The sequence below is a fragment of the Pseudoalteromonas sp. MIP2626 genome, from assembly GCF_013414205.1.
Lineage (GTDB): Bacteria > Pseudomonadota > Gammaproteobacteria > Enterobacterales > Alteromonadaceae > Pseudoalteromonas > Pseudoalteromonas nigrifaciens.
On the sequence record NZ_JAATTW010000026.1, the window covers coordinates 1 to 49,255 of the forward strand.

Genomic DNA, 49,255 nt, shown 5'->3' on the forward strand with positions numbered 1-49,255 from the left:
AGATGAACCGCCCATTGCGGACCCGCATGATGGGTGGTGTGGGGGCTGGAGGTTAGAGACCTCCGGCTACCCGATTAGCTTTCGGTTGCAGGTTCTTGACCTGTTAAAATTTGTTGTTTTCTTTGAGCTTCAGGTAAATCATTTACGCAGTAGTTGATGTAATACACTGTTAGCATAAATGTATAAAAACCATTCATTCTTAAGTCTATTTTATGCTCAGTTAAGGCATATTCTTGCAATGCACTTTTAGCTCTAAATGACCAAATAATATATAGAACCCATGACGCGATTGTAACTAAACCAGCGATAACGTCTAAAATTTCGTCTCCAAGGTTTGAAAACGCTCCGCCAAGCCCGACACAAACTGCTAACCAAGTTAGAAAAGTATTATCAGCTATTTTTTTTGATGTTATTTTTTCTAACTTTTGAGTGTTGAGGAACATCCATATTACTGGGTAGATTCCTGCCGTTGCTATTGTTAAAAGAACCAAGTTTAAAGTTTTAGTGTTGATGGCGTCTTTTAGTTCCGTGATTGTTGACATAATGTCTCCTTGTTTCACTATTGATTATTTTGTTTTGAAATCTATTTCGATTGGTTATCTTTATGATAAAGGCTTATCGTTATAAAGCTCTTTTAAAAATAGATCTAATTGCGCTTCTGACATGGTTGAACCTAAATCTTGCTCTGTTTCTTCTCCAGAAGAGTTTATAGCATTCATTCCTATTGCTGAAATTTCAAATGAATCATCTTTATTCACCTTAAACTGTACAACTAGTGACAGCTCTTCTATGCCTTTTCCCTTTAGTTGCTTAAAGATAGGGTAGTTATCAGTAAAAACACCTTTAACTTCTACAATTTTTCTGCCGTTTGATGTTTCAAAACTTCTCCAGTCAGTTGATGTAAAATAACTATATTTATCAAAAGCATCTCCAACTGTGATCGAGTTATCAAAATGCATAGTTCCATCTTTTACACTAGAAAGATCACTTCCACAGCCAGTTAGAATTAAAGAGAAAAGTAAAATTGAAATAAATTTTTTCATGTAGGACATCCTGTTTATTATGTGACATTTTAAAGTACTTATTGTTTGTATTCCGTATTCAGTAAATATTTAGTCGATGATATATGCCTCCTTGCTCTGAGTCAGTTTATGAGAAAGCTAACAGCTTATTGAACACCACTATGGGGGTTTATAACACCCCAAAACGGCGTATATTACATAGCTTAATAATTCCACCAAACAACTCTAATGTAAACAAGTAATTACATGTGTTATAAAATTGCCTTTGTTAAAGTGCCCCAAAACGACTTTTAATAATGTTATCCGACAAAACCGCAACCACTGCCAATTTATACAGGTATTAATTATAAAATTTAGCTGGTGTGAAACACCCTTTTTTAACACGGAAAAAAGAACACATATAATGAAAAGTGTGCAAAAACACGATTGATGCTTACCTTCAATGAGTATGGGTTACAACTTTTATGTAATTTCATGGTACGCACTATCCTAGTGCTAGGAGCGTTTACGCGGTTGAGTCGTTTTAAATTCATTAAACCAATATACAAAAAAGCGCTGCAAATATGCAGCGCTGTCATTACTTAACGGTTGTTTATTTAAACTTTGTACTTAAAATTAAAAGAAGCCGAGCGGATCTTCGCTGTAGCTTACTAATAGGTTTTTAGTTTGTTGGTAGTGACCCAGTGCGAGTTTGTGGTTTTCGCGACCAATACCTGATTTTTTATAGCCGCCAAACGCGGCATGAGCCGGATACATGTGGTAGCAGTTAGTCCATACTCGGCCTGCCTCAATTTTACGCCCCATACGATACGCTTGGTTCATGTTGCGGCTCCATACACCGGCGCCTAAACCAAATTCAGAGCTATTGGCAAGTGCCAACGCTTCGGCTTCGTCTTTAAAGGTCGACATTGAAATAACCGGGCCAAAAATCTCTTCTTGGAATACCCTCATGTCGTTGGTGCCTTTTAATAGCGTAGGCTGAATGTAATATCCGCCGTTAAGATCATCGCTTAACTGCTCTACGTTGCCACCAGTAAGTACTTCGGCGCCTTCTTTTTTACCTATTTCGATGTAGCTTAATATTTTATCAAATTGCGCTTTAGACGCCTGCGCACCTACCATGGTTTCGGTATCTAGCGGGTTACCACGTTTAATTTGTGCAGTGCGCTGTAAAATGCGTTCAATAAATTGCTCGTAAATATCTTCTTGAATAAATAGTCGCGATGGGCAAGTACATACTTCACCTTGGTTAAAGTAGGCCAGTATTGCGCCCTCTATTGCTTTAGATAAAAAAGCGTCGTCTTTGTCCATTACATCGCTAAAGAAAATATTGGGTGACTTACCACCTAGCTCTACCGTTGATGGAATTATGTTTTCGGCGGCGCATTTTAAAATATGTGAACCCACTGGGGTAGACCCCGTAAAGGCGATTTTAGCAATACGGGTGTTGGTAGCCAGGGCTTCACCTGCTTCTTTACCAAAGCCATTAACTACGTTGAGTACGCCCGCTGGCAGTAAGTCGCCAATCACTTCCATCAGCACTAAAATAGAGGCAGGGGTTTGCTCTGCTGGTTTTAGTATTACACAGTTACCCGCAGCTAAGGCTGGGGCTAGCTTCCACGCTGCCATTAGTATTGGGAAGTTCCACGGAATTATTTGCCCAACTACACCTAACGGTTCATTAAAATGATAGGCAACGGTAGTTTCATCAATTTCACTAATACCGCCCTCTTGTGAGCGCAGGCAACCTGCAAAATAACGAAAGTGATCGGCGGCTAGTGGAATATCGGCCGCGAGTGTTTCGCGAATTGCTTTGCCGTTATCCCACGTTTCGGCAACTGCAAGTAACTCTAAATTTTGTTCAATACGGTCGGCTATTTTTAGTAATACGTTACTACGATCGGTAACCGATGTAGTACCCCACTGCGCTTTTACTGCGTGGGCTTTGTCGAGCGCAAGTTCAATATCGTCTTTGTCGGAGCGCGCTACTTTACAAAATACTTTACCGTTTACAGGGCTAATATTTTCAAAGTACTGGCCGTTTACTGGCTTTACCCATTCTCCTCCAATGTAGTTTTCGTATTGCGCTTTAAAGGTAATTAGTGCATCTTTTTCGCCTGGATTTGCATAAATCATAGTGATACTCTCTTGTTGTTATTAGCTAAAAGTCGAGCTATTGAATAAGTCTTTTTGCTTTATATTTAATCAAGTGCTGTTTTATAATTAATCAGCATTGATTGACATTAAACTATCAAACACTTAAAAGCATGTATTGCTGTCCACAAAAGTTGTCTATGAGTCCAGATTTAAAAGGGATTAAAATGCATACTCCGCAATTAAATAAGCAACGCCAGCAATTAAAGGTGCTAATTGAAAATAAAGTGACCTTTGCTGCCGATAATAGCGAGCTAAGTATTTACGATACTTATCAAAATGCACAAAAAGTAGCTTTGCATTCAAAAGAATTACTTTTTTGCGCCATGCTTAGTGGTAAAAAGGTAATGCATGTAGAGAGCTGCCAATACCATAAGGCATTTTTACCTCACGAATCCTTTGTATTAGCACCAGAGCAAGGGGTATTAATTGACTTTGAACAAGCATCTTTAAGCGCGCCTACTACCTGCCTTGCTATTGAAATAAGCACAGACAAAATAACGCAGGTGGCTAATGCACTCAATATTGAGCAACGCTTTGCCAGCGATGACTTATTTGCCTATACACCGCAGCTGGTACATAGCCAGCACAATAGCCAAACCCAACAACTTTTAGCGCGTATGGTGCATTTATTTAGTGAGCCCGACGAGCAGCGAGGTTATTTAATCGACTTATCGTTAAACGAGCTTATTACCCGTTTGCTACAGCAGCAAAGTCGAGATTTATTACTAAAAAACGGCAATAATTCGCAGCTTAAAACACCGGTAAATAATGCTTTGCAATACATAGAAGAGCACTTAAATGAAGCATTGGATATAGAGAGGCTGTGTAAAATTGCCTGCATGAGTCGCAGCAAGTTTTATCAACAATTTAAGTTGGCCTTTGGTACTAGCCCGGCACTGTGGCAGCAGCAACTTAGGCTTAAAAAAGCCTATAGTAAATTGTTGCAGGGGCGCACGGTTAGCCAAGCGTGTTATGAGCTGGGTTTTAATTGCCCTAGCCATTTTAGCCGCTTATTTAAACACGCCTATGGCGTACCACCAGCAAGCATTGCCAAGAAAAGTCATTAAGTGGTGGTTTAGATTAATTTTACAGCGAGGTTAATTGACGTTTCGTAGGCACTAAATGCGCCTACGAAACTTATTTTATTGTATTTTTTATTGCACATTAATACTGCGTATTAAAACCAAATTTCAACCTGAGCGCCTGCAACTAAGGCACTTTCGTCGCCCTCTTTGCCTGCAACACTTAACCCAGACTCTTGCCCGGCAGCCTTGTTCCAATCAAAATTACTTAGATAAAAGAAGAGTAAACAGAGTGGTAGGCTCCCTCAAAAGCGCTGCACTTAAACGCTATTAAGGGATAACGAGGGGATTTAAATCAAACTAAATCAAACTAAAATAACTAAAAGCACATAAACTAATACCGGCTAATAACCATACTAATCCGTAGCTTTGCCAAAGTATTGCGTTATTATAAACCTGCTGCGGGTTATTTTTGTCAACTAACAGTGTGCAGGTTTTACCTTGTTTAAAACGGGTAAACATTTTTTCACGATATTCCACTAATACACTGTGCACCTGCCCATCAAAACGAAAACTCACTAGCATAGTTGGCTGATGCAACATTTCGGGTGCTGTTATTTGATTATTTGCCACGGCAGTTATTTGTTCTACCACACAAACCCGCCAGTGGCGTTTACTTACTTTACATTTTAACCAGCGTACAAATGGCAAAGTGCCAATTATTATAAATAAAACCCCCAACCACAACAGAGCCATACACCCACCTTTGTTTTTATTTTTATAGTTTACTAAACAACATACACAGCAAACAAAATGCCTAGACTATGTAGTACATACCTAGATTAATATAGCGCATTGGCTTTATTAAATACATGCTCAGATTACAAAGTTTTACCGCAATCAACTTGCAGTTAACCTGCCGCACAAGCACAATAGCCGCATAAAAGAGGAGATCATTATGACCACAATTGGTATTGGCACCCAAACCAAAGAACAAGCACTCGCTAGCTTAAGCAATATGACCAGCGATTTAACCCCTATTCAACCGGCAGAATATTTATCTCGTATAGCCAAAGCGCAAACGTATATGCAAAACAATGGCATTGATGCCATTTATTTAAATGCAGGTACTAACCTCGCCTATTTTACCGGTATGCGTTGGTATGCAAGTGAGCGTTTAGTTGGCGCAATTTTGCCTGCTAAAGGTGAAGTGCAATACATAGCTCCTTATTTTGAAATTGGCTCACTCAATGGTTTTAAAGTAATTGATGGGCCAATCCGTGGCTGGCAAGAGCATCAAAACCCATATCAGTTATTTGTTAATATATTAACGGAAATGGGTATTGCGGCTAATAGCACTATTGGTATTGACGAAAGCGCGCAGTTCTTTATTTTTGATGGTATTAATAAAGCGCAAACGGGCTTAAATTTAGTGAATGCTCAACCTGTTACAGCACATTGTAGAATGCATAAATCAGCCAATGAGCTGGCGTTAATGCAACGCGCTATGGATATGACCTTAGTGGTTCACCAAGCTACGGCAAGCATGCTGCACGAGGGTATTAGTACCACTGAAGTTGAAGAGTTTATAAAGCTAGCGCATCAAAAAGTAGGCGCGCCGGGTAACTACTTTTGTATCGTGTTATTTGGGCTTGCAACGTCATTTCCGCATGGGGTAAAAGATCCGCAAATCCTTAAAAAAGGCGACATGGTACTTATTGATACTGGCTGTAAAGTAGATGATTACTTATCTGATATTACCCGCACTTATGTGTTTGGTGAAGCGACAGATCGCCAACGTCAATTTTGGAATAATGAAAAAGCAGCACAAATTGCAGCTTTCAATGCAGCAAAAATTGGCGTGCCATGTGAAGACGTAGATACAGCTGCGCGCAGCTACTTAGCCGAGCAAGGTTTAGGCCCTGATTACCAAACACCTGGTTGCCCGCACCGTACAGGCCACGGCATTGGTTTAGATATTCACGAATGGCCTTACTTGGTAGGCGGTAATAAAACACCACTAGCCGCTGGCATGTGTTTTAGTAACGAGCCAATGCTGGTTATACCGGATGAATTTGGGGTACGCTTAGAAGATCATTTTTATATGACCGACAGTGGTGCAAAATGGTTTACCGAGCCTAGCCACAGTATTGACGACCCGTTTGGTTTACAAAAGTAATATAAGCTCAAATTAACTAACATTTGTTTATTTAGCTTAAACGACTAAATACTACTGCGCAGTACAACACCACGCGCAGTAGTTTATTTTGTGAGTTGACGTTTAACCAATCGCTGTTTGTTTTTTTGTACGTTAGCCAACCACACTAAGGGTAAAATAATTAACGATGCGCCAATTATTAAGCCAAGTGTAGGTACTTCGCCAAACCAAAATAACCCAACAACGACAGCCGCCACTAAGCCGCTATATTCAGCACTAGCAACTTGGCTCGATTCGATTTTGCTATAAACATACACGCAAATTCCCGCATAAATTAAAATAAATAGTGTAGAGCCAAACGCAGTAATAAGTGCGGCCCAATGCCATGGCTCGTTTTCCCACAGCGCCAAACCTAATCCCACAGGCATACCTACTAAATTGGTAAGTAACAAAGTTTGCATAATACTATGGTGCTTAGGTAACTTACGTATTAGTACATTATTTATTGCCAGTGTAATTGCGACTACAAGTGCAAATATAGCCGCCCAATTAATCTCGGTAGGCTGAATAACAATAAGTACCCCTATAAAGCCAATAACAGCCACAGCTATGCTGCTTTTTGTTAGCTGTTCACGAAATATCATTACTGCTAAAGGCAGCATTAATAAAGGCGCTGCATAAAAAATAGCGTTAGCGGTTGCAAGCGGTAAAGCTTTTAGCGCAAACACCATAAATATAATACCAAATAACCATACATGTCCGCGTACCGCATGCCATTTTAAACCGGCAAATAAATGTTTTTTATTCGCCGACAAACAAAACGGGAGCAAAATTAATACTGCGGTAAGTTGGCGCATAAATACAAACTGAAACGTGGGGCTTTCTGCTGGTAAAGTTTTAATTATAGCGTCAGAAAAAACCGCAATAATATTACCCACCACAAGTAATGTCATGCCTAAGCCAACTGATATTTTTTGCATTGTTACTCCGTGCCCGCAAATTAAAAACGCTAGCATAGAGCAATTCGTTTAATTATGTATAATGATTAAAATACTTTTAGTATGATTTTAACTAATAATGAAATTACCCCCATTACGTGCTGTTCAGTGTTTTGAATCTGTAGCGCGATTAAATAGTTTTTCTAAAGCAGCAGAACATCTAAATGTGACGCAAAGTGCCGTGAGCCATCAGGTTAAATTACTAGAGCAATATTTAAACGAGCCGCTATTTAACCGCAGTGGCCGTAGCTTTTCGTTAACCGACGCGGGCAATCGTTACTATCAAGAAGTGAGTCATTCATTAACCAGTTTAGCCTCTGCCACACAAAAAATACGTTACGGCGAGCCTGGGCATATTCGTTTAGCACTTTATAGCTCATTAGCTGTAAAGTGGTTAATACCGCGATTAGAAAGCTTTAAACATGACTCGCCAGATATCGACTTAACTTTAAATATGATTGTAGATGAGGCGGATTTTAGCGACCGTGTTGCCGATTGTTTTATTACCACAACGCCACCTAAAGGTGAGTTTGTCAGCTTATTTTTATTTGCAGAAAAGCTTTACCCTGCTTGTGGCAAAGGCATGTGGCAGCAATTAAAAAATCAATCGCTGCCCAATGAATTATGGAAGCACCCGCTGTTGTCGGTGCAGTATGATGAGTCAGAGCAACGTAGCACCAATGACTGGCAGCAATGGTGTAAAAGCGGCGGCTTTGAGCTACCTAAAAACGTAAGAGTTAATCACTTTAGTCACGTTATACTGGCCGCAGAAGCTGCGCGTTATAATTTAGGTATTACGCTTATTGATGCGTTTTTTATTGCCTCACAGCACGATAACCACTTAGTTAAGTTGCCACTGCATGGAGTTGAAACCGGCTGTAAATTTTATTTTGTATATAAAAAATCGCGAGCAAAACAAACCGATATTATTACCCTAAGCCGCTGGCTAAAAGCCCAGTGGGCCGAGGTTAAAAAATAAAAACACATAACTTTACTGCTATTTTATTTATACTTACCACACATTAATACTACTCTTTTAGCCACTCAATGGCTGTGGTGGCGTTTTCAAAGTAGGCTACTTTACCTGCTACAAACCAGCCCGCTACTTTGGCTAAGGTTGCTTGCCACTCTTTATTGCCGTAAACAGCCACTTTTTTAAAGTTTTTACCGTGTTTTAACCCAAGCTTTAAGTCATCCCATGCGGCTCTAAGCTCCCAACCTTCTAATTGTGAGCCATCTATCAGCACTTTAACTATAGGGTGTTCCACTTTACTTAGGGCTGAGTCGATCATCGGTGTAATAATCTTATAATCTTTGTGAGTTAATGTGCCTACTGCTTTTAGTGTTAAAAAAAACTCACTTCCTGTGCGTTCAATGCCAATAGATAAACCGTGCGTTAAACCAACCATAATAAGTACTCTTACAATAAATGTACTTTGAGTATAGGTGATAGCTTAAGGCCTATACTGATACAACTCAAAGCTCAGCTATAACGGGTGTTTTGCTACTTCATTTGAAGTGGTTAATTATGCATTCTTTAATCGAGTGATTTGGTTTGCTACATCAGTTAAATAACCGGTTTTAAGCCAGACTATTGCGCCTGTACTTCCTGCTTTAGCATTAACAGTGCTATTAATAGGCACTCTTAACCAGCTATTTTTAATAAGGGTATCTGTTTGCTCGTTAAGCAATCCCTCAAGTACTAACAGCTCAGCCCCATCCTTTGCATTTATAACCATGTCGGCGTTAGGTTTAAAGTGCAGTAAGCTTACCTCTTCAAAGTTATCTTTATATAAAGAAATTACGCTAACATTATTAAACTGGGGGTGCGTAACGCCTTGCATTTTTTTAGTGTGTAAACACACATGCTGTCTATCTTGTGGTTGAAACTGCCACAATTTTACAAATATTACGCAGCCCCCCTGAGATCCCGGTTTGTGCTTTGACTGGGGAGGATTGCGAATATAACTACCTACAGGGTAATCGCCGTGCTCATCTTGAAATACGCCATCGAGCACTAAAAACTCTTCACCACCTGTATGTATATGCGGCGAAAATTCACTGCCAGGCGCATAGCGCACTATGCTTGTAGCGCGGGCAACTTCATCGCCTACTCTGTCCAAAGGGCGTCTATGTACTCCCGCCATTGGCGAGGCTACCCACTCTAGTTTTTCACTATGTACAACAACGCGCTTACTAAAATCAGCGGCTATTTTCATTTTTTTTCCTAACTCAGTTAAAGCAATTAACAAATAATAACAGTTATATTGGTAGCATTAAATTAAGTCATGTTATTTAGCCGTAAGTGTGATGGAGCTTTTATTATTATTATTAGGCATAAAAAAACGAGCAGGTTTAACTGCTCGTTTTTAATTAACACTTATGATTTATAGTCATTTTTTAATTAATAACTTTTACTCTACCTTTGTGCTTAGAGTGCACTATGGCAAGTGTAATAAAGCCAATCACTGCTACCACTGCACCAATTGGTTTGCCCATATCACTTGATAAGTTAAGACCAATTGCCGCTGTCATAATATATGAAAGCGTCACTGCTGTGGCAATTACTGCAGGAATACTGGCAATCCAATGGAATGCACCGCGGTCAAACAAGTACTTAGTTGCCAGCCATAATACGCTAGTAGAAAGCAGCATGTTTGAGAACGCAAAGTAGCGCCAAATAAGCGAGAAGTCGAGCTTAGTCATAAAGTAAGCAATTGCTAAAATTGGAATCGCTACTAATAAACGGTTACGTAAGCTTTGTGGAATATTAAACGCATCAACTACAGTTAAACGCAGTGAACGGAACGCAGTATCACCTGAAGTGATTGGGAATACAGCTACAGCAATAATAGCCATAACACCACCAAATACACCTAAGTAGCTATTAGCAATATGATTAACTACTAAACCTGGGCCACCTTGATCAAGTAATGCTTTTAAACCTGCATAACCTTCTGGGAATGCTGCAATACCAGCAAGTGCCCAAACACAACCAACAATACCTTCACACATCATGGCGCCGTAATATACCGGGCGTACATATTTTTCGTTTGTTAAACAGCGTGCAATAATAGGTGCTTGTGTTGAGTGAAAACCACTAATAGCGCCACAGGTAATTGTTATAAATAACAATGGCCACGTAGGTAAACCATCCGGGTTGGGCTCTAAAAAGTCATGTGCATGATCACCACTAAAGTAAGCTAAAAAGTCACCTGCAACAGGTAAGTGTGGTGCGTTAATTAATAACGAAACTGCAATAGCAACTGTCATTACAATCATTAAAGCGCCAAAAATTGGGTAAAACTTAGTAATAATTTTATCAATTGGTAGCAAGGTAGCTAAAAAGTAATACGCTAAAATAGCCAACACCCAAAAGGTGTTATTTGCCAGCATTGTACCTTCAAAAAAATCAAGGTTACTTAATAAGCCCGCAGGGCTCATAATAAATACTACGCCTACAAAAAATAGTAGCATGGCAGTAAATATCAGCATAAAGCCTTTAAATACAATGTTGTAGTAATGTCCGGCTATTTCTGGCAGGCTTTTCCCGTCTTCTTTTATACTCATAACACCTGAGAAGAAGTCGTGAACAGCACCACCTAACACGTTACCTAGTACAATCCAAACTAGTGCAACGGGCCCGTATAAAGCACCAAGAATAGGACCAAAAATAGGACCTACACCGGCGATGTTTAAAAATTGAATTAAAAATGCACGCACAGGATGAATAGCCACGTAATCAACACCTTCGCTAAAGCGCTGTTGTGGTGTTTCAATCGTTGAGTCTAAACCTGCTTGCTTTTCAACAAAGGGACTATAAAATTTATAACCCAGTATTAAAATTGTGATGCAGATAAAAAAGATGATCATAAAGCATGTTTCTCTTTTTGTATTTGTATTAAAGAGCGCACTGTTTGCCGCTCCGGCCTTTCATTCCGTGAATAATCGACGAACATTAACAAAGGATTAATATTCTTACTATAAGACGTTTAGCTAATACTATAGTCGAATAAAATAACTTAGACCTATTTCGTGGCCTTATTGAACGTTAACTGTGCAGAATGTAAAGATTTAGAGTAATAAAAAAGGCAGTTTTACTGAGTAAATCTGCCTTTTTTATTCTGCCCGATAAGTTATCGATAAAAATTAATAATACCTTATCACCAATTTATTTATGGGTTCATAAACTCATTTATTTGTTGATGCGTTAAAGTAGGTGTTGCTCCGGCACTTTCGGCGACCATAGCACCAACAGCACAAGCAAAGTCAACCGCATGTTGTGCGCAATCACTACTGCACAGCTGATAAATTAACGAGCCTAAAAACGAATCCCCTGCGCCAACTGTATCAACAACACTAATTAAATAGCCTGAGTTATAGTAGTTTTCGCCTTTAATGGTGAGTAATGCGCCATGGCTGCCTTTAGTTACACATAAATATTCGGTATTAGTTTGTGCAGCAATAAAGGCTAAGTTTTGCTCAAGCGAATGAAACTTACAACCCATAGCTTTAGCAATTTCGTATAGCTCTTCGTCGTTTAATTTGATGAAGTCGGCTTTGTTCATTAAATCTACGAGTGTTGCTAATGTGTAGTGAGGCGCACGTAGGTTTACGTCAAACACTTTAAAGTTTGCTACATCAACTAATTGATTTAATGTTGCCAAAGACGTTTCGCTTCGCCCTATTAGGCTGCCAAATACAAATACATCGCTACTTTTAACTTTACTCAGTAACTCATCTGTAAGCGCTATATTATCCCACGCTGTATCTGCCACTATTTCATAACTTGCTGAGCCACCACTATCGAGTGTTACCTCAACCGTGCTGGTTTTTTTGTCACTATTAATAGCAATATAATCGCAGCTTACGCCTTTGCTCGCAATTTCGCCGAGCAGCTCAGCGCCTAACTCGTCGTTGCCAACAGCGCTGATCATGTCGGCTTTAATGCCTAGTGAGTTAATACGCACACACATATTAAGTGGCGCGCCACCTAAGCGTTTACCAGAGTCAAAACAATCCCACAGCACTTCGCCAAAGCAGCTAACACTTACGTTTTCGCCTGATTTATGATTAATTAAAATACTCATAATTAGTTACTCTTTTGCTCAAGTACAGCCTGCATAATGGCTTTAATTTTACTATTAGGTGCGTATAGCGCGGCAATCGATTTTTTATACTCTGCAGTAAAAGCTTCGTTATGCTCAAGCTTACCAAACAAGCTCGTTAACTTTAAAAATGCAATCGGGCTAGTTTGAGTCTCTTGCGCGTAAGAATTAAGCTCTTTGTACATCGCATCTTGAATTTCAAGCTTTTCGCCTTTTTCACTTACACCTTTATCGCTGTATAAACACCAAGTAGCAATAACCAGTGCAGCCAACGATATATCTCGACCTTGTACTAGGTTTTCGTTAATTGTAGCAATAATAAACTTAGGCAGTTTAGCTGAGCTTTCACTGCAAATACGCGCCAGGCTGTCTTTAATATTAGGGTTAGCAAAACGCTCTATTAACGTATCTTTGTAGCTTTGAAGATCAATACCTTCAAGCGGTTCAAGGTTTGGCGTTACTTCTTTATCCATAAAAGCACGTAGGTATGTGGCAAATAATTCATCAGATACCGTTTCGTCAATTGTGGCATAACCATGAATTGAACCTAATAAACCAAGCACAGAATGCCCAGCATTAAGTAAACGTATTTTCATGGTTTCATAAGGCGTCACATCAGTTACAAACTGTGCACCAACAACATCCCAATTTGGGCGAGAGTCACTAAATGTGTCCTCTATTACCCATTGTGTAAACGACTCACAAGTAATTGGCCACTCGTCGCTAACACCATAGGCATCAACCACGTAATCAATATCACTCTTTTTAGATACCGGTGTTATGCGGTCAACCATCGCATTTGGAAACGATACGTTTTGCTCAATCCACTCACTTAGGTTTTTGTCTTGCTCTGTGGCAAAGGCTAAAAGCATTTTGCGTGTTACGTTACCGTTATGCTGAATGTTATCGCATGACTGCACTGTAAACGCGCCCAAACCTTGCTCTTTACGCAGTTTTAGCGCAGCAGTAATGTAACCAAACGCCGTAATTGGGTCGTTCGGGTTATTAATGTCGTTAATAATATCTGGATTGCTGTAATCAAATTCGCCCGTTGCCGGGTTAAAGTTATAACCGCCTTCGGTAATAGTAAGCGATACAATTTTAGTATCGCTGTGTGCGAGTTTATTAATTACCGCTTGTTTGTCCTCTGGAGCAAACAAAAAGTCGATCATTGAGCCAATTACTTTGTTATCTATTTTACCGTCTGGGTGTCTAACAGTTAGCGTGTAAAGGTAATCTTGCTGCTTTAAAATATCACGCAGACCACGGTTACCCTCTAACAGGCCAACACCACATATGCCCCACTGCTCAGAGCCTGGGGTTTTTAAAAGCTCGTTAACATATACCGCTTGGTGAGCACGATGAAAGCCGCCTACACCAATATGAACAATCCCCGCTTTAACGGCGCTACGGTCGTAACTTGGTGTGTCAACATGGCTTGGTAATTGAGCCAAGCTCTGTTGGTTTAGCCCTGTAACAAGAGCGTTTGTGTGTTGATGTTGCGTCATGGTGCGACCTTACTAAACAAAAATAAAATATAAATTACGATACTGTATTACGATAAGTAATTACGATGCTGTATTGAGTACTTTATGGCGTTTTAACGACCAGTACGCAGTAACAAAATAAATAACAGTACAAATAAAACAGGCAATTTCGAACTGCGACTTATTAGCGCTGTACATCACCATAGTGTCACTGAAAAACATCACTTGGCTGGCAAATATAAAAATAATCACCAATGAAATAGTCGATATGCCATTAAGAACTTTGGTAAATACAGAGCTGTCAATTACTGGCTTTGGAATGTCTTTAGCCTCAGCTGCTTGATATTCTTTAATATTACGTTGCTCTTGCTCTTCTGCTGCAATTTCTTGCGTGTAATCTTCACCGGCACCGTATTTTTTAGCTAAAAGTGTGTAAATAACGATGGTGAAAATCCAGGTAGGAATAAACAAGTAGTAAAACGACATTACATCAATTGCGTTTAAGCCAAAACCGAACACAAGTGCAAGTGCCCATGAGGCAATAGCAGGGATGCTGCGGGTAATATTTTTATATTTAGCCCAGTAACGTGTTAAGCCAATTTTAGGAAATAACACATGCTCGGCAAATACAATGCCGCCCACTGGCACAACTAATAAACCGGCGTAGGTAAGTAGTGGTAGCATTTGTGAAAATACAAATGGGAAGCATGCAATTATTACGGTTACCACACCCACTATGGCGGTGGTGCGCTCACGTGACTGATTAACAAAAATAGATTGCGCTGCAAGGCCAGCGCGGTAAAGGTTTGCGTTAGCTGTAGTCCAACCGGCAATAATTACAATAACAAAGCCAGTCCAACCTAATGCATGGTATGCAACATCACCCGGATCAAGTGACGAAATGGTTGTTTTAAGTAATACCGCAACACCTGCGCCCATAATACCGGCAGAGATCCACGCTAAGTAATGACCAAAAAACATACCCACACCAGAAAACAAACCATAGCTTTTGCGTTTAGCAAATCTAAAAATAGCCATGTCGATTAAACCAAAGTGAGTAATTGAGTTAGCAGCCCATGCAAAGCCAATCACTTCTAATAGGCCAATGCCTTTTTCACCATCGGCATTGGTGCCCGTCCAGATGGAGGAGTCGCCTATGGTCATAAAGTCGCTAAAGCTAGTTAAAGAGGTAGAACCCAATACGTGGTTTGAAAGCTCAGGGAATAACGCGAACGAGCCTGCAATAAATATAACAAATAGCCAGGGCGCACACAGTTTTGAAAAGTCAGCAACGGTTGAAAAGCCATACATAGCAACAAATACAACAATTGAGCCAACGGCTAAAACAATGGCGACAAACCAAAAGCTGTTTGGATACCAATCAAGCTGCGCGGGTATGTCGAACAAAAACCGCACGGCGGTGGAGGATACCGTGATCATGGCCGCCGATATAACACTAAAAATAACTACATTAGCCCAGTTATAGAGCTTGGTCATTGAGTTACCAGCAATTTTGTTTAAGTAGTTATATAAACTTAAGCGGGTTTGTACTGCAATGGGTGCCGTAATTAGCCACCAAGAACACATTGCTAACAGGTTACCTATTAATAACCCCAATAGAATGTCGATGGTTGATGCGCCTAATGCAACAAAGGTTGCGCCAATAACAAATTCAGTGGCAGCAACATGTTCACCAGCGTATAGCCCTGCAAAATGTTTCCAGCCGTGAAGCTTATTATTAGCAACCGGAAGTTGCTCTTCGTTTACATCTTTAAATGTGTGTGTGTGTGGACTCGTTGCCATGGTATTTCCTAGTTGTTAACAGCAAAGTACTTAATACCTAAAGACTTTGCTTCTTATAATTTAGTTTTATAAACGCGTAACCACTTGTTTTAGTTTTTATAATTAATACCAGTACTAACAACGCTTATATTTTGCCACTTATAAACCCTATAAATGTGTGTTGGTATAAGTAGCCATGTTTAAATGTTTTTACTTTTAAGTGCAGGATAAGCTGTAAAAAACTGCTGCCAATGAGTTAAGTGAGCAATATTTGGATACGCTTTATGAACATAGTTAATGGCCGTTTGCATGTGCTGCCCGCCACTGTAATGCAGTACTTGCATATTGGCATTTATGGCTGCACATACGCCAGCTTCGCTGTCCTCAATTACCAAGCAATGCTCTGGTTTTACGCCCATTTGCTTAGCTGCATGTAAAAATAAGTCGGGGGCGGGTTTACCACGCTTTACTTCACTGCTGGTAAATATCGTATTGCTAAAACAGTTACTTAAATTAACTATATCTAATGCTTTAGCTGTACGTGCTGGACTGCTACTTGTGGCAATACATTTGGGCACAGCTAAGTTATTAAGTACTTCGTTTATGCCATCGGTTGTACTGAGCGCTGAACCAAACTCGTTTAAGAGCGCTTCTCGGTAATCATCTTCAAAGCTATTTGGCAAAGTGACATTAAAGGCGTTTTGGATTTTTTGACTTACGGTTTTAAAATTACACCCCAAAAAGTGTTGCTGTACATATCCGCGGTCAATGTTAACCGTTAAATACGCAAGCATATCAATCAACACTTGAGCGCTGAGTATTTCACTGTCGATGACTACCCCATCGCAATCAAATATTACTAAATCAATTTTAGCGTTCATTGGGTTACCTTAAACATTTACTTTTTGTGCAAAACACCAGATGAGCATAAGCCCGACTAGCGAGCATATTCCCTTTATTGTTTTTGAATGTCAACAAAAAGTGAACGAATTTACTTGTCGCTACTACAAACATAAATAAACAAAACTAAAAGCCGCTGTATTTAATCAAGTTTACAAAAAATATATAAACCTAAAATTGGATCTAAAAGTATATTTTAAGCCCCTCTTGCAATCTTATTTATGAATTATTCCAATCTATTTAATCAACTTTACCGAACAAAGGAATATTCATACACTCCTCAACAGTTAAACAGCCAGCAGCACTGCCGGCAATTTTAAATAATAAGGTCGACATGAATATTTTATTAAACGCAATAAACAAGAATACAAAACTAACATTAAGCGCGTTAACACTTGCGATGGCATTACCAGCAAGCGCGGCTACATTAACTAAAGACAACGGCGCAGCTGTTGGCGACAACCAAAATTCAATAACTGCAGGCGAGCGCGGCAGTGTGTTATTAGAAGACGTACAACTAATTCAAAAACTACAACGCTTTGCACGTGAACGTATTCCTGAGCGTGTGGTACATGCGCGTGGTACGGGTGCTCATGGTGTATTTGTGGCATCTAAAAGTTTAGATGATTTAACCATGGCAGCACCTTTTACCGAGGCCGGTAAAGAAACTGACGTTTTTGTACGTTTTTCATCGGTAATTCACTCAAAAGGTAGCCCAGAAACACTGCGCGACCCACGTGGCTTTGCGATTAAATTTTACACCGATCAAGGTAACTGGGATTTAGTGGGCCTTAACTTACCGGTGTTTTTTATTCGTGATGCAATTAAATTTCCAGATATGATCCATTCATTAAAGCCATCACCTGTAGATAACATTCAAGATCCTAACCGTGTTTTTGACTTTTTTTCATACGAACCAGGCTCTACTCACATGTTAACGTGGGTTTATAGCGACTACGGCACACCAGCAAGCTTACGTAAAATGGATGGTTGGGGTGTTCACTCTTATAAAATGATCAATAAATCGGGCGATGTTAAGTACGTTAAATTTCATTGGGTAAGTAAACAAGGCATTGAGAATTTAAATGCAAAAGAAGTCGCTGAAGTTCAAAGCCAAGACTTTCAACATTTAACGCGTGATTTATACAGCGAAGTAAATAAAGGTAACTTCCCAGAATGGGATCTATACATTAAAACGCTTGATCCGTCGCAGCTTGACGACTTTGATTACAACCCATTAGATGCAACAAAAATGTGGTTAGGTGTAAAAGAAGTGAAGGCAGGTACATTAACGCTTAATCGCATGCCAACTAACTTTTTTCAGTCAACAGAACAAGTAGCAATGGCACCGTCTAACATTATTGCGGGTATTGAACCCTCAGAAGATAAGTTATTACAAGGGCGTGTATTTTCATACGCAGATACGCAAATGTATCGCCTTGGTGCTAACCATCAACAGTTGCCAATTAACCGTGCAAAAGTGGAGGTAGTTAACTACAACCAAGACGGCGCAATGAACTATGGTAATACTCAAAGCAACGTAAACTATCAACCAAGCCAAGAAAACGTAGCTGAAAACCCAATTGCCCGTAGAAGCCAAACGCAACTGCAAGGTTACGTACAACAAGCCGCCATTAAAAAGCAGCAAAACTTCGCGCAAGCAGGTGTTTTATACCGAGGTTTTAGTAAGCAAGAGCGTACTAATCTGATCAATAACCTAGCGGGCGATTTAGTAAAAATAAAAGACAGTAACGTTAAGCACAAAATGCTTAGCCACTTTTACAAAGCTGATAGTGAGTACGGTACACGTTTAACTAAAGCCGTTAATGGCGATATTAAAATAGTTAAGCAGCTTGCAGCTAACCTGTAATTAGCAAGTTACAAAACATTAGTCCCAACTAAACAAGCTGTTATATAAGTAACCACAACCATGAGGAAGGAGGCAACCAATCCCCTTCCTCTTTTTAAAAGGTATAAAGTAATGCGTAATTTATTAATTATAGTAGTGCTACTAATAAGCTTTACCAGTAGTGTTTACGCTCAAAATACAACGGATACACAAACACCTAGTACACAACTTGAAAACCAACACTCAGCGCAAACACAATACGAGAGTTTATTTGCTTATTACTTTGCTGCTGCACGTACCAACGATACCGCTGTAATTAAGCAATTTGTAAGTGCCGGCATTCCTATCGACAGCTATAACAATAAAGGTTACACCGCATTAATGATTGCCACTTACCATGGTAATAAAAATACGGTAAACACACTTTTACACTTAGGCGCTAATGCTTGCATGGAAGACAACCGAGGTAACACAGCCCTTATGGCCGCTATTTTTAGAGGTGAGTTTAGTATAGCCAAAACACTGGTATCACTTGATTGCGACAACGCACATCAAAACAAAGCAGGCCAAACAGCCGAGCAATTTGCACACACATTTGGCCAGCAAAAAGTGCTCAATTTACTCACGCAGGTTAAAACTCTAAATAAAGTTCAAAAGCCCTTATAAAAGAGCTTTAGGTGTAACTAAACTTTAGCGGACTGCTTATTTAAGTCGTTACTTCTACATTATATTTTTGGGGTTTATCTCGCGTTACAAAGTAGCAAATTAGCGAGCCAAGTGTTACCAGCACCACTCCTTGCCAAAACGAAGCACTTAACGTAATAGACAAATACAACGCCGAAATAATAGTAGAAAACACCGGCGTAAAATACGAAAGCGTTCCAAGCAGCATTAAGTTACCGCCAATAATCGCTTGATTCCACAGTGCATAACCACTGCCAACAACTACACCCGCAAGTAACAATGTCATGCTTGAGCTGATTGAAAACGTTAATGGCGCTTCATTACTAAAACCATATTGCGCCCACAAACTCATTGCCGTAACAGTAAAAAATAACGTAATAGCATTTTTACCATTACTTATTTTTTGCGTTACTACGCAATAAATAGCCCATATAAACGCGGCAGCTAATGCCATTAAATAAGTAGCAGGATTATCAGCAAAGTTAGTAACTAACGTATCGACTGACATTTCTTGATCGCCCGTAATACACCAAGCAACCCCTAAAAAAGCAATGATCATACTTGGGTAAACCCAGTAACTTACTTTTTTACGCCCAATAATAATAGAGAGCAATATAGTCAGCGTGGGCCATAAATAATTAATTACCGCCATTTCCATAGCCTGATGGCGGCTATTTGCCATACCGATAGAAAGTGCCAAGCAAATTTCGTACGACACAAATAATAAAGTACCTACTACCAAGTAGCGTTTCGAAAATCCACTAAACTTAGGCACTCCCATAACCAAAATTAAAAATATCGCACTTACAGAGTACATAGCCGCAGCACCACCAATGGGGCTAAACAACTCAGAAATATCCCGTAGTAATGCCACTAAGCAGCTCCACAGTAATATTGCAGCGACTCCATAAAGTGTATATTTATTTTTGCTTATAAAATCCATATTAAACCTAAAGTACTACTTAATAATTTGCAGCTAAACTAACAGTAATTTTTTGTTTTAACAATAACATGCCGTTAATCTGCAGTGCATAACTAGCATTATCAAAGCTAAATATTATCACTATAGTTATAAGCAATAAGCGTAAACAGCCATTCAGTGTTTAAATTTAGCAAAGCAGCACAAACGCTAGATAAATTAAAGTTACTGACTCTTTTGTCTCGTATTACCACTTTTACAGTGGTGTGGTTAAATAACTCACTAAACAGAGAAAGCAAATATGAACAAGTTCACGACTCCCGATCTATACGACGAACACCGTGATAGCGTACAAGTAGCCGACTGTGGATTACAGCACTTTGGCAACAAAACCACCTTTAGTGGTCAAGTCGTTACTGTAACGTGCCCCGATGACAATTCGTTTGCCGCTGAAATACTTCATCAAAATGGCGTAGGTAAAGTGCTGGTTATTAACGGCTTTGCTAGTAAACGCTTTGCATTTATTGGCGATATTATGGCAGAGCGTGCTTTAAAAAATGGCTGGGAAGGTATAGTTATAAATGGTTGTTGCCGAGATATTGAGATTCTTGCTACCTTAAATTTACCTATTATGGCGCTTGGCTCAACACCACGCTGTACGTTAAAGCGAGGTTGTGGTGAAAATAATCAAGCTATTGCCATGTTAAGCGTCTGCATTGAGCCTAATGATTGGCTTTACGCCGATGTGAACGGGCTAATTGTGAGTAAATATAAACTTAGTTAGTTGCTAAATCACAACTAAAATAGATTAGCTGCCGCTTTTTTAATAAAATCTGAAACAAAAAAGCCCAGCATTGCTGGGCTTGTGTCATATTAATAGGTAACTATTTTATTAGTTAAAAGTTACCGTCACTATGTTTGAACACACGTTTTCAGTTACACACACTTGATAGTCGTACGCAGGTAGTGTTGCACCACGTACATAATCACGATAACGACCGTTATCTGAGGTTGTGCCTACTAACTCGCCATTACGATATACATTTAATGACTGAGCACCCACTTGCTGCCAACTTAGCTCTACACGCATTGTGCCTAAGCGTGATTTATTAGCGCGCTTAAGGCTTAGCTCAATCTCTACATCACTCACTACTACAGTTTGAGTTGATGCGTTGGTATTGCCTTCGCTGTCGGTAACAGTTAATTCAACTTCATAGCTACCCGCCACTGCATAAGCATGCAAAGGGCTTGCATCGGTTGATGTAGCACCATCACCAAAGCTCCACTGCCACTGTGTAATATCGTTATTAGCATCTGTGCTACTATCGGTAAACGAAGCCGTTAAGCCTTGTGTTTCAACGCTAAAACTAGCACGTGGTGGTTGCGGGCTTACCTCTCCAATTGCACTTAAAGTAAGTGACCAGCCATTTATATTACCTGTATCAGCACCGGCAGTGTCTTGTACATGTAATGCCCAATCGCCAGTGGCTACTTCGCCATTAAATGCATCCGAAGTGAAGCTTTTAATAATATCGTCTGAGCTACCGCCCTCTTTATTTTGTAACGTTATTGTAGTGCCTTGCGCTGAGATAAGCTTTACAATTAAATCACCAGACCAAGTATGACTAATGTTAACATCGGCAACTGTATTAAAAACGGTTAACTCATCTGCAATCGTAATTACAGAGCTTACACCTTCTGGCGCATTATCAGGAATAGCAATATTTTCATCACTGCTGTAAGTAAAATCATTCAACCCCATAGGTTTAACCATTAATTTTACAGTGCTTTCCTTAACTCTATCATCCGACGTTGCTGTAACGGTAAACTCATATTCACCCCACTGCGTCTCTTCAGTGGTAGGTACTACTAACTGTACTTCTTCACCTGGGCGAGCAGTGTTTCGTGAAAGTGACGCTGAATCTAAATTACCTGTCAATGCAAACGCAACATCACCATCCCAATTGGCAATTGAGCCTACACTAAACGTATAGCTTGCTGACTCACCCGCAGTGATCTCCTGTGACAAAGGGCTAACGCTGAGTTTAAAGCCTGGGGTTGGATCTGCGTCAATTAGCGCTTGGTTTACATTTAATCGTGTACCAGCAACCGTTTTACCCTGTAGTGCTGCGTTGGCATCGCCGCTACTCATTAATAACTCTTTTAATTCTAACGCTGTTAGATCTGGGTTAACTGATAAAGCAAGTGCTGCAGCACCAGCAACATGAGGCGTTGCCATAGAGGTGCCTGAGTAACTACTATAAGCGTTTCCTGGCACAGTAGATAAAATGGCAGTACCTGGGGCACCTAAATCAACACTTGTTAAGCCCCATTGTGAAAAGCTCGACATAGCATCATTACGATCTGTACTTGCTACAGATAAAATACTATCGTGCTCATAGCTTGATGGATAATGAGGGTTAAGATCATTGTCTAATGCATCGTTACCTGCCGCAGCTACAAAAAGTATATCTGCCGCTTCGCTTGCATCAATCGCTTCAGCAAGTGCTTGGCTAAACCCGCCGCCGCCCCAGCTATTGTTTAGCACACGAAGGTTAACACCTGAATTTTTAAGGCTAATCATATAATCAATACATTTAATTGCCCCAGAAGTACTCCCCGTGCCATCAGCAGCTAAAAATTTACAGCCAACAATAGACACTTCATGGTTTACCCCTACAACACCGATCGCATCATTGCCACTTGCACCAATAGTCCCTGACACATGAGTACCATGCCCTTGGTCGTCCATTGGATCGCCACTATCAGTAATTGCATTGATACCATAAATGTCATCTATGTAACCATTCCCGTCATTATCTATACCATCTCCTGCAATTTCAGCGGTATTTACCCACATATTACTTGCAAGGTCATTATGGCTATAATCAACACCGGTATCGATTACACCTACCACTACATCTCGGCTACCAATAGAAATAGTCCATGCTTCTGGAGCATCAATATCTGCATCAACGGTACCACCTGACTGGCCTACATTATGTAAGCCCCAAAGTTCATCAAAACGGGGATCATTGGGTACATTCGCAATACTAACTTTATAATCAGGTTCTACATATTCAATGGCTTGGTGCGACTTTAAGCGCTCAATCGCTTCTTTGGTGCTCATGCCCGCTACTTTAAACTTAGCAAGGCGACCTGAAAGTAATGAGGTATAGCTGTCATCTATTTCATCATTATTTAAATCTGAAATTTTAGCTCTAACTAAAGATCTTGCATGCTTTCGCATTGCTGGGGTGGCATTTTTTTTATATTTAACAATTAAAGAATCACTAGTCGCTGCATCTTGTTGTTGCATCACACCAACATCGGGCACTTTAGCGGCGGCTAAGCAAGGTAGGAGTGCAAGTGTAATAATAGATAATTTTGTTTTCATTGTTCTATCCATAGTTTGGGTTAACTTAGTAACACTAAGTAATTTTATTTACTACTTCAGTACAAGGGATCACATGGCAAGCTATTAGAAAACAGCTAAAGATAAAATTACACAAGCAAGAAAAGCAAAAACCAATCATTTTGACTAGATTTTCATCGGAAAAACATAAAATACAGCCGTTGTTATGAACTTGTTAAATAAGTTAAAAAGCGTAGACCTCCTTCTTTTTTACTGCTTTTTGCATAAAACCATAATAAAAACAAAAAACAACCATAAGCACATGAAATATAAGCACTTTAAAATTGGTAAAAAATGATGATTTAACAAATTAAAATTAACTAATACAGTTAACACCATGATTATTGTTTCACTGTGAGCAGCTTGTACTTTATCTAAGATGCAAATAAGCAGTGAGCGCTGGTCATACTTAACACTTTACATACTTAAAAGTAATCAAGTGGATCACAACACATTATATCAGCACGGCATGCTGAAACAGAAAATACCTAATTAAAACAGATAATATCTAGGTATTTTATTTTTACTATTCAAGGAGAATAAATAATGAAATTAACTAAATCAATTTTAAGCTGCGCAGTTGCAGTTGCAATGGGTGCAAGCTTCGCTTCTTATGCAAATACAGATACTAAATCAGCCTCAAATTCAGAAATAGGTACGGCCATTTCTGTAATGAGCGCATCAAATAACATGACTTTGATACAAAACAACAACAATAACGATGCATTATTAGTACAAGTAGGTGATAACAACACCATGCTTGCTACCATTGATGGTAATGAAAATTACACAGAAATTACGCAAAACCAAACTGGTAATTACGCAGGCGTTGCTACTGTGGGCAATAGTAATACAGAAGAGTATTCTCAAGATGGTGTTGCTAACGGTTTAATCTCGCAAGTAACCGGTGATTACAACTCTTTAGTTGTTGCCCAAGAGGGTGTTGGCTTTTTAGTAAATAACGAAGCTATAAACATTATCACGGGTGACGATAATACGATTGATGTAGCTCAGGGTGCTGGTGGCCATTGGTTTTATAACCTTGATATGCAAGGTAATGCCAACGAAATCAGTGCAGTACAAACTGGTGAATGGCACGAAGCTGAAATAACGTCATTAACCGGTGATCAAAATACTATTGATATTGAGCAATCAGGGGTTTATTGGAACGCATTTACAATCAATTCTTTACAAGGTAATGATAACGACCTTGATATTGAACAAGATGGCTCGCGCAACATAGCAACCTTTAGCGATGTATCGGGTGATGCTAATGAGCTAAAAGTTGAGCAAGATGGTGAATCTAATGCAGTTAACTTTGCTGCTATTGTTGGTAGTGATAACGAAATAGACCTTGATCAAGAAGGTACTAGCAATACAGCAGATTCGGCTCTATTTTTAGGCAATAATAATGAAATTACTATTACTCAGTTAGATACTCTCAACTCAGCTACAGCTGAATTAATTGGTGATAATAACGAATTAACTGCAACTCAAAATGGCTTTGGGAACGAAGCATACATGGGTGTTATTGGTTCAGATAATGAGTTTTTAATTAACCAAGTTGGTGATTTAAATGCCGCACATCTGGTTAACTTTAATGGTACTGGTAACGATGTAGATGTATTTCAAAATGGTGAAGAAAATACAACTGTTGTAGAGTCTTCTTACCCTAATACGGCACTAACTTCTAATGATAACAATATTGATATCATGCAAAGTGGTGTAGCAAATGAAACCATGGTTACGCTTGCTGGTATATTAGATAGTAATACAAACCAAATTGATATATCGCAAACAGGTGAAATCAACTTAGTTGACATTATGGTTGAAGGTAGCGGCCATAGTATTGATATTTCACAAGAAGGTGAAGGAAACTGGGTTACAGGTATGGATCAGTCAGCCTTTTTAATTGGTGGAGAGGATGTTTCATTTACTGTTAATCAAATTGGTAACGATAACCTTGTTCAAGGCGGCATAATCGGCTCGAACAGCATGGTATCTGTTACGCAAATTGGTGACGGAAATACTGCTACAGTTACGCAAATGTAATTGCTAAGGTGGGGGGGAGGTATACTTCCCCCCTTTTATAATATGAAAAATAATAAAAGCAAATATATTAGCTACTTACTCTCAATTTTACTGTGCTTCTCACCTACAGTATTGGCAACTGATGAACTAGAAATAGATGGCTTATTACTCGATAGAAGTATTAGCCGTTTTGGCCATCAGTTTTATTACAAGTTTTCAAACTACTGGAGAGACTTACCTTCAACTGCGGGTTTTAATATTGAAATAAAAGAAACCGTGCTACCTAAGGCTGGCACCAGGCTTTCTTTAATAATGAATAACCAACTTATTTATGCAACTTATTTAGGTCGTAGGTTAGAGCCTCTTGACGAACGCGTTGAACAAGCAGTTTATATTGTAATAGATGCAATGGCTCGCTCAAACATGGCTGTATCGTCTCCCGATATGGCTGTAAACGGATGGTAAAATGAATAAAATACTACTTATAATAATAACTCTAAGCTTTTCAGCTAGTGCAACTGAATTAATTTACACCCCAATTAACCCAAGTTTTGGCGGCAACCCACTCAATGCAAATATGTTGTTGAGTAAAGCTCAAGCGCAAAACAAACACAAAGCACCTGTCATCGAAAGAGATTATGCAGAACAATTTCAAGACTCTTTACAGCGTACTTACCTAAATAGAATGGTCAGAGAAATTACCAATATGGCATTTGGTGAAGACTCTGAAGACAGTATATTTAATCAAGACTCTATATTTATGAGTGGTGACTACCAAATTGAAGTGATCACCAGTACCACAGATACTATTACTGTAAAAATAACAAATATGCTAGATGGCACCATTGTGATCATCGAAGTACCGAGGTTTGGATAATGTATAAACTGCTAATAACAATAATATTACTTACTTTAACGGGCTGTACAACGATAGGAAATTTAATTCCGCCATCGCAACAAAAAGCCATAAGTTTAGAGCCTACTGAGATTTTTGCTGATTTAAAAAACTTACCCAAGCCAATGGGCAGTATTCCCGTCTCTGTTTATTCATTTAGAGATCAAACGGGTCAATACAAACCGCAAACGAATGTTAGCTCTTTTTCAACCGCAGTTACTCAAGGGGCTAATTCCATATTAATTCAGGCATTGCATGAATCAGATTGGTTTACACCGGTTGAGCGCGAAGGGTTGCAAAACATACTAACTGAGCGGAAAATCATTCGTGCTGCCCAGTCAGAAAACCCAAATCAAGCCGATTTACCGCCATTAACAACAGCTAAAATTATTTTAGAAGGCGGTATTATTAGTTATGACACCAATGTAAAAACCGGTGGCCTAGGAATGGAGTACTTTGGTATAGGTGCATCTGAATTATATAGAGAAGATGCTATATCTATTTATTTACGTGCCGTAGACGTACGTACAGGGCAAGTATTACTCTCGGTAGCAACCAGTAAAAAAGTATTGAGCCAAGAAATGCGTGCTGGTTTTTTTAGGTATGTAAGCTATAAGCGCCTTGCCGAGGCAGAAGCTGGCTATAGCGATAATGAACCTATGAGCATTTGTGTTACTCAAGCAATTGAAAAAGCGCTCACTGATCTTATAACCAAAGGTATTGATAAAGGCTTGTGGGCTAAAAAAGTAAGTTAATAGCAAACAAAAATGGCTACTTATAAAAGTAGCCATTTTTTAATGCATGTAATTATTGTTTACTCATAGGTAATAAAACCGATATATAACGCTGCGCCCAGTTAGCTAGCTCAATCCTATTACGAGAACTTGTTTTTTTAAATGCGCTGTATAAATGAGTTTTGACTGTATGATCGCTAATATTTAATTTATCTGCGATAACACTATTACTCGCCCCTTGTGCTATTAGATGAATAACTGAACGCTCTCGTTTAGTTAAATGTTGATAATCGTCCTGCTTTAATTCTATGCCTTCGTGTAAACTATTAAACGAAGAGGTTGCAACTAAAATATCGCTAAATGCTTGGGAAAGTATCATTCTAGTAAACCATAATTCGCCCGCATTTATTTTAACTAAACCTTTAAAAACTTCCTCACTTGGCGTCGACTTATAAAACACACCATTAACATGGTTAAGTAGTAAGTTTTTCTCACATATTGCTTTACGCTCAACATTAAATATCACCACATTATTTTGCCTCGCTAAAGCGATTAAATCTGCAGGTACAAGGTTGTGCCAATTATGCGTGGCGCCATCAATTAGATACAAAGTATATTGTGAACGTTGCTCAACGTTTGGCAGTGCATCATCCATATTTATAGTGTTGAACAAAGCCTGGAGGGTTCTTAAAATATCCTTATAACTATACGAGTAAGCCGATGATTTTAAATTTGTTTTTATAAAAGCTGATTGCTGTAACATGAAACTCTTCCTTAGAATTCTTATGTAACACTACCTAATTTTTGAACAACTTACAATACAGTTTTTACATTCGTTCACAGTTGTTAACCACCTGTTTTGCATCTCACGATAAGCATGCTTTGCAGTCTCTTACGTATCTATTTATTTAACCCAAACTAACTATTACTTATTGCAGAACACACTGTAATTAACGAAGCCAAAATTAACATCAGTAGAGGAAAACTAGTAATAGTCATTTAGAATAAAGCTGTAAAACAAAAGCAATCAATAAATTTAGTTTATAGTCGCTTTTAACTTATTTAACGCATCAACTGAAAAGCCTCTATCGTAAAAATAAAGTATTTTACCGCTGTTATTTATAAGGACTACACGGGTATTGTTAGGATTTTGATTACCAGTGAATTTTTGTACTTTTTCGCCGTCCTTATAAATAGTGATTACCCCAGCCCAAAGCTCTTTTGGAATTCCTTTACGCATACCACTGTCTATAAATGCACTAAACATGCGAGGTGCCATACCAGCAATAGTGGGTAGTTCGTAGGTAGGAATAACTACACCACTCATATCTAAGCCAATTAACCAGCGATCAATGTCAAACTGACTATCTTGCTTATAGCCTATAAGCAAAAGTGTTTTATCTGCAGTAAGACTGCTTGGAATAGTCACTTTATTTTGCGTTAAACTTTCGCCGTCAATCCTTGGAAATTGTTTACCAATTACTTGCTGATTTGGGTACTGAGTAGAACATGCCGCTAAAAATATAAATAAAAAAGCAGTGAGTATTGATTTAGCCATAGTAAATCCTAATTATAATTTTTAAAGTAACACCTGTGCTTTTATATACGCTAAGCGTTACTTTATCGATTAGCTATATACTCTTTAAATTCTAAAATAGGCATAGGCCGGCCATACTTCCAGCCTTGCCCGTAATGTACCCCTGCTTCTTTTAAAATGACTTCTTGCTCTGTTGTTTCTATGCCCTCTGCCACACAGGTATAACCAAATTTATGTACCAACTCCATAATATTAGGGATCATAGAGGCTTTTAAGCCTTCCGTAGCTATGTCTTGTACAAATGAACGGTCTATTTTAAGCTGATGGAAACTCAAATTATGTAAGTTTTTTAAGTTTGAATAACCAGTGCCAAAATCATCAAGCGACAAGCGAAAACCCGACTCGATTAATGTTTTAAAATAGCCATGAGCAATAGTTGAATCTAAATACTCGTCTTCGGTAATTTCTAAACAAATTACAAATTTAGATTGCATTAACCCGGCTATTTTCGGTAATGACAACACATTTCCTTGCTCTACATCACAAGGAAAAATATTTAATGACACCTTTAATCCACTTGGTAACTGCTCTGCACTTTCTAACTCATTAAGTACAGTGTTAATCATTATTTTGGTAAAAGACCAAGTTAAATTAATTTGTCTAAGTATAGGAATAAATTGATCCGGTGTAAGCACCCCGTAATCATCTTTAAAACGCGCAAGTACCTCGCAACCAATTATTTTTCCGCTTTGTAAGTTAACTATTGGCTGATAAACCCAATAAAAATTACCGCTCTTTAATCCCCTACGTATCCTGCTTACAATTGAGCGGCGCGTAGTTAGGTGCTCATCAACTAATAAGCCACACGAAATACTCACCAAGCAAATTAAAATAAACGAAATAATGAATAGTTGACGATTATCGGTAAAAAATACATCCCATGGCAAATACAAGGCAACACAATAATTTCTATTATTATTACTGCACGTTATATTCGTTTCGTAATGTAAATAGTCATTACTTTTTATATTATTATGAAGCCCTGTTTGCCCAGCTAAATGAAATAAGTTTTCAGATTCTTTATAAAAAACCTGCCAATTAGGCGTTACAATAATTTTAGGATCGAATACTTCTGATTTTAATATGAGGTTATAGTTGCCTTGGCGAATAATTAGTACTTTTAGTGGGCGCTCGGTAAAGAGTAATAAGTAAAGTTCAGGCTCAAAGCGTATGCCTATTTGTGAGGGGCTGTTTTTATTTACAGTATAATCTGGTTGGTTATCTGGTAAAGGATTTTCAAGCATACCAGTACCTGTAGTACAGATTAATGTATTATTTTTAAAGTAGCCTATATCAATAGCAAACTTGGCATCAAATAGCATCCGCCGCATAGCAAGTAAATTCGCTTCGTTACAAGTAGTAAAATTTAGGTTATTTAATTTAGTTAAAACACGAACGCTCTCCTCTACACCATCGTCTACTTGGGAGAGTAAATATTGTGAGTCTGAATGTGTTTGCGCTACTAATTTTTGACCCGCAAAGTACAATAAAATAAAGCAACCTAATGCAAATATAAATCCACCTGATAGCAGTACTACTATTATTTTTTTAGGATGCTGTTTCATTGTAAATTGAGGTATCCCCATTTATGCAAAGTCCTTTAATAATCACATAAGTAACTGAAAATTCAAGTTTCTGATAATATATTTACAATAAATATTTAAAAATTAAAACTCACGAATAATCGCCTCTAATGCATCACTAATTTTTTGATGCTGTTTTTCGTCTAAATGCACACCATCCTCATTTGAAACACTCACAATCCTTGCCAAATCATAAAATGAGCATTGTTTTATGCTAGCAACATTTGCAAATGCTGCTGCTAATTGCACTACTTTTTGCTCTGCCCCTTTGTATACGCCTGCGTAACTTCCTACTTCTCGTACATGAGCGGGACTAAGTATTAAAATTTTTGGAGAGCCTGGCGCATTGCTTTGCTCATAAAAATTCAATATTGAATCTATTAATGCTGTTAACCCAGCGGCAATATCGTGCACATTTAAACTAAACCGATTTTTCAGATCGTTAGTACCTAAATCTATAATAATTAAATCTATTTTAAGTTCATTTAAGTAAGACTGTAAATAAGTTACGCCCGATAACTCACCTGCAAACGGTGGGTTGTTTACTAAAGCACGGTTAGGCTGCCCAGCTTCTATTATTGTAAAATTAGCCCCTAACTTTACAGCAAGCTTTGCTGGCCAGCGCACTGTAGCACTAAATCGTTTTCCTGTTTGCGGATTTAAACCCCAAGTATTGGAATCCCCAAAGCATAATATGTTTTTTATCATTAAAAAGGGTTTAGCGTATAGCCCTGCTGTTGTAACTGCGCATGTGCTGTCATTGCCGATAACGACATTTTTACGCCTTTTATTAACTGCTCAGGAGCTACTTTATAATGCGTGGCCGACTGCCCACATACATAAACCACCGTATTATTAGCAAGTAATTGCTCAATTAAGCTTTGATTTTTGTTATCGACTTCAAAGCGGTTTTTATATGTATTATTATCAAGCACATCTACGCTTGCACTGCCATGTATTACGAGTGCCAGCTCTATATTTTCTGGTTTAATACCATGTGCTATATGCATATTAATAAACCGCGCTAAAGAATTCATACCATTATTCTGCTCACCTTTTTGCGCGCCTTTGCCAACATCAAAGGCAATTTTAAAATGTGTGTTTTGCGTTATAGGTGCATGTGAGGGTACATTATAAAAAAAGCCAAAGTCTTTTATTGCGGGCTCTAAGTCATTCGCAAATACTGGCAGGCTTACAAACATTAGGCCAAGACCTAAAATAAAAGATTTCATTAATATTATTCCTTTTTATTTTTAATATTTTAATTAATAGTCATTTTTTGAACTACTTTAAGCTATCTACGAGTAATGTTTTACCCTAGTTGCCAATAATAGTAGCCGCCAAATAACGCACTGCAGTTAATAATTATGGTGAGCCAAAGTACGGCTATAAAAATACGCTTTTGTGATTTATGCCTAAACCATTGCTGAGCGATTAACGCCCCCGGCCAGCCACATAATAATGCTAAAAGGTGTAAAGTTCGCTCAGGCACTCTCACCACTGGCTGCTTTTTACTCATGGCCAAACGTTTGTCCCATTTATAAACTAAAATGGTAATTGTACTCATAACTACGTACACACTTGCGGCAATTGTGGGCCAATAGCTAAACAGCCCTCCTACGGTTAATACACACAAAAAACCAATCGAAAAAAGTAATAATGCTTTTTTAATCAAGTAACTCTCACCTATACTGTATCTAGGCCATACCCAGATTCACTTATACTAGGCAGTAATTATGTCATATTTAAAAACACTGATACTAACCTTTTGCATTGTATTTACAACCATTGTAAATGCACATCCAGCTGATTTAGCTAAAGAGCTCAGCGCATTTAAGCCATATTTAGGCACATGGCAGGCTAATTTTACAGTCCCTGAAGGCGCAAAGCCAAAGCAAGACATTAGTAAATGGCAGCGGGCTTTAAACGGTAAAGCTATTCGTACTATACATTCAATCAATGAAGGAGAGTATGGCGGCGAGTCGATGATATTTTACGATAGTAAAAAAGACTCATTAGTATTTTATTATTTCACTACGGCGGGGTTTTACACTAAAGGCACAATGAAGATACTTAGCCCTACTCAGTTTGTAGCCTATGAAGAAGTAACGGGAAATAAAGAAGGCATAACTAAAGTTAAGTCTACCAGCGAAATTAAAGGTGATGAATTTATTGTATCAACCTCGTACTTAAAAAAAGGCGAGTGGACTAAACCTGCACCCCGAACCTATACACGCAGTAACCAGCAGGTTAAGTTTCAATAAAGCGTTTATAACAACATTTAATTGAAAAAGGCAGCCAAGGCTGCCTTTTTCATAACTACTTAGAATTTATAAACTACTTTATGAATTTTTTAAATGGTTCATCAACTGGCGTATCTGCAAGGTGGTTAGTGTAGTTACTCATTACTTTTTGCGATAAGCCTACAATAATTTCAAGCAGTTGTTGCTTGCCATAACCCGCTGCAAAAAACTTTTCAATCTGCTCATCACTTATCACACCGCGGTCACGTGCCATTGCAAGTGTGGTTTCACGAAGTGCTTCAAGCTTAGGATCAGCAAGTGGTGTTTTATTTACTAGCGAATCAACAATACCTTGATCAACTTTCATTGACGCTGCAATTGCACTGTGGGCTGGCACACAATAATGACAGTTATGTTCAACGTTAATTGATTGCCATACAACCGTTAATTCTTCAGCATTAAATGACGTGTTTTGAAACAGCTCATGCAGTACTTGATAACCTTTAAGTAAAGTAGGTGCTTCTGCCATTACTGCATGTAGGTTCGGTACCATACCAAACGCAGCTACTGAATCGGCCATAAGAGATTTTGATTCTTCAGGTGCATTTTCTGCTGTATATAAAGTAAATTCTGTCATGTTTAGCTCCAATAAATAATTAGTTAGTTAACTTCGAGACACATACCATTTGATTTTGAGCAGTTGTTCAACTTAAAATTGAGCATGTGTTCAAATAATTGAGAAATGAGATGGCGAATAAGATTAAGTTTGAGCGTGAGACAGTTGTCCGCCTTGCAAGTCAGCTATTTTGGGAAAAGGGTTTTCATGCAACATCGACGCGTGATTTACAAGAAGCTATTAATATGCGACCTGGCAGTATCTACTCTGCTTTTGGCTCTAAGGAAGGGCTTTATATTGAGTCTTTACGAGACTACACAGTACAAATGGAGAGCCAGATTAAAGAGTGCCTATCCACATCAGATACTATTTTGGGTGGGCTGCGCGCTTTTGTTGAAAATGTAATAACAAAAAAAGAAAGTGCGCCTAGTGCTATTTGTATGCTGGTAAAGGCCAACTGTGAATTTGCAGATAAAGACAGCAATTTATATCAACTAAGCTTAGATTTAATTGATAAATTTGAAAACTACCTTTCGGTTCTTTTTGAACAAGCAATAGCAAAAAATGAGTTAAGTAATAATATATCTGCGCAAGAGTATGCACGCTTTTTTGAAGTGCAGTTTACTGGTTTACGTGGTTATTTTAATCGCCCGGGTGTTGAGTCACTGGCTCAGCCAATGATAGATCAAATGTTTAAGATCATAAAAAGCTTATAAACGTCTCATTTTAGTTATTTGAACAAAAACGGCAGTAATTTAAATTACTGCCGTTTTTATTTTGTCTCAGTGCTAAATAACTATTACGTTTTTAACTTATTAAGTTCTGAGTCTTGTTGCGCAACTAATTTATTAAGTACTTCACTGCTGTCACCTGCTTGTGAAGATAAATCAGATAGCTGCGAAGCCGCGTCTGATATCAGCGTTAAATTACGGTTTATTTCTTCGCTCACTAAGCTTTGCTCTTCAGCTGCGGTAGCAATATGCGTAATTTGATTGGTAATTTCGTCCACTTTAATTACCACGCTGTGCAGTGCATCAAACGCTACTGAAGTTTCATCAACTGCACTTTGTGCCCGTACTACGCCTTTTTCGATAACCGTTGAGGCATTACCTACTTCAAGCAACAAGCTATCAATTAATCGACTAATATCATCGGTTGATGAGCGCGTTTTTGACGCCAGTGCACGCACTTCGTCTGCAACAACCGCAAAGCCTCGACCATGATCACCCGCTCGTGCAGCTTCAATTGCAGCATTTAGCGCAAGTAAGTTAGTTTGCTCTGAAATAGTACGAATAACATCTAAAATTTGCGTTATGTCGTTACTGCGCGATGCCACTTTTTGCACCGCTTGGTTAGCTTCTTTAATTTCCTCAGACATGGTTTTAACTTGGCTCATGGCTGATGACAAACTCGTTTCACTGCTTACCACTAAGCTATTAATTTCACCCGCTTGTTGCGCCGATTGTTCTGATGCGCGAGCAACTTCAAGTGCAGTTGCGCTCATTTCATTCATTGCAGTAACTACGCTTTCAATTTCGTGAAACTGCGCTTGTACATTATGTTTAGTGTCAATAGCAATATGCTGGGCAATTTCACCTTGCTGCTTAGTTTGATCAGACACATCTTTTAGCTGTGCAATTAACACTCTAAGCTTAGTTAAAAATCGATTAAAGCCATCGGCTAATGCAATTAGCTCTGCATGCGACTCTACATGCAGCGTATGGGTTAAGTCGCCCTCCGAGCTGGCAAGGTTATCAACGCGTTGCTGAATTTGCTGCAATGGAGCAACAATACTGCCAATAACTAGCTTCATAACAATAAAAGCAACAACTGCAATTGCTAAACCGGTTATTAAAATAATAACCCCTAGTGACTGCGCAGTTTGCTGCATATTTTGCGAAAGTGCTTGCGGCCCAGCCAGTGCAAGCTCTGCTGGCACTTCTATAATTAACGACCACTGCCTATTAGCAAGCTTGATATTAATTGGGTAATTAACTAAATACTGATCGTTAGCTTTAAAAATACCACTGTGATCTTTTAGCTTTTCTAAGTTATTAATCGTTACTGCGTTAACAGCTTCTTTAAAAGGACGCCCTAATTTAGATTTATAATGGCTGCTACCAACCACTAACCCAAAATCACTCAGCAAGGTTACTTTTGCTTTGCCATTATAAAGTTGCTTAGAAAGCTGCTCTGTCATGGTTTGAAATGTAGGTAGTGTTAAGTCAGCGCCAGTAATACCAATAAACTGCCCTGATTTTAAAATAGGCACTGTTAAAGACGTTAGCATAACCGAATCGCCAGAGGGAATTTCGTATAGGTAGGGTTCCATAATACACGGCTTAAGTGTGTCTTTAGCACATAAATACCAATGTGCCTCTCGAATACCAAACTCGTTAAGTGTTGTAATGTATTTATCTGCGGCGTTAGCTACTTTTTGCTGTTCAATAACACCGTTTTCGTCGCGGGTAATATATACTTCAAGTGTGCCAGCACCATCAACAGAATGTTTATAACCTTGCTGAAAGTAGGCGTCTTGGCCGTCAAAAGCGTTGGCTTCAAACTGTGAGTAAACCGATGATAAAAGAGTGTTTTTTTCAATAATAGCGTGGTTAATACTTACCACTGTATCTCGGTTTAAGCTATTTTGCTGTGCTGCGTCGCCAAGTAATGCTGCCAATGTATAGGGAATTCGGTAGGCTTCGTTAATAAATCCAGCTATTCTTTCACCGTAAACAGCCGCGTTTGCATTAAGTTTTTCTTCTACTTCAGCAACTATATATTCTTCAGACTTGGCCGCTAAATCTTTATTACTTAATGACAACTGCCACCATAAAATACTCGAAAGTACTAATACAGTTATAAATATACTGCCCACTGAGAGCCACAATAACTTTTTTGCTAACGCTATTTCCCGCATTCATCACACCCTTTAATTAATTAACGTATATAGTTTAGTTGATCTATAAAATGAAGCTATTAATTTAGTGTAAAAACAGCAATCTCATACAAAAGTTTAGCCTTCATGTTTAGCCAAAAAAGCGGTGGCTATTGCAGCCATAATGAGTAAAAAAACACTAACCCATAAACACGCCACTAACCCATAAAGCTGAAATACCCAACCAGAAAGCACAGTACCCAGTAAGCGCCCCATGGCATTGGCCATGTAATAAAAGCCTACATCGAGCGACACACCATCACTGCTGGCAAAGCTCACTATTAAATAACTATGTAGCGATGAATTAACAGCAAACACCCCACCAAAAATAAATAAGCCCACTATAAGCGTATAATTTACCGCACTATTAAATTGCATTAGCAGCGCTAAAACGCCAGTTACAACGCACAATAGCGTAACCCATTTATATGCTTTATTAACTGTATTAAAACCAGAGGTAATAACTTGCCCAGTAATTCGCGGTGCTTGCGATTGCACTAACCCATACGCTATTACCCACAGTGCCATAAAGCCACTCACCCAAGTATGGTTCCAGTTAAATTGCGTGGCTAAATACACAGGCAGAGCCACTACAAACCACACGTCTCGCGAGGCAAATAAACACAATCGTGCGGTGCTAAGTAAATTAATAGCGCGAGATTTAGAGAATAACGTTTTAAATTTAGGTTTGTTTTTGGCCTTACCTATATCGCCTTTTAAAAAGACTAAACTTATAACCCAGGCAACACTCAATAAAACGATTAAAGTAAACAACGCACCAACAAAACCAAATAAAGTAAGCAGTACCCCACCTAAAAAGAAGCCCACTCCTTTTAATGCATTTTTAGAGCCTGTAAGTATGGCAACCCATTTATATAATTGACTTTGCCCACTGCTGTTTTGCGGCACCAAATATTTAATCGCGCTTTTGGCGCTCATTTTATTAAGATCTTTGGCAATCCCACTTAACGCTTGTGCTGCCATTACATAAGCAACCGTTAACCAATCTGTTGGCACGCAAAGCATAGCAAGCGCAAGTATTTGCAGCCCTAAGCCTATATTCATGGTTTTATTTAAGCCAAGTTGCGCTCCTAACCATCCCCCCACTAAGTTAGTGATCACGCCAAATATTTCGTAAAACAAAAACAACATAGCAATCGCTAATGCGCCATAACCTAACTGATGAAAATACAGCACCACTAACATTCGCAGTGCGCCATCGGTTAAAGTAAAAGCCCAATAATTGCCGGTAATGATAAAATACTGTTTTAGTGAGCTTGGTAAGTTAGCTAGTTGCGCAAACATTAAATTAGCCTATTAATTTGATTGATCACTTAAACCAACTTTTAGCATTAGCTCTGCAGTACGATTTGCATAGCCCCACTCGTTATCGTACCAAGCGTATAATTTAAGCTGAGTGTTGTTAATTACCATAGTTGAAAGCGCATCTATTATGCTGCTGCGCGGATCGGTTGCGTAATCAATCGATACCAGTGGTTTTTCCTCGTAACCTAAAATACCTTTAAGCTCGTTATTAGCCGCACTTTTAAACCAGCCATTTACTTCATCTTCACTAACGCTGCGCTGCAGTTCAAACACACAATCGGTAATTGAGGCATTAGTAAGTGGTACACGTACAGCATGGCCGTTTAATTTACCTTTAAGCTCAGGAAAAATATGCGTAATGGCTGTTGCGCTGCCTGTTGTTGTTGGTATTAAACTTGTGCCACAAGAACGTGCTCGGCGTAGGTCTTTATGTGGTGCGTCAATAATGGTTTGCGTGTTGGTAATACTATGAATAGTGGTTATGGAGCCGTGTTTAATTCCCACTTCTTGTTGCAGTACCTTCACAATAGGCGCTAAGCAGTTGGTGGTACAGGAGGCCGCAGTAACTATTTTGTGCTCACTTGGCTTATAAAGATGATCGTTCACCCCTACTACTATATTTAAAATGCCCTCTTCTTTTACCGGTGCGGTCACCACCACGCGTTTAACACCTTGGGCTAAATACGCATTTAGTAACTGGGTAGTTTTCATTTTACCGCTGGCTTCTATTACTACATCGCAACCAGACCAATCGTTGTCGTTAATGGTTTTATGGTTGCTTACAGTTATATTGTGTTTGCCAACCTCAATAATATTATTAGTAGCAGTAACAGGGTGATGTAGACGCCCATGCACTGAGTCAAACTCCAATAAATGGGCATGGGTTTTAGCATCGCCCGCTATATCATTTACTTTTATAAACTCTATATTTGGCCAGTCAACCGCTGCGCGCAGCGTTAAACGCCCCATACGGCCAAAACCGTTAATGCCTACTTTAATGGTCATAATAAAATACCTTTTGTTATATTAATTACTTAATCTGAACTCTGGTTAAGAGATTTACTAACGTATTGAGTCATAGTTATATTTAATTTTATTTTCTCTAGCCAGAGGTTTTCAGTGAAAATAGCTGCTTGAGATAAGTTTATTACCCACAGATCAGGTTACTTAGCAACAGCGCTCAGGGCGATTACCCATAGCATTTAAGCGTTCTAAATCGCTTTTATAAAATGATGCTGTTGCAACACGTGTTTGCGTAATTACTATTTGTGCCCAATCTGGTAGCGCCTTATTAATACTGTAGTACACCCATTGGTTTTGTTTTCGATCTGTGAGCAATCCGCATTGGCGAAGCTGTGCTAAATGACGTGACACTTTAGGTTGGCTTAAATTAAGTGCCGCAACTAATTCGCAAACACATAACTCTTGCTGATCAGCAATAAGCAGTATGGCCTTTAAACGTGTATCGTCCGCTAGGCATTTATAAAATTGCAGGGGGTTGAATTGTTCCATAGCGTCCTCGTATCGTTAATATGTACACAATAAAACAAAAACTGAATATATGAAATAGTGAATATACGATTTTTCGTATATTTATTTTTATGACCTCAAAAACAAAAAAGCACACAAGGTTATTGTGTGCTTTTTAAATATTAGCGAGTTTTGTTATTAAATAACCGACAGCTCAACTTCAATATTACCGCGTGTTGCGTTTGAATATGGGCATACTAAGTGCGCTTTATCTACAAGCTCCTGTGCTTGCGCTTTATCCATATCACCCAGCGACACTGCTAGCTTAACTGCAATACCAAAACCACCGTCAATAGCGCCAATCGACACTTCTGAATTAATGTGCGTGTCACTTGGCAGAGTAATTTTCTCGCTGCCTGCTACAAATTTAAGCGCGCCAATAAAGCATGCCGCGTAACCTGCTGCAAATAATTGTTCAGGGTTAGTCCCTTTACCATCATCGCCGCCTAAGCCTTTAGGAGTTGATAAATCTACATTTAAACGACCATCATCAGATTTAGCTGTGCCTTCACGGCCACCGGTTGCAGTTGCTTTTGCTGTATAGGCAACGTTTTGTAATACATTCATAATGAACTCCACAATTTAAAAAGTTAATTTATTTAGTTTGTGTGCAAAATAATAGAACAACTAAATATAGATTGCAAATACTTTGCATGCAAATTAAAATGCACTTTATTCAGCAAAGAGGTTAAAGCATGTCGTTTGAGCAGTTAAAATTAAAAAATCAGCTATGTCATCGTTTATATATGGCATCTAATAGTATTGCTCGCGCTTATAGGGAGCCTTTAGCTGAACTTAATTTAACTTATCCGCAGTATGTAGTAATGATGGCATTGTGGGAGCAAGACCAAATAACCATTGCCGAGCTTATAAATAACACCGCGATTGATGGCAGTGCAATGACCCAAATACTAAAAAAAATGACCGACAAGTCATTACTTGCCGTAGTAAAAGACGAGCACGACAAGCGCAAGCGTTTAGTGCAACTCACTCAACAGGGGCAATCACTAAAGCTAAAAGCGGCTGATATACCTAGCAAAGTGCTGTGTAAATTTAATAACGTAAATGCAGAGCAAGCAAAACAACTAATGCAGTTACTCGACTTAGTCGTTAACGATTTATCTAATTAATTACATAAACCGTTTAAAATAGCGCGTGTATCAAATAAGTGCCTACAGCCCAAAAAACCCACCATATAAGTGCAAAAAGCTAGCAACTTTTTTATATAAAAACACTAATTCATTGATTCGTATTCATAAAATATTCAATTAAACGTTGGCATACTTCTTCCTATCACTTTATGTGTTTAAAAAATTTCAAAGGAAAAGCTATGTTTAATTTATATCACACACTTTATTTATTATGGCGTTTAGATGTTAGTTTTTGGCAAGTAAACGAGCCAAATAATCCGCGTACTACCGCTGATAAAGAGCGTATTCTCAGCCGTTAAGCTTTTCTTGTTGGTGTCGCTTTGCAAGTAAACCCAATGCATTGTATTGTTAGTTCTATTAAACAATTTATTTGGAATGTGTATGCCTGCCTTAGAAGTTAATTTTGATGGTTTAGTTGGCCCTACCCACAATTATGCGGGGTTATCGTATGGTAACGTTGCTTCGTTAAATAACGCCGCTAGCTTTTCAAATCCCCAAGAGGCGGTGCTTCAAGGCCTTGAAAAAATGAAAGCCATGCACGACAAAGGCTTAACTCAAGGTGTATTTGCCCCCCATGCACGTCCCGACTTAAATATACTGCGCCGCCTGGGATTTAGCGGTAACGACGCGCAAGTTATTAATAAAGCTTTTAACGCCGATCCTATTTTATTACGCGCATGTTATTCAGCCTCAGCAATGTGGACAGCAAACGCCGCAACTGTGTCGCCATCGCCCGATACAACCGATGGCAAAGTGCACTTTACCGCTGCAAATTTAAATAATAAGTTTCATCGCTCTTTAGAGCCTGCCACCACAACGCGGTTGTTAAAAGCAATGTTTAATAACCAAAACCACTTTGCGCATCATACCCATTTACCCGATCAAGGCTTTTTTGGTGATGAAGGTGCAGCAAACCACACCCGTTTTTGCGACAGCCATGGCGAGCAAGGCCTAGAAATGTTTGTATTTGGGGCCAGTGCATTTAACAGCCATTTACCAAAACCGGTTAAGTTTCCTGCAAGGCAAACACTCGAAGCCTCTGAAGCTATTTGCCGCTTACATAATTTAAAAGATACCAGCCAAATTTTACTGCAGCAAAACCCTGATGTGATTGACCAAGGGGTTTTTCATAACGACGTTATTGCAGTAGGTAATGCCAACGTACTGCTGTGCCATCAGCAAGCATTTTTAAATCAGCAGCAAGCATTGCAAGATATTCGCGAAGCCTACATTGGTAATAAACAATTTTATATTATTGAAGTACCTACAAGTAAAGTAAGTATTCAAGATGCAGTTAGTAGCTATTTATTTAATAGCCAACTAGTAAGCCTAAGTGATGGCTCTATGTTATTAGTAGCGCCAAAAGAGTGCCAACGTAATAGCGCAGTTAACGACTACATTGAAGAAATGATCATGGCCGATAACCCTATAAACCAAGTACGCTTTTTTGATTTACGCCAAAGTATGCAAAATGGCGGCGGCCCAGCTTGCTTGCGTTTACGGGTTGCTTTGAACGAGCAAGAACTCGCTGCAGTAAACCCAGACGTTATTTTAACCGACACTAAATACACACAATTGTGTAACTGGGCACAACGTAACTACCGCGACCAATTAGGTGCTAAAGACTTTGCCGACCCAGCACTGCTGAGCGAAAGTTACCAAGCACTTGATGAGCTAACCCAACTACTTAATTTAGGCTCAGTGTACGACTTTCAATTAGAAGGTTAATTACTTACTTAAGCTAAATAACCTGAGCTCCGGATAATAAACTTATCTCAAGCAGCTATTTTCAGCACTAACTGCGTTGAATTTACTTGCAATAGGCCAGCTATTGACGCGTAAATTCGCCTTGTTTTCACTGAAAACCTCTGGCTAGAGAAAATAAAATTAAATATAAATACGATTCAATACGTTAGTAAATCTCTTAACCAGAGTTCAGGTTAAATAATTACAAACGATACAACAAAAAATAGCGAGCCTTAGCTCGCTATTTTTATGTGTGCTGATAATGCTAATATTAATCTACTTTTGCAGTGTCTTTATTAATTGTAACGCTTGTTGCTAGCGACTCAGGTAAGTGCAAAGTGCGCTGCGGGAATGGAATTGTTAGCCCTGCTTGCTCAATAGACTCTTTAACGCGCTTATTAAGATCCCACACTGTTTGCCAGTAATCACCATTTACAGTCCATGCGCGTAATTGTAGGTTTACCGAACTTTCGGCTATAGATACCACCATTACTTTTGGCGCTGGCTCTGCTAGTAAACGCCCTTCTGAGCTGGCTATTTGTTTAAGTACATTTAAGCCATCATCTATTGAGTCGGCATACGAAATACCCACTACAATATCCATGCGTCTTTTACCGTTACGGGTAAAGTTTTTAATATTACCACCCCACACTTTGCCGTTAGGAGAGGCTATATAAAGGCCGTCGGTGGTTTTAAAAATAGTAGTGAATAAGTTAATTTCGCTCACCGTACCCGATGTACCACTGGCATCAATAAAGTCACCTACTTTAAAAGGTCTTAATATTAATAACATAATACCTGCAGCTATATTACTTAACGTACTTTTTAACGCCAAACCAATTGCTAAACCTGCAGCGGCCATTAGTGCCACTAAACTGGCGGTATTGACCCCAAAAATATCTAAAATAAATAACGAGCCAATTATATAAACCAAGTAACTCGAAAGGCGAGAGATAATAGGCAGCAAAGTTTTATCTAATTTATTAAGCGGCGATTTAGAGCCATTAACTGCTCTTTTAACAGCGCGGGCAATTACGCCACTGGCAATTAAAATCACCAAAGCTAAAATCACTTTGTATCCTAAAGTGATGATTGTTTCTGAATGGCTTTGCCAAAATGCTAAAAGTTTATCTTTCATGTTTGTTCCGATAAATGTGGCTGAAACTCAGCAAAATTATGGTTAAATTTAATAAAAACGACTTCAAAAGAAGTGGCGCGAGTATATAGTAAAAAACAATTAAATCGATAAAATTAAAAACCATTTAAAACAGCATGTTAAAAGTTCTAACTCTTCATATTTTTAATTCAATTTAGGTTAAGGGTTAAATACATACACTTAACAAATCAAATAAAAGGAACCAAGCATGAACTTTAAATCAACAATATTAAGTAGCGCTATTATTTTTGCCTTAGCAGGCTGTGGCTCATCAAATGACGAGGCTGAAACAACCCCACCGCAAGCAAGTGATAAAACCACTTTTAGTTTAGGCATTTCCGACGCACCAGTCACTGGTTTAAAACAAGTTAACGTGGTGTTTGATTCAATAACAATTAAAGCCCAAGCAGGTGAAGAAGTTAGCTTTGCAACTCGCTCTAAAAACGATTCCACCTTAGCGCAAATGGTCAATTTACTAGACTATACGGGCGACGATATTTTTCAATTACTTGACGATCAAGAAGTACCTGCTGGGGATTATTCGTGGATCCGCGCACAAGTGATAAACGGCGACACGAACAACCTTAGCTTAACATCTCACGTAGTTTATGAAGACGGCAGCATTGCACCGCTTATCGTAAAAAGAAAAGGTAACGATGGCGTGGGTGAAATTCAGCTAGATGGCTTTACACTCAATCAAACCGACAACGAGTTTGTATTAGAGTTTGATTTAAAAAAATCGTTAGTTGATCCACAAAATAATGACGAAATATTTTTAAAACCTCGCGGCGTGCGTTTACAAAACCTTTCTGAATCACAAGATATTGAAGGCACTGTAAGCCAAACACTTATAAACAATTGCGAGACTGATAACATTGCTCTTGCCGCTGATGATTCATCATTTGGTCATGCTGTTTACCTTTATTCTGCGCAAGCACAAACCCCTACTGATATGCATGAAATAGATGACCAAACGCCTGATAACGCTCCGTTAGCGACTGCCAATGTTGTATTTGATGCGGACGATAATGAATACGAATTTGAACTCGCATTCGTAACACCAGGCGACTACCAACTTGGTTATACGTGTAGCGCACACATAGACGATGCAGAGCAAGTAGATGCTGACTTTAATGTTTATCAACTGAAACAAATTAGTCTAACGCAAACTGAAGATTTATCAGTCAGTTTTGACATAGCACAATAACTGCATGGCGCACATTGAGCTGCGCCTTTATTCATTTGTTAACAAGGAAAAAACCATGGCAAAAGAGAAAATAGTACTCATAACCGGCGCTTCTAGTGGCATTGGTGAAGCAACGGCAAAAACCTTAGTAAACAACGGTCATAAAGTTATATTAACCGCCCGTAGAGAAGAGCAACTTAACCAACTTGTTGCCGAGCTAGGATCAGATAACGCACTGGCTGTAGCCGCAGATGCAACCGACTTTACCGCGCTTGAAAATGTGGTAACAAAAGGCATTGAAAAGTTTGCCCGATTAGATGTAGCCTTTGCTAACGCAGGTATGGGCGTTTCAACTGCTGGCACCGAAAAAGGTGATCCCGATGAGTGGTCAACCATGATCGATATAAACATTAAAGCCCTATTGTGGAGCGCAAAATTAACACTGCCATATTTACGCGAAACCACCGGACACTTCATTTTAACCAGCTCTGCCGCTGGCCGTAAGCCAATTGGCGGCTCTATTTACGGTGCAACTAAATGGTTTGCTTATGGCTTTGGACAAAACTTAGCACAAGAAATGAGTGAGTGGAATGGCCGCTGTACAACCATAGCACCAGGTATGGTAAATACCCCATTTTTTGATGAAGCTAAACCCGACAAACTCGACCCACAAGATGTCGCTGACGCAGTACTTTTTGCTATTGAAGCAAACCAGCGCAACAGCGTACGCGAAATTTATTTAATGCCGACTAATTAAATGTAGCTTGGTAGATTTTGGCTGTCAGGTTTAATACAAGTGGTATTAAACCTGGTGGTTGCTTGTCCTAAATGTGGGCTGAGAGCTGTTTAAGAGAAAAATTTTGGTCGTTTAAAAGCCCTGTTATATTTTTTAAACTGCACTTGTCGCTCTATTTTAATTTGCGATTTTCTTAGTAATCAAGATGGATTCAGCCAAATTTTCATACTAGTGGATTTACTTGTTAACCGTATTTAATTCTGTAAAAGAAACCTGCGTAAATCTCGCTCTTGTCGCATTACATGTAAAATATAAACCTTATCATTTTCAATTTTATAGAAAATACGACACGGATTAACAATAACTTCTCGGTAGTTTAAGTTATTTAGCTCAGCAGGCCTTTTACCTGATTCTGGATGATTTTCTAACCTTGATACTTTCTCAAATACTTTTTGAACCAATTTTTTAGCCACAATCAGATTATTTAAAGCAATATATTCAGCAACATAATTTAAATCATCGAGAGCTGGAGATGTCCATATTATTTCAGCCATTTACTCATTTTCTCTTTTGCTTCTTGATTAGAGAATAAATGGCCATTTTTAATAGCTTGTTCACCGCGCGCTACACCTTCAAGGATTGCTATTCGTTGTTGCATGAATTCATAATCATCAACATCAACTAGATAAGCAGATGGTTTACCATGTTCTGTAATTAACACAGGCTCTTTTGAAGTATGAAGATCAGCTAATATTTTAGTAGCTTGGCGTTTAAGAGTCGTAACTAGCTCAACTTTCATAAAAAATCCTATCTAGAACTTAAGTAATGTATCACTATAGTATCACAGCAGCCGGAGGTTACAACGGCACGACTAAAAATTAGCCTACGATATTTGTCATTTCACAAATAAAAATATCCCTATATTACAACAACTTAACCAAGCTATAAAATAAACAACTGTAAACAGTTAGTTAGCTTCGCCTTACCTTTTCTAAATGTAGCAAAACCCCAAAATGGTGGAGTTCAGTAATATCAGACGTATAGCTGATTAATTATACCCGTTGATTATTAATTAAGTGGTTATATTTAAATACCTGTGTTTAAACTAATAACGCGTTCACCCTTAAACTTGTAACTCGTTATTGCTTATAAAATTAGTTAAAAATCACAATCTACTTCTATTGAATCCTTATTAATTTTACTTCATATTAAATACTCTTATTTCTCACTTATTATGCTGTTATGTCATTTTTAAAATTTAGCCATGCAATCATTCTCACACTTGCTAGTACCTTACCGCTTATAAGTCATGCTGCGCTTGATAAAAATGAGCGTGAAATAGTAAAACAGGTCGATAAAAACATTCCCCAAGCACTTAAAGAAATAGAGCAAGCCGTAAATATTAATAGCGGTTCGCTTAATATTGAAGGTGTAAAAAAAGTAGGCGCGCTTACAAGCGAGCAACTTAAGGCCATTGGTTTTAAAGTAGAATGGCTGGATGGCAGTGCGTTTAACCGCGCAGGGCATGTATTGGCTACCTTTGAGAGTAAAAACCCCGATGCAATAAAAATACTGATGATCGGCCATCTAGATACAGTCTTTGCCAAACACGATGATTTTACAACCTACAAACAGCTTGATGCCGATACAGCCAGTGGCCCAGGCGTTGCCGATATGAAAGGCGGTAACACGATAATAATTACCGCACTTAAAAGCTTGCAAGCGCTTAACTTACTTGAAAATGTAAGCATAAAAGTAATACTCACTGGCGATGAAGAAAGCAGCGGTCGTCCGCTTAGCTTATCTAAACAAGCCATTGTTGATGCGGCAATGTGGGCAGATGTTGCTTTAGGCTTTGAAAATGGCGATAACAATATTAAAACCGCCATGGCGGCGCGCCGTGGTTATACCGGCTGGACGCTAAACGTAAGTGCTGCAGCGGCGCATTCGTCGCAAATATTTAGTGATAATGTAGGCTATGGCGCTATTTACGAAGCATCGCGTATTTTAAATAGCTTTAGAGAACAACTTGCCACACAACCTAATTTAACTTTTAACCCAGGGCTTATTGTCGGTGGCACAAATGCCGACTACGACAGCGCTAATTCGTCAGCAACTGCGTTTGGTAAAAGTAATGTAATAGCACAAACCGTACATATAGCAGGCGATTTACGCGCACTTTCACCAAAACAATTAGAAAACGCAAAAAGGTCAATGCAACTCATTGCTAGCAACAGTTTAAATGGCAGTAAAGCAGAGCTTATTTTTGAAGACGGTTACCCGCCAATGGCATTAACTGATGGCAATAAAAAGCTATTAGCATTATACAGCGACGCAAGCCACGACTTAGGCTTCAACAAAGTAGTAGCTGCCAACCCACGCAATGCAGGCGCTGCAGATATTTCGTTTGCCGCAAGCCATGTTAATATGGCGCTTGATGGCTTGGGCTTAATGGGCAGTGGCGCGCACACTAAAAACGAAACGGCCGATTTAACCAGCCTTGATAAAAACATTAAAAAAACGGCATTACTCATTTATAGATTAGGCCAGTTATAAGCACCTTTAAATTGGTTCTAATCGGTTAGCCGCAACTTGCATTGCAAACTTACGCAGTGCTTTAAGTTGCGGGCTTTCACTTTGCCAATAATGCCAGTACAAGGGAGTATCAATATAATACTCTGGAAATAAGTCAACTAACCCTCCTTTTTGCAGGGAATCACCGAGCTGCAAAGTCGGCAATAAACCATACCCTAGGCCTGCTATCATGGCTTGTTTAAATCCTTCTGATGAGGGATATATATGCATATACTCTGGCGTTGAGCCGTTAATATCGGCTAAGAACTGGTGCTGTAGCTTGTCATATTCACTAAAAACTAAACACGGTACCTGCGCCAATTGCGTAAGCGAAGTGAGGTTATGCTGTTTAATAAAATCAGGACTCGCAATTGCCTTGTAACGTATAGCACCTAATGGGCTCGCTAATCCACCATTTACAGGCTCAGAAGATGAGCTAATACATACCATTACTTCGCCGTCTTTCATTCTTTTATGGGCGATGGATTGATCCTCTGAGATCACTTCAAATCTAAATTTACAATCAGATTCTGTATCTAGTATGGCAAGGGCTTCTGGCAACCATGTAGCTAGTGAGTCAGCATTGGCAGCCAACTTTACACTAAGAGGTGTGTTTAAGCTGGAGTGCTCGTTAAGTGCATCTACGTTTAAAGCAACTTCTAACTGCAGGACTTGTTGTAAATGATTAAGTAAACGCTTTCCAAGAGCGGTTGGCCGCGGTGGTTGCGTTCTAATAATTACAGGCTCTCCAAGTTTGGCTTCGAGTTGATGAATACGCCGACTTACTGCCGATTGCGTAATAAATAGCTTTTTAGAGGCTTTTTCAAACCCGCCTTCACTAATAACCGCCGACAGTGCATTGAGTAGTTGATAATCAATCATGAGTTTTACGCATATAACCCTAAATGTATTCATTGGATTTGTAACAGAATTATCAATACCCTGCAAGGCATTGAATAATTGAGTGGATTTTAAGTATGTCGTTTTTATCGGGTGTGGTGCTGGGGCTAAGTTTAATTATTGCTATTGGCGCGCAAAATATTTGGATTTTAAGCCAATGTATGGCTGGCGCTAATCGGTTTGTTTTAGCCACGGTATGCATTATTTGCGACGCGGCTCTTATTTTAATAGGTGTATTTGCAGCAAATGAATTACAACAATTATTACCGGGCTTACTGCCTTGGTTAACATGGGGCGGTATTGCGATGCTATTGTACTTAGCGTATGGATCTGCAATGCGAGCGATTAAAGGGACTTCAGGTTTAAAGATAAGCCAAGTAGAAAAAGTAAACTGGTGGGGTACTGCCCTTTCGGCCTTTGCAATCAGTTTGCTAAATCCACATGTGTATTTAGATACCGTGTTATTACTTGGCAATATTGGCGCTTTACAACCAAACCCAATGCATTTTGCACTTGGCGCTTGTGTTGGGTCAATAATTTGGTTCAGCACCTTAGTGCTTTTTGCACCTAAACTTAAAAGTATATTAAGTTCATCATTAAGATGGCGAATATTTGATACCACAATTGCAGTTATATTATGTTTTGTGGCGTTTGGGCTTTATAACGTACCTAACCAATAGTATCGAGTAGGGTGAGGCTTATGCCTCATCCCTCTCACAGAACCGTACGTACGGACCTCGTATACGGCTCCTGTACCCTTCACATTTTATCAACTTATTTCCTAAACGCTGATAAAGCAAGCCACCCCGTAT

The 49,255-nt window shown here is 38.9% G+C and carries 48 protein-coding genes; 18 read left to right on the forward strand and 30 right to left on the reverse strand.

The window, feature by feature from the left end; all coding sequences use genetic code 11:
* Window positions 1-74: 74 nt before the first annotated feature.
* The 3 genes from HC000_RS11605 to HC000_RS11615 form a co-directional block, all read right to left on the reverse strand.
* Complete coding sequence (locus HC000_RS11605; protein WP_179807717.1) at window positions 75-542, reverse strand: DUF4234 domain-containing protein; 468 nt, start codon at window positions 540-542, stop codon at window positions 75-77.
* Window positions 543-602: 60 nt separating this feature from the next.
* Window positions 603-1,043, reverse strand: coding sequence for a hypothetical protein (locus tag HC000_RS11610; protein WP_179807718.1), 441 nt, complete (start codon window positions 1,041-1,043; stop codon window positions 603-605).
* A gap of 594 nt (window positions 1,044-1,637) precedes the next feature.
* On the reverse strand, window positions 1,638-3,158 hold the full coding sequence (locus HC000_RS11615; RefSeq protein ID WP_011329851.1) for an aldehyde dehydrogenase family protein: 1,521 nt from the start codon (window positions 3,156-3,158) through the stop codon (window positions 1,638-1,640).
* A gap of 185 nt (window positions 3,159-3,343) precedes the next feature.
* On the opposite strand from HC000_RS11615, the gene HC000_RS11620 reads away from it, so the two are divergent.
* Complete coding sequence (locus tag HC000_RS11620; RefSeq protein WP_024605394.1) at window positions 3,344-4,246, forward strand: AraC family transcriptional regulator; 903 nt, start codon at window positions 3,344-3,346, stop codon at window positions 4,244-4,246.
* A gap of 315 nt (window positions 4,247-4,561) precedes the next feature.
* Here the strand turns inward: HC000_RS11620 and HC000_RS11625 are convergent, their stop codons facing one another.
* The gene (locus tag HC000_RS11625; protein ID WP_033012968.1) at window positions 4,562-4,957 is read right to left on the reverse strand and encodes a hypothetical protein; all 396 of its coding nucleotides are present in this window, start codon (window positions 4,955-4,957) and stop codon (window positions 4,562-4,564) included.
* Window positions 4,958-5,159: 202 nt separating this feature from the next.
* Between HC000_RS11625 and HC000_RS11630 the strand changes: the two genes are divergently transcribed.
* The gene (locus HC000_RS11630; RefSeq protein WP_179807719.1) at window positions 5,160-6,380 is read left to right on the forward strand and encodes a Xaa-Pro peptidase family protein; all 1,221 of its coding nucleotides are present in this window, start codon (window positions 5,160-5,162) and stop codon (window positions 6,378-6,380) included.
* Between the two features lie 83 nt (window positions 6,381-6,463).
* Here HC000_RS11630 and HC000_RS11635 read toward each other — a convergent pair whose 3' ends face one another.
* Window positions 6,464-7,339 carry a DMT family transporter gene (locus tag HC000_RS11635; RefSeq protein WP_179807720.1) on the reverse strand — a complete coding sequence of 292 codons (876 nt, stop codon included), beginning with the start codon at window positions 7,337-7,339 and terminating at the stop codon, window positions 6,464-6,466.
* Window positions 7,340-7,436: 97 nt separating this feature from the next.
* On the opposite strand from HC000_RS11635, the gene HC000_RS11640 reads away from it, so the two are divergent.
* The gene (locus HC000_RS11640; protein WP_010553616.1) at window positions 7,437-8,336 is read left to right on the forward strand and encodes a LysR family transcriptional regulator; all 900 of its coding nucleotides are present in this window, start codon (window positions 7,437-7,439) and stop codon (window positions 8,334-8,336) included.
* Window positions 8,337-8,385: 49 nt separating this feature from the next.
* On the opposite strand, the gene HC000_RS11645 is transcribed toward HC000_RS11640, so the two are convergent.
* From HC000_RS11645 to HC000_RS11675, 7 genes are all read right to left on the reverse strand, one after another.
* A complete protein-coding gene (locus HC000_RS11645; RefSeq protein WP_179807721.1) occupies window positions 8,386-8,766 on the reverse strand; it encodes an STAS/SEC14 domain-containing protein in 381 nt (126 codons plus the stop codon).
* Window positions 8,767-8,883: 117 nt separating this feature from the next.
* Window positions 8,884-9,576 (reverse strand): cupin domain-containing protein, encoded by a 693-nt coding sequence (locus tag HC000_RS11650; protein WP_179807722.1) that lies wholly within the window; start codon window positions 9,574-9,576, stop codon window positions 8,884-8,886.
* A 181-nt stretch (window positions 9,577-9,757) separates the two neighbouring features.
* Window positions 9,758-11,230 (reverse strand): carbon starvation CstA family protein, encoded by a 1,473-nt coding sequence (locus HC000_RS11655; RefSeq protein WP_011329843.1) that lies wholly within the window; start codon window positions 11,228-11,230, stop codon window positions 9,758-9,760.
* 302 nt (window positions 11,231-11,532) lie between these two features.
* On the reverse strand, window positions 11,533-12,447 hold the full coding sequence (locus HC000_RS11660) for a carbohydrate kinase (protein WP_011329842.1): 915 nt from the start codon (window positions 12,445-12,447) through the stop codon (window positions 11,533-11,535).
* A gap of 2 nt (window positions 12,448-12,449) precedes the next feature.
* Window positions 12,450-13,973, reverse strand: a complete 1,524-nt coding sequence (locus HC000_RS11665) for a mannitol dehydrogenase family protein (protein WP_179807723.1) — start codon at window positions 13,971-13,973, stop codon at window positions 12,450-12,452.
* A gap of 60 nt (window positions 13,974-14,033) precedes the next feature.
* On the reverse strand, window positions 14,034-15,755 hold the full coding sequence (locus HC000_RS11670; protein ID WP_179807724.1) for a hypothetical protein: 1,722 nt from the start codon (window positions 15,753-15,755) through the stop codon (window positions 14,034-14,036).
* A gap of 179 nt (window positions 15,756-15,934) precedes the next feature.
* Window positions 15,935-16,615, reverse strand: a complete 681-nt coding sequence (locus HC000_RS11675; protein WP_089369143.1) for an HAD family hydrolase — start codon at window positions 16,613-16,615, stop codon at window positions 15,935-15,937.
* A gap of 353 nt (window positions 16,616-16,968) precedes the next feature.
* Between HC000_RS11675 and HC000_RS11680 the strand changes: the two genes are divergently transcribed.
* Both HC000_RS11680 and HC000_RS11685 read left to right on the forward strand, forming a co-directional pair.
* A complete protein-coding gene (locus HC000_RS11680) occupies window positions 16,969-18,504 on the forward strand; it encodes a catalase (RefSeq protein WP_089369142.1) in 1,536 nt (511 codons plus the stop codon).
* Between the two features lie 111 nt (window positions 18,505-18,615).
* Complete coding sequence (locus HC000_RS11685; protein WP_089369141.1) at window positions 18,616-19,149, forward strand: ankyrin repeat domain-containing protein; 534 nt, start codon at window positions 18,616-18,618, stop codon at window positions 19,147-19,149.
* Between the two features lie 40 nt (window positions 19,150-19,189).
* Here the strand turns inward: HC000_RS11685 and yddG are convergent, their stop codons facing one another.
* The gene (gene yddG, locus HC000_RS11690; protein WP_011329837.1) at window positions 19,190-20,110 is read right to left on the reverse strand and encodes an aromatic amino acid DMT transporter YddG; all 921 of its coding nucleotides are present in this window, start codon (window positions 20,108-20,110) and stop codon (window positions 19,190-19,192) included.
* 277 nt (window positions 20,111-20,387) lie between these two features.
* Here yddG and HC000_RS11695 point away from each other — a divergent pair, with 277 nt between their 5' ends.
* A complete protein-coding gene (locus HC000_RS11695; RefSeq protein ID WP_011329835.1) occupies window positions 20,388-20,870 on the forward strand; it encodes a putative 4-hydroxy-4-methyl-2-oxoglutarate aldolase in 483 nt (160 codons plus the stop codon).
* Window positions 20,871-20,978: 108 nt separating this feature from the next.
* Here HC000_RS11695 and HC000_RS11700 read toward each other — a convergent pair whose 3' ends face one another.
* On the reverse strand, window positions 20,979-23,483 hold the full coding sequence (locus HC000_RS11700) for a S8 family serine peptidase (RefSeq protein ID WP_089369139.1): 2,505 nt from the start codon (window positions 23,481-23,483) through the stop codon (window positions 20,979-20,981).
* A 564-nt stretch (window positions 23,484-24,047) separates the two neighbouring features.
* Here HC000_RS11700 and HC000_RS11705 point away from each other — a divergent pair.
* The 4 genes from HC000_RS11705 to HC000_RS11720 are packed head-to-tail and all read left to right on the forward strand — an operon-like array spanning window position 24,048 to window position 27,182.
* A complete protein-coding gene (locus tag HC000_RS11705) occupies window positions 24,048-25,553 on the forward strand; it encodes a curlin (protein ID WP_179807725.1) in 1,506 nt (501 codons plus the stop codon).
* A gap of 42 nt (window positions 25,554-25,595) precedes the next feature.
* Window positions 25,596-25,997 (forward strand): curli production assembly/transport protein CsgE, encoded by a 402-nt coding sequence (locus HC000_RS11710; protein ID WP_179807726.1) that lies wholly within the window; start codon window positions 25,596-25,598, stop codon window positions 25,995-25,997.
* Between the two features lies 1 nt (window position 25,998).
* The gene (locus HC000_RS11715) at window positions 25,999-26,409 is read left to right on the forward strand and encodes a curli assembly protein CsgF (RefSeq protein ID WP_011329831.1); all 411 of its coding nucleotides are present in this window, start codon (window positions 25,999-26,001) and stop codon (window positions 26,407-26,409) included.
* Window positions 26,409-27,182: a CsgG/HfaB family protein gene (locus tag HC000_RS11720; protein WP_179807727.1), complete on the forward strand. Its 774-nt coding sequence runs from the start codon at window positions 26,409-26,411 to the stop codon at window positions 27,180-27,182. Before HC000_RS11715 ends, HC000_RS11720 begins: the two co-directional genes overlap by 1 nt.
* A 52-nt stretch (window positions 27,183-27,234) precedes the next feature.
* Here HC000_RS11720 and HC000_RS11725 read toward each other — a convergent pair whose 3' ends face one another.
* From HC000_RS11725 to HC000_RS11750, 6 genes are all read right to left on the reverse strand, one after another.
* A complete protein-coding gene (locus HC000_RS11725) occupies window positions 27,235-27,924 on the reverse strand; it encodes a LuxR C-terminal-related transcriptional regulator (protein ID WP_179807728.1) in 690 nt (229 codons plus the stop codon).
* A 273-nt stretch (window positions 27,925-28,197) separates the two neighbouring features.
* The gene (locus HC000_RS11730) at window positions 28,198-28,719 is read right to left on the reverse strand and encodes a hypothetical protein (protein WP_179807729.1); all 522 of its coding nucleotides are present in this window, start codon (window positions 28,717-28,719) and stop codon (window positions 28,198-28,200) included.
* Window positions 28,720-28,781: 62 nt separating this feature from the next.
* A complete protein-coding gene (locus HC000_RS11735) occupies window positions 28,782-30,344 on the reverse strand; it encodes an EAL domain-containing protein (RefSeq protein ID WP_257025509.1) in 1,563 nt (520 codons plus the stop codon).
* Window positions 30,345-30,425: 81 nt separating this feature from the next.
* Window positions 30,426-31,049 (reverse strand): SGNH/GDSL hydrolase family protein, encoded by a 624-nt coding sequence (locus HC000_RS11740; protein ID WP_179807730.1) that lies wholly within the window; start codon window positions 31,047-31,049, stop codon window positions 30,426-30,428.
* Window positions 31,049-31,573: a DsrE family protein gene (locus HC000_RS11745; RefSeq protein ID WP_086996818.1), complete on the reverse strand. Its 525-nt coding sequence runs from the start codon at window positions 31,571-31,573 to the stop codon at window positions 31,049-31,051. The genes HC000_RS11740 and HC000_RS11745 overlap by 1 nt, the downstream gene beginning before the upstream one ends.
* 80 nt (window positions 31,574-31,653) lie before the next feature.
* Window positions 31,654-32,016, reverse strand: a complete 363-nt coding sequence (locus HC000_RS11750; RefSeq protein WP_089369134.1) for a DUF1294 domain-containing protein — start codon at window positions 32,014-32,016, stop codon at window positions 31,654-31,656.
* 61 nt (window positions 32,017-32,077) lie between these two features.
* Here HC000_RS11750 and HC000_RS11755 point away from each other — a divergent pair, with 61 nt between their 5' ends.
* On the forward strand, window positions 32,078-32,605 hold the full coding sequence (locus tag HC000_RS11755) for a hypothetical protein (RefSeq protein ID WP_179807731.1): 528 nt from the start codon (window positions 32,078-32,080) through the stop codon (window positions 32,603-32,605).
* Between the two features lie 73 nt (window positions 32,606-32,678).
* Here HC000_RS11755 and HC000_RS11760 read toward each other — a convergent pair whose 3' ends face one another.
* Window positions 32,679-33,221, reverse strand: a complete 543-nt coding sequence (locus tag HC000_RS11760; RefSeq protein ID WP_011329822.1) for a carboxymuconolactone decarboxylase family protein — start codon at window positions 33,219-33,221, stop codon at window positions 32,679-32,681.
* Window positions 33,222-33,331: 110 nt separating this feature from the next.
* On the opposite strand from HC000_RS11760, the gene HC000_RS11765 reads away from it, so the two are divergent.
* A complete protein-coding gene (locus HC000_RS11765; protein ID WP_011329821.1) occupies window positions 33,332-33,916 on the forward strand; it encodes a TetR/AcrR family transcriptional regulator in 585 nt (194 codons plus the stop codon).
* 83 nt (window positions 33,917-33,999) lie between these two features.
* Here the strand turns inward: HC000_RS11765 and HC000_RS11770 are convergent, their stop codons facing one another.
* The 5 genes from HC000_RS11770 to HC000_RS11790 form a co-directional block, all read right to left on the reverse strand.
* Complete coding sequence (locus tag HC000_RS11770; RefSeq protein WP_179807732.1) at window positions 34,000-36,120, reverse strand: methyl-accepting chemotaxis protein; 2,121 nt, start codon at window positions 36,118-36,120, stop codon at window positions 34,000-34,002.
* 96 nt (window positions 36,121-36,216) lie between these two features.
* Window positions 36,217-37,443, reverse strand: a complete 1,227-nt coding sequence (gene arsJ, locus HC000_RS11775) for an organoarsenical effux MFS transporter ArsJ (protein ID WP_179807733.1) — start codon at window positions 37,441-37,443, stop codon at window positions 36,217-36,219.
* Window positions 37,444-37,455: 12 nt separating this feature from the next.
* On the reverse strand, window positions 37,456-38,469 hold the full coding sequence (locus HC000_RS11780) for an ArsJ-associated glyceraldehyde-3-phosphate dehydrogenase (protein ID WP_179807734.1): 1,014 nt from the start codon (window positions 38,467-38,469) through the stop codon (window positions 37,456-37,458).
* A 162-nt stretch (window positions 38,470-38,631) separates the two neighbouring features.
* The gene (locus HC000_RS11785; protein WP_179807735.1) at window positions 38,632-38,976 is read right to left on the reverse strand and encodes a metalloregulator ArsR/SmtB family transcription factor; all 345 of its coding nucleotides are present in this window, start codon (window positions 38,974-38,976) and stop codon (window positions 38,632-38,634) included.
* A 156-nt stretch (window positions 38,977-39,132) separates the two neighbouring features.
* Window positions 39,133-39,561, reverse strand: a complete 429-nt coding sequence (locus tag HC000_RS11790; RefSeq protein ID WP_011329816.1) for an organic hydroperoxide resistance protein — start codon at window positions 39,559-39,561, stop codon at window positions 39,133-39,135.
* A gap of 128 nt (window positions 39,562-39,689) precedes the next feature.
* Between HC000_RS11790 and HC000_RS11795 the strand changes: the two genes are divergently transcribed.
* Both HC000_RS11795 and astB read left to right on the forward strand, forming a co-directional pair.
* Window positions 39,690-40,124, forward strand: coding sequence for a MarR family transcriptional regulator (locus HC000_RS11795; protein ID WP_179807736.1), 435 nt, complete (start codon window positions 39,690-39,692; stop codon window positions 40,122-40,124).
* Between the two features lie 402 nt (window positions 40,125-40,526).
* On the forward strand, window positions 40,527-41,873 hold the full coding sequence (gene astB / locus HC000_RS11800) for an N-succinylarginine dihydrolase (RefSeq protein WP_089369126.1): 1,347 nt from the start codon (window positions 40,527-40,529) through the stop codon (window positions 41,871-41,873).
* 289 nt (window positions 41,874-42,162) lie between these two features.
* On the opposite strand, the gene HC000_RS11805 is transcribed toward astB, so the two are convergent.
* On the reverse strand, window positions 42,163-43,029 hold the full coding sequence (locus HC000_RS11805) for a mechanosensitive ion channel family protein (protein WP_011329813.1): 867 nt from the start codon (window positions 43,027-43,029) through the stop codon (window positions 42,163-42,165).
* Between the two features lie 226 nt (window positions 43,030-43,255).
* On the opposite strand from HC000_RS11805, the gene HC000_RS11810 reads away from it, so the two are divergent.
* Together HC000_RS11810 and HC000_RS11815 are read left to right on the forward strand one after the other, a co-directional pair.
* Window positions 43,256-44,254, forward strand: coding sequence for a DUF4382 domain-containing protein (locus HC000_RS11810; RefSeq protein ID WP_179807737.1), 999 nt, complete (start codon window positions 43,256-43,258; stop codon window positions 44,252-44,254).
* Window positions 44,255-44,309: 55 nt separating this feature from the next.
* Window positions 44,310-44,990: an SDR family oxidoreductase gene (locus HC000_RS11815; protein ID WP_179807738.1), complete on the forward strand. Its 681-nt coding sequence runs from the start codon at window positions 44,310-44,312 to the stop codon at window positions 44,988-44,990.
* Between the two features lie 233 nt (window positions 44,991-45,223).
* Here the strand turns inward: HC000_RS11815 and HC000_RS11820 are convergent, their stop codons facing one another.
* The gene (locus HC000_RS11820; protein WP_089369124.1) at window positions 45,224-45,523 is read right to left on the reverse strand and encodes a type II toxin-antitoxin system RelE/ParE family toxin; all 300 of its coding nucleotides are present in this window, start codon (window positions 45,521-45,523) and stop codon (window positions 45,224-45,226) included.
* Window positions 45,511-45,768 carry a type II toxin-antitoxin system Phd/YefM family antitoxin gene (locus tag HC000_RS11825; protein WP_011329809.1) on the reverse strand — a complete coding sequence of 86 codons (258 nt, stop codon included), beginning with the start codon at window positions 45,766-45,768 and terminating at the stop codon, window positions 45,511-45,513. Before HC000_RS11825 ends, HC000_RS11820 begins: the two co-directional genes overlap by 13 nt.
* Before the next feature lie 443 nt (window positions 45,769-46,211).
* On the opposite strand from HC000_RS11825, the gene HC000_RS11830 reads away from it, so the two are divergent.
* The gene (locus HC000_RS11830; protein ID WP_179807739.1) at window positions 46,212-47,525 is read left to right on the forward strand and encodes a M20/M25/M40 family metallo-hydrolase; all 1,314 of its coding nucleotides are present in this window, start codon (window positions 46,212-46,214) and stop codon (window positions 47,523-47,525) included.
* A gap of 6 nt (window positions 47,526-47,531) precedes the next feature.
* Here the strand turns inward: HC000_RS11830 and HC000_RS11835 are convergent, their stop codons facing one another.
* Entirely contained in the window at window positions 47,532-48,425 is an 894-nt protein-coding gene (locus tag HC000_RS11835) for a LysR family transcriptional regulator ArgP (protein ID WP_179807740.1), read from the reverse strand.
* A 95-nt stretch (window positions 48,426-48,520) separates the two neighbouring features.
* Between HC000_RS11835 and HC000_RS11840 the strand changes: the two genes are divergently transcribed.
* Window positions 48,521-49,123, forward strand: a complete 603-nt coding sequence (locus tag HC000_RS11840) for a LysE family transporter (protein ID WP_179807741.1) — start codon at window positions 48,521-48,523, stop codon at window positions 49,121-49,123.
* Window positions 49,124-49,255: the final 132 nt, after the last annotated feature.

Bases quoted from the DNA above. Each gene is read 5' to 3' on its own strand.
- HC000_RS11835 (WP_179807740.1), bottom strand. From the start codon at position 48,425: ATGATTGATTATCAACTACTCAATGCACTGTCGGCGGTTATTAGTGAA.
- arsJ (WP_179807733.1), bottom strand. From the start codon at position 37,443: ATGTTTGCGCAACTAGCTAACTTACCAAGCTCACTAAAACAGTATTTT.
- HC000_RS11725 (WP_179807728.1), bottom strand. From the start codon at position 27,924: ATGTTACAGCAATCAGCTTTTATAAAAACAAATTTAAAATCATCGGCT.
- HC000_RS11840 (WP_179807741.1), top strand. From the start codon at position 48,521: ATGTCGTTTTTATCGGGTGTGGTGCTGGGGCTAAGTTTAATTATTGCT.
- HC000_RS11830 (WP_179807739.1), top strand. From the start codon at position 46,212: ATGTCATTTTTAAAATTTAGCCATGCAATCATTCTCACACTTGCTAGT.
- HC000_RS11720 (WP_179807727.1), top strand. From the start codon at position 26,409: ATGTATAAACTGCTAATAACAATAATATTACTTACTTTAACGGGCTGT.
- HC000_RS11710 (WP_179807726.1), top strand. From the start codon at position 25,596: ATGAAAAATAATAAAAGCAAATATATTAGCTACTTACTCTCAATTTTA.
- HC000_RS11760 (WP_011329822.1), bottom strand. From the start codon at position 33,221: ATGACAGAATTTACTTTATATACAGCAGAAAATGCACCTGAAGAATCA.
- HC000_RS11795 (WP_179807736.1), top strand. From the start codon at position 39,690: ATGTCGTTTGAGCAGTTAAAATTAAAAAATCAGCTATGTCATCGTTTA.
- HC000_RS11615 (WP_011329851.1), bottom strand. From the start codon at position 3,158: ATGATTTATGCAAATCCAGGCGAAAAAGATGCACTAATTACCTTTAAA.
- HC000_RS11650 (WP_179807722.1), bottom strand. From the start codon at position 9,576: ATGAAAATAGCCGCTGATTTTAGTAAGCGCGTTGTTGTACATAGTGAA.
- HC000_RS11815 (WP_179807738.1), top strand. From the start codon at position 44,310: ATGGCAAAAGAGAAAATAGTACTCATAACCGGCGCTTCTAGTGGCATT.
- HC000_RS11745 (WP_086996818.1), bottom strand. From the start codon at position 31,573: ATGAAATCTTTTATTTTAGGTCTTGGCCTAATGTTTGTAAGCCTGCCA.
- HC000_RS11670 (WP_179807724.1), bottom strand. From the start codon at position 15,755: ATGGCAACGAGTCCACACACACACACATTTAAAGATGTAAACGAAGAG.
- HC000_RS11625 (WP_033012968.1), bottom strand. From the start codon at position 4,957: ATGGCTCTGTTGTGGTTGGGGGTTTTATTTATAATAATTGGCACTTTG.
- HC000_RS11630 (WP_179807719.1), top strand. From the start codon at position 5,160: ATGACCACAATTGGTATTGGCACCCAAACCAAAGAACAAGCACTCGCT.
- HC000_RS11645 (WP_179807721.1), bottom strand. From the start codon at position 8,766: ATGGTTGGTTTAACGCACGGTTTATCTATTGGCATTGAACGCACAGGA.
- HC000_RS11635 (WP_179807720.1), bottom strand. From the start codon at position 7,339: ATGCAAAAAATATCAGTTGGCTTAGGCATGACATTACTTGTGGTGGGT.
- HC000_RS11740 (WP_179807730.1), bottom strand. From the start codon at position 31,049: ATGATAAAAAACATATTATGCTTTGGGGATTCCAATACTTGGGGTTTA.
- HC000_RS11605 (WP_179807717.1), bottom strand. From the start codon at position 542: ATGTCAACAATCACGGAACTAAAAGACGCCATCAACACTAAAACTTTA.
- HC000_RS11820 (WP_089369124.1), bottom strand. From the start codon at position 45,523: ATGGCTGAAATAATATGGACATCTCCAGCTCTCGATGATTTAAATTAT.
- HC000_RS11685 (WP_089369141.1), top strand. From the start codon at position 18,616: ATGCGTAATTTATTAATTATAGTAGTGCTACTAATAAGCTTTACCAGT.
- HC000_RS11640 (WP_010553616.1), top strand. From the start codon at position 7,437: ATGAAATTACCCCCATTACGTGCTGTTCAGTGTTTTGAATCTGTAGCG.
- HC000_RS11780 (WP_179807734.1), bottom strand. From the start codon at position 38,469: ATGACCATTAAAGTAGGCATTAACGGTTTTGGCCGTATGGGGCGTTTA.
- HC000_RS11700 (WP_089369139.1), bottom strand. From the start codon at position 23,483: ATGAAAACAAAATTATCTATTATTACACTTGCACTCCTACCTTGCTTA.
- yddG (WP_011329837.1), bottom strand. From the start codon at position 20,110: ATGGATTTTATAAGCAAAAATAAATATACACTTTATGGAGTCGCTGCA.
- HC000_RS11610 (WP_179807718.1), bottom strand. From the start codon at position 1,043: ATGAAAAAATTTATTTCAATTTTACTTTTCTCTTTAATTCTAACTGGC.
- HC000_RS11695 (WP_011329835.1), top strand. From the start codon at position 20,388: ATGAACAAGTTCACGACTCCCGATCTATACGACGAACACCGTGATAGC.
- HC000_RS11665 (WP_179807723.1), bottom strand. From the start codon at position 13,973: ATGACGCAACATCAACACACAAACGCTCTTGTTACAGGGCTAAACCAA.
- HC000_RS11680 (WP_089369142.1), top strand. From the start codon at position 16,969: ATGAATATTTTATTAAACGCAATAAACAAGAATACAAAACTAACATTA.
- HC000_RS11660 (WP_011329842.1), bottom strand. From the start codon at position 12,447: ATGAGTATTTTAATTAATCATAAATCAGGCGAAAACGTAAGTGTTAGC.
- HC000_RS11730 (WP_179807729.1), bottom strand. From the start codon at position 28,719: ATGGCTAAATCAATACTCACTGCTTTTTTATTTATATTTTTAGCGGCA.
- HC000_RS11705 (WP_179807725.1), top strand. From the start codon at position 24,048: ATGAAATTAACTAAATCAATTTTAAGCTGCGCAGTTGCAGTTGCAATG.
- astB (WP_089369126.1), top strand. From the start codon at position 40,527: ATGCCTGCCTTAGAAGTTAATTTTGATGGTTTAGTTGGCCCTACCCAC.
- HC000_RS11825 (WP_011329809.1), bottom strand. From the start codon at position 45,768: ATGAAAGTTGAGCTAGTTACGACTCTTAAACGCCAAGCTACTAAAATA.
- HC000_RS11770 (WP_179807732.1), bottom strand. From the start codon at position 36,120: ATGCGGGAAATAGCGTTAGCAAAAAAGTTATTGTGGCTCTCAGTGGGC.
- HC000_RS11765 (WP_011329821.1), top strand. From the start codon at position 33,332: ATGGCGAATAAGATTAAGTTTGAGCGTGAGACAGTTGTCCGCCTTGCA.
- HC000_RS11785 (WP_179807735.1), bottom strand. From the start codon at position 38,976: ATGGAACAATTCAACCCCCTGCAATTTTATAAATGCCTAGCGGACGAT.
- HC000_RS11715 (WP_011329831.1), top strand. From the start codon at position 25,999: ATGAATAAAATACTACTTATAATAATAACTCTAAGCTTTTCAGCTAGT.
- HC000_RS11655 (WP_011329843.1), bottom strand. From the start codon at position 11,230: ATGATCATCTTTTTTATCTGCATCACAATTTTAATACTGGGTTATAAA.
- HC000_RS11675 (WP_089369143.1), bottom strand. From the start codon at position 16,615: ATGAACGCTAAAATTGATTTAGTAATATTTGATTGCGATGGGGTAGTC.
- HC000_RS11735 (WP_257025509.1), bottom strand. From the start codon at position 30,344: ATGGGGATACCTCAATTTACAATGAAACAGCATCCTAAAAAAATAATA.
- HC000_RS11620 (WP_024605394.1), top strand. From the start codon at position 3,344: ATGCATACTCCGCAATTAAATAAGCAACGCCAGCAATTAAAGGTGCTA.
- HC000_RS11805 (WP_011329813.1), bottom strand. From the start codon at position 43,029: ATGAAAGATAAACTTTTAGCATTTTGGCAAAGCCATTCAGAAACAATC.
- HC000_RS11755 (WP_179807731.1), top strand. From the start codon at position 32,078: ATGTCATATTTAAAAACACTGATACTAACCTTTTGCATTGTATTTACA.
- HC000_RS11810 (WP_179807737.1), top strand. From the start codon at position 43,256: ATGAACTTTAAATCAACAATATTAAGTAGCGCTATTATTTTTGCCTTA.
- HC000_RS11790 (WP_011329816.1), bottom strand. From the start codon at position 39,561: ATGAATGTATTACAAAACGTTGCCTATACAGCAAAAGCAACTGCAACC.